The organism is Longimonas halophila (assembly GCF_002554705.1).
Lineage (GTDB): Bacteria > Bacteroidota > Rhodothermia > Rhodothermales > Salinibacteraceae > Longimonas > Longimonas halophila.
Genome location: NZ_PDEP01000011.1, coordinates 57672 through 115342, shown reverse-complemented (window position 1 = coordinate 115342; position 57671 = coordinate 57672). Strand labels below are relative to the sequence as shown.

General features: G+C 61.1%; 48 protein-coding genes (2 of these 48 cut by a window edge). 20 read left to right on the top strand and 28 right to left on the bottom strand.

Translation table 11 applies throughout. The annotated features are described in order from the left end of the window. Both CRI93_RS11850 and CRI93_RS11845 read right to left on the bottom strand, forming a co-directional pair. Positions 1 to 1815, bottom strand: the 5' portion of a protein-coding gene (locus CRI93_RS11850) for a sensor histidine kinase (protein WP_098062852.1). The gene continues 39 nt to the left of window position 1, outside the view; the window shows 1815 of its 1854 coding nt (coding positions 1-1815); it begins with the start codon at positions 1813 to 1815; its stop codon lies off the left edge, out of view. A gap of 198 nt (positions 1816 to 2013) precedes the next feature. Next, positions 2014 to 2322 (bottom strand): DUF493 domain-containing protein, encoded by a 309-nt coding sequence (locus CRI93_RS11845; protein ID WP_245850497.1) that lies wholly within the window; start codon positions 2320 to 2322, stop codon positions 2014 to 2016. 503 nt (positions 2323 to 2825) lie between these two features. On the opposite strand from CRI93_RS11845, the gene CRI93_RS11840 reads away from it, so the two are divergent. From CRI93_RS11840 to CRI93_RS11830, 3 genes are all read left to right on the top strand, one after another. Then, positions 2826 to 4418 (top strand): insulinase family protein, encoded by a 1593-nt coding sequence (locus tag CRI93_RS11840; protein WP_098062850.1) that lies wholly within the window; start codon positions 2826 to 2828, stop codon positions 4416 to 4418. Between the two features lie 64 nt (positions 4419 to 4482). Further along, positions 4483 to 6678: an insulinase family protein gene (locus CRI93_RS11835; RefSeq protein WP_098062849.1), complete on the top strand. Its 2196-nt coding sequence runs from the start codon at positions 4483 to 4485 to the stop codon at positions 6676 to 6678. A gap of 224 nt (positions 6679 to 6902) precedes the next feature. Further along, a complete protein-coding gene (locus CRI93_RS11830; protein ID WP_098062848.1) occupies positions 6903 to 7835 on the top strand; it encodes a hydroxymethylglutaryl-CoA lyase in 933 nt (310 codons plus the stop codon). 29 nt (positions 7836 to 7864) lie between these two features. Here CRI93_RS11830 and CRI93_RS11825 read toward each other — a convergent pair whose 3' ends face one another. Both CRI93_RS11825 and CRI93_RS11820 read right to left on the bottom strand, forming a co-directional pair. After that, positions 7865 to 8767 carry an MBL fold metallo-hydrolase gene (locus CRI93_RS11825; protein ID WP_098062847.1) on the bottom strand — a complete coding sequence of 301 codons (903 nt, stop codon included), beginning with the start codon at positions 8765 to 8767 and terminating at the stop codon, positions 7865 to 7867. 86 nt (positions 8768 to 8853) lie between these two features. Further along, on the bottom strand, positions 8854 to 9693 hold the full coding sequence (locus CRI93_RS11820) for an NAD-dependent protein deacetylase (protein WP_098062846.1): 840 nt from the start codon (positions 9691 to 9693) through the stop codon (positions 8854 to 8856). Between the two features lie 102 nt (positions 9694 to 9795). On the opposite strand from CRI93_RS11820, the gene CRI93_RS11815 reads away from it, so the two are divergent. The 8 genes from CRI93_RS11815 to CRI93_RS11780 all read left to right on the top strand — a co-directional run bounded on the left by CRI93_RS11815 (position 9796) and on the right by CRI93_RS11780 (position 19700). After that, positions 9796 to 10110, top strand: coding sequence for a hypothetical protein (locus CRI93_RS11815; protein ID WP_098062845.1), 315 nt, complete (start codon positions 9796 to 9798; stop codon positions 10108 to 10110). Positions 10111 to 10277: 167 nt separating this feature from the next. Then, positions 10278 to 10553 (top strand): metal-sensitive transcriptional regulator, encoded by a 276-nt coding sequence (locus CRI93_RS11810; RefSeq protein ID WP_245850496.1) that lies wholly within the window; start codon positions 10278 to 10280, stop codon positions 10551 to 10553. Between the two features lie 2 nt (positions 10554 to 10555). Continuing rightward, positions 10556 to 10777 (top strand): heavy-metal-associated domain-containing protein, encoded by a 222-nt coding sequence (locus CRI93_RS11805; RefSeq protein WP_098062843.1) that lies wholly within the window; start codon positions 10556 to 10558, stop codon positions 10775 to 10777. Between the two features lie 50 nt (positions 10778 to 10827). Next, on the top strand, positions 10828 to 13347 hold the full coding sequence (locus CRI93_RS11800; protein WP_098062842.1) for a heavy metal translocating P-type ATPase: 2520 nt from the start codon (positions 10828 to 10830) through the stop codon (positions 13345 to 13347). A gap of 320 nt (positions 13348 to 13667) precedes the next feature. Further along, positions 13668 to 14366: a TIGR04282 family arsenosugar biosynthesis glycosyltransferase gene (locus tag CRI93_RS11795; RefSeq protein ID WP_176521843.1), complete on the top strand. Its 699-nt coding sequence runs from the start codon at positions 13668 to 13670 to the stop codon at positions 14364 to 14366. Positions 14367 to 14586: 220 nt separating this feature from the next. After that, the gene (locus CRI93_RS11790) at positions 14587 to 17622 is read left to right on the top strand and encodes a TonB-dependent receptor (protein WP_245850495.1); all 3036 of its coding nucleotides are present in this window, start codon (positions 14587 to 14589) and stop codon (positions 17620 to 17622) included. A gap of 56 nt (positions 17623 to 17678) precedes the next feature. Next, a complete protein-coding gene (locus CRI93_RS11785) occupies positions 17679 to 18485 on the top strand; it encodes a phosphorylase family protein (protein WP_098062839.1) in 807 nt (268 codons plus the stop codon). A gap of 105 nt (positions 18486 to 18590) precedes the next feature. Continuing rightward, positions 18591 to 19700 (top strand): phosphotransferase, encoded by a 1110-nt coding sequence (locus tag CRI93_RS11780; RefSeq protein WP_141491689.1) that lies wholly within the window; start codon positions 18591 to 18593, stop codon positions 19698 to 19700. A gap of 3 nt (positions 19701 to 19703) precedes the next feature. Here the strand turns inward: CRI93_RS11780 and CRI93_RS11775 are convergent, their stop codons facing one another. From CRI93_RS11775 to CRI93_RS11760, 4 genes are all read right to left on the bottom strand, one after another. Beyond that, positions 19704 to 20675 carry a YheT family hydrolase gene (locus tag CRI93_RS11775; RefSeq protein WP_098062837.1) on the bottom strand — a complete coding sequence of 324 codons (972 nt, stop codon included), beginning with the start codon at positions 20673 to 20675 and terminating at the stop codon, positions 19704 to 19706. Positions 20676 to 20705: 30 nt separating this feature from the next. After that, on the bottom strand, positions 20706 to 21467 hold the full coding sequence (pgeF, locus tag CRI93_RS11770; protein ID WP_098062836.1) for a peptidoglycan editing factor PgeF: 762 nt from the start codon (positions 21465 to 21467) through the stop codon (positions 20706 to 20708). A 38-nt stretch (positions 21468 to 21505) separates the two neighbouring features. Further along, the gene (locus CRI93_RS11765) at positions 21506 to 22399 is read right to left on the bottom strand and encodes a shikimate dehydrogenase (protein WP_098062835.1); all 894 of its coding nucleotides are present in this window, start codon (positions 22397 to 22399) and stop codon (positions 21506 to 21508) included. Between the two features lie 107 nt (positions 22400 to 22506). Further along, positions 22507 to 22938 carry an OsmC family protein gene (locus tag CRI93_RS11760; RefSeq protein WP_098062834.1) on the bottom strand — a complete coding sequence of 144 codons (432 nt, stop codon included), beginning with the start codon at positions 22936 to 22938 and terminating at the stop codon, positions 22507 to 22509. A gap of 364 nt (positions 22939 to 23302) precedes the next feature. Here CRI93_RS11760 and CRI93_RS11750 point away from each other — a divergent pair, with 364 nt between their 5' ends. From CRI93_RS11750 to CRI93_RS11740, 3 genes are all read left to right on the top strand, one after another. Then, entirely contained in the window at positions 23303 to 23764 is a 462-nt protein-coding gene (locus CRI93_RS11750) for a hypothetical protein (RefSeq protein ID WP_176521842.1), read from the top strand. Positions 23765 to 23913: 149 nt separating this feature from the next. Then, positions 23914 to 25731, top strand: a complete 1818-nt coding sequence (locus tag CRI93_RS11745) for a dihydrolipoyl dehydrogenase family protein (RefSeq protein ID WP_245850494.1) — start codon at positions 23914 to 23916, stop codon at positions 25729 to 25731. 121 nt (positions 25732 to 25852) lie between these two features. Continuing rightward, a complete protein-coding gene (locus tag CRI93_RS11740) occupies positions 25853 to 27559 on the top strand; it encodes an acyl-CoA dehydrogenase family protein (RefSeq protein ID WP_098062832.1) in 1707 nt (568 codons plus the stop codon). 190 nt (positions 27560 to 27749) lie between these two features. On the opposite strand, the gene CRI93_RS11735 is transcribed toward CRI93_RS11740, so the two are convergent. From CRI93_RS11735 to CRI93_RS11715, 5 genes are all read right to left on the bottom strand, one after another. Next, the gene (locus tag CRI93_RS11735) at positions 27750 to 30017 is read right to left on the bottom strand and encodes a hypothetical protein (protein ID WP_098062831.1); all 2268 of its coding nucleotides are present in this window, start codon (positions 30015 to 30017) and stop codon (positions 27750 to 27752) included. 178 nt (positions 30018 to 30195) lie between these two features. Next, positions 30196 to 30792 (bottom strand): hypothetical protein, encoded by a 597-nt coding sequence (locus tag CRI93_RS11730; RefSeq protein ID WP_098062830.1) that lies wholly within the window; start codon positions 30790 to 30792, stop codon positions 30196 to 30198. Between the two features lie 683 nt (positions 30793 to 31475). After that, positions 31476 to 32129, bottom strand: a complete 654-nt coding sequence (gene udk / locus CRI93_RS11725; RefSeq protein ID WP_098062829.1) for a uridine kinase — start codon at positions 32127 to 32129, stop codon at positions 31476 to 31478. A gap of 106 nt (positions 32130 to 32235) precedes the next feature. Further along, positions 32236 to 33054 (bottom strand): peroxide stress protein YaaA, encoded by an 819-nt coding sequence (gene yaaA, locus CRI93_RS11720; RefSeq protein ID WP_098062828.1) that lies wholly within the window; start codon positions 33052 to 33054, stop codon positions 32236 to 32238. A gap of 401 nt (positions 33055 to 33455) precedes the next feature. After that, positions 33456 to 33812, bottom strand: a complete 357-nt coding sequence (locus CRI93_RS11715) for a YtxH domain-containing protein (protein WP_245850493.1) — start codon at positions 33810 to 33812, stop codon at positions 33456 to 33458. A gap of 451 nt (positions 33813 to 34263) precedes the next feature. Here CRI93_RS11715 and CRI93_RS11710 point away from each other — a divergent pair, with 451 nt between their 5' ends. The 3 genes from CRI93_RS11710 to CRI93_RS11700 all read left to right on the top strand — a co-directional run bounded on the left by CRI93_RS11710 (position 34264) and on the right by CRI93_RS11700 (position 36312). Continuing rightward, positions 34264 to 35073: an alpha/beta fold hydrolase gene (locus tag CRI93_RS11710; RefSeq protein WP_098062827.1), complete on the top strand. Its 810-nt coding sequence runs from the start codon at positions 34264 to 34266 to the stop codon at positions 35071 to 35073. A gap of 469 nt (positions 35074 to 35542) precedes the next feature. After that, positions 35543 to 36034, top strand: coding sequence for a peptidylprolyl isomerase (locus CRI93_RS11705; RefSeq protein ID WP_098062826.1), 492 nt, complete (start codon positions 35543 to 35545; stop codon positions 36032 to 36034). After that, a complete protein-coding gene (locus tag CRI93_RS11700) occupies positions 36031 to 36312 on the top strand; it encodes a hypothetical protein (RefSeq protein WP_141491688.1) in 282 nt (93 codons plus the stop codon). The genes CRI93_RS11705 and CRI93_RS11700 overlap by 4 nt, the downstream gene beginning before the upstream one ends. A 394-nt stretch (positions 36313 to 36706) precedes the next feature. Here CRI93_RS11700 and ftsZ read toward each other — a convergent pair whose 3' ends face one another. From ftsZ to CRI93_RS11625, 15 genes are all read right to left on the bottom strand, one after another. Continuing rightward, entirely contained in the window at positions 36707 to 38098 is a 1392-nt protein-coding gene (gene ftsZ / locus CRI93_RS11695) for a cell division protein FtsZ (RefSeq protein WP_098062824.1), read from the bottom strand. A 474-nt stretch (positions 38099 to 38572) separates the two neighbouring features. Then, positions 38573 to 39835 carry a cell division protein FtsA gene (gene ftsA / locus CRI93_RS11690; RefSeq protein WP_098062823.1) on the bottom strand — a complete coding sequence of 421 codons (1263 nt, stop codon included), beginning with the start codon at positions 39833 to 39835 and terminating at the stop codon, positions 38573 to 38575. A 62-nt stretch (positions 39836 to 39897) separates the two neighbouring features. After that, the gene (locus CRI93_RS11685; protein ID WP_098062822.1) at positions 39898 to 40659 is read right to left on the bottom strand and encodes a cell division protein FtsQ/DivIB; all 762 of its coding nucleotides are present in this window, start codon (positions 40657 to 40659) and stop codon (positions 39898 to 39900) included. Next, on the bottom strand, positions 40656 to 42089 hold the full coding sequence (gene murC, locus CRI93_RS11680) for a UDP-N-acetylmuramate--L-alanine ligase (RefSeq protein WP_098062821.1): 1434 nt from the start codon (positions 42087 to 42089) through the stop codon (positions 40656 to 40658). Before murC ends, CRI93_RS11685 begins: the two co-directional genes overlap by 4 nt. A 34-nt stretch (positions 42090 to 42123) precedes the next feature. After that, entirely contained in the window at positions 42124 to 43230 is a 1107-nt protein-coding gene (gene murG / locus CRI93_RS11675; RefSeq protein WP_098062820.1) for an undecaprenyldiphospho-muramoylpentapeptide beta-N-acetylglucosaminyltransferase, read from the bottom strand. Then, the gene (locus tag CRI93_RS11670; RefSeq protein WP_098062819.1) at positions 43227 to 44390 is read right to left on the bottom strand and encodes an FtsW/RodA/SpoVE family cell cycle protein; all 1164 of its coding nucleotides are present in this window, start codon (positions 44388 to 44390) and stop codon (positions 43227 to 43229) included. Before CRI93_RS11670 ends, murG begins: the two co-directional genes overlap by 4 nt. A gap of 65 nt (positions 44391 to 44455) precedes the next feature. Then, entirely contained in the window at positions 44456 to 45841 is a 1386-nt protein-coding gene (murD, locus tag CRI93_RS11665; RefSeq protein ID WP_098062818.1) for a UDP-N-acetylmuramoyl-L-alanine--D-glutamate ligase, read from the bottom strand. Positions 45842 to 45900: 59 nt separating this feature from the next. Next, complete coding sequence (gene mraY, locus CRI93_RS11660) at positions 45901 to 47058, bottom strand: phospho-N-acetylmuramoyl-pentapeptide-transferase (protein ID WP_098062817.1); 1158 nt, start codon at positions 47056 to 47058, stop codon at positions 45901 to 45903. 60 nt (positions 47059 to 47118) lie between these two features. Then, a complete protein-coding gene (locus CRI93_RS11655) occupies positions 47119 to 48690 on the bottom strand; it encodes a UDP-N-acetylmuramoyl-L-alanyl-D-glutamate--2,6-diaminopimelate ligase (protein ID WP_098062816.1) in 1572 nt (523 codons plus the stop codon). 5 nt (positions 48691 to 48695) lie between these two features. After that, positions 48696 to 50684, bottom strand: a complete 1989-nt coding sequence (locus CRI93_RS11650; protein ID WP_245850492.1) for a penicillin-binding transpeptidase domain-containing protein — start codon at positions 50682 to 50684, stop codon at positions 48696 to 48698. Between the two features lie 60 nt (positions 50685 to 50744). Then, positions 50745 to 51176: a hypothetical protein gene (locus CRI93_RS11645; protein WP_098062815.1), complete on the bottom strand. Its 432-nt coding sequence runs from the start codon at positions 51174 to 51176 to the stop codon at positions 50745 to 50747. Between the two features lie 33 nt (positions 51177 to 51209). Then, positions 51210 to 52199: a 16S rRNA (cytosine(1402)-N(4))-methyltransferase RsmH gene (rsmH, locus tag CRI93_RS11640; RefSeq protein ID WP_098062814.1), complete on the bottom strand. Its 990-nt coding sequence runs from the start codon at positions 52197 to 52199 to the stop codon at positions 51210 to 51212. A 244-nt stretch (positions 52200 to 52443) separates the two neighbouring features. Next, positions 52444 to 54135, bottom strand: a complete 1692-nt coding sequence (locus tag CRI93_RS11635) for a CTP synthase (RefSeq protein WP_098062813.1) — start codon at positions 54133 to 54135, stop codon at positions 52444 to 52446. 151 nt (positions 54136 to 54286) lie between these two features. Continuing rightward, positions 54287 to 54781, bottom strand: coding sequence for a CCDC90 family protein (locus CRI93_RS11630; protein ID WP_098062812.1), 495 nt, complete (start codon positions 54779 to 54781; stop codon positions 54287 to 54289). A gap of 44 nt (positions 54782 to 54825) precedes the next feature. Then, entirely contained in the window at positions 54826 to 55242 is a 417-nt protein-coding gene (locus tag CRI93_RS11625; RefSeq protein ID WP_098062811.1) for a CCDC90 family protein, read from the bottom strand. Positions 55243 to 55408: 166 nt separating this feature from the next. Here CRI93_RS11625 and CRI93_RS11620 point away from each other — a divergent pair, with 166 nt between their 5' ends. The 3 genes from CRI93_RS11620 to CRI93_RS11610 all read left to right on the top strand — a co-directional run. Beyond that, complete coding sequence (locus tag CRI93_RS11620; RefSeq protein WP_098062810.1) at positions 55409 to 56290, top strand: class II glutamine amidotransferase; 882 nt, start codon at positions 55409 to 55411, stop codon at positions 56288 to 56290. Between the two features lie 99 nt (positions 56291 to 56389). After that, complete coding sequence (locus CRI93_RS11615; RefSeq protein ID WP_098062809.1) at positions 56390 to 57148, top strand: flavodoxin family protein; 759 nt, start codon at positions 56390 to 56392, stop codon at positions 57146 to 57148. A 164-nt stretch (positions 57149 to 57312) separates the two neighbouring features. Further along, positions 57313 to 57671: the 5' end (the start) of a cation:proton antiporter gene (locus CRI93_RS11610; RefSeq protein WP_098062808.1), read on the top strand. It continues 2146 nt past the right edge of the window; the window shows 359 of its 2505 coding nt (coding positions 1-359); its start codon is at positions 57313 to 57315; its stop codon lies beyond the right edge, outside the window.

The window sequence follows — 57671 nt, the reverse complement described above, 5'->3', positions numbered from 1 at the left end:
CTGAAGGGTCGTTGCATCTGGCGAACTCGACACACCCGGTTCGCGAGGAATGGTAAAATAGAATATTGTCCCCTTCTCAAGGGTACTTTCTACCCATACCGTACCCTGATGACGGTGAATCATCTCCTCGCACAACTGGAGCCCAAGCCCGGTCCCCAATTCGCCATCGGTACCAGGTACCGAGCGCATTCCTGACGAGGAGGAGAACAACTTCTGCTGTGCTTCTTTGCTGAGGCCAACACCGGTGTCGGATACCGCCACAAGCACCCAGCTTTTGTTTACCGGCGCAGCCGAAACGGCAGCCCGTCCCCCAGAACCAGTAAACTTAATTGCATTCGACAGAAAATTGCGCAGCGCAATGGTTACCATACGCGGGTCAACGTACACCTGCAGGGTTGTAGGCACCTCGTTTGCCAGTTCAATGCGCTTGTGCTGCGCCGCCCCGCCCAGCAACGTAAAGCATTCCTCGACCATCATATGCAGCCCAACGCGGTGCGGGTCAACATCCATTTTGTTGGTATCGAGGCGGCTCCACATCAGCAGATTTTCGACCATGTCGAGCGCTTGCTGGGAAGATTGCTGGATGAGACGTAACATGCGCATTTCCCGCTCAGACCGGCCGTCGCGCTCGGTAAGCACCTCAGCCAGCCCGCGGATCCCGACCAGCGGGTTCTTAAGATCGTGCGAAAGGATCGACATCATACGGTTGGTGGCAGCCAACGTGTTTTGCAGCCGCTCCTGCGAAGCCTGCAGTTCATGGTTGAGCGCCGCAATCTGGTCGGCCGTCGTTGCCAGCAGGTCGGTGTTCTGCTCCAGCACATGCGCCGACGAGGCCGACGGACGATGCGTAGGAGGAACAGGGGGTACGGCTTCTGGAGGCAGATAGCCCCGCAAGCGTTTTCCAGCTTCGGCAAGCACCGACTGGGCGCGGTTGCGCTCGGAGATGAGCATGCCAACCAGCAGCCCGGCAGCAGCCAACACGATCAGAAATAGCTGCTCGCCCACCGCACTGGTTGGGTATCCGCCTGTGGCTTGTAACAGCGAGATGCCCAGCGTAATCGCAAACACCGCGACCGAGGTAGCCGGAAGCCCATGCCGCAGCGCAATCCACAGCACCGGAAGAAAGCAGATATAGTACTGTGGCGGATGCAGTGACGGGACAAAGAACGCTCCATACAGCGCAAGGAGTACAATTCCCCACTCCAGCACATATATCAGGCGATCTACAGGAGCCGATGGCACCCATTCGATCCAGTTGATACCGCGGTCTTCGTACGCCGGGTGCACCGACCACCCCAGCAGCGCCCCCAGCGGGGCCACCGTCAAGATGCCTGCGCTGTCTGCCAGTGCCCATCGGGTTGCGAGTGTGCCCCACGTTTCCCACCCAAAGCCCGGTACTCCCATTGCAATAAAGACGCTGGTGCTGAAAGCGGCCAGCACCACTGGAAATACCAGCGCTCCTATCAAGAACGCGCGAGCCGTGTGCAACGACGCCAGTGGGGGGACAAAGTAGCGCTGCATGGTTCGTGCTGCCGCCACGTACGCCCCACCGTACACAACGGCCATGCCCCCAATGCCCCACGCGGGCAACATTGCCGGCATGAACACAAGTTCAACCCCAGTAGCTACAGCAATAGCAAGCCCTGCAACCCATGCAGGTACAAGCAATGCCAACGCCAGGTGGAGCCCAGAAGCAGCATGCCACGTCGGGACCACCGATACCGTACTTGGCACATATCCGGCCCATTCAACAAGCACAAACAGTGCTACGTAGGCAGTTACATAACCAAGCGTGTAAAGAGCATTGCGCGACATTAGCAAAAATATTGGCAACGTGGTGGGCAGAATGTAAACCTCTCCCACGTTTGGCGATTAGGGCGCAGCGGCGTACTACAGTGGACCTGCGTCCCTTCTTACGATAGTAGGTGGTCTAACTGTTTACGGTAGGCGCAAAAAGCAAACCACGTTTTGCATTTGCACACGCCACACGCGGATACGGACACATACAACAGCCTACAGCGGAATAATCCCCTCGATGGAGGACGCCTCTTTGTATATGTCTACAACAGCCTCGCTGGACGCCATTTGTACGCGGGCTGTCACGCTTTTGTACGTGCCTTTACTCGATTCGCGAACCCGCACCGGATGGCCCCCAAACACGGCTTTCACCTCGTCAAGCTGCTCGGCTGGCACAATAAACTTGAAGGTGTAGCGCGTAGGCCACTCGTTCTGCTCATCAAGCAGCGTTTTGAATCGCCCCCACGCCCCATCGCCATCGGGTCGGTCTGAGAGGGCTCCGTTTCCCATCGATAGTAGACTCATAGGCAGATCGTTACGCTTATTTTGGCTGTATGTATACTTATTGGGTTTTGATATCTCGTGTATGGAGCACGATACGCGGCGGGGGGCAAAAGGATACGGATATCTGCCCCATCGAATGCACGCTCTTCCATCAGTTGCTGTGTTGCCCCTGATGCAGTTGGCACTCATGCACAAACCAGACACCGATACACAACAAGATCTACGCCATCTGGTCGCTTCAGCAGATTCGCAACGGTTGATGTCAACCGTGCGATAACGGCTGTTGTGCGTATCTGTTTGTGGACTCCCGATGTCTTAAACAGATGCAGTAACGCATCAGGGGACACGCCAGCCCCCGATCATGCTTTTTCACGGCTCAAATACAGCGTGCCCTACAGCTTAATGTTGCTCGCTGTTACAGGCTGTAACAATCTCCAACAGCGTTTCGTAATGACGACGGTGCATGCCTTAAATGCGCCCCCCTAATCGCCGCTGCTGATTCTCCCACGAGGCCCCCTTTCTTCATGACTTCCTCAACACCCTCCTCGCGTCCCTTGCGCATGCTGTGGGCAGCGTTGCTCATTGCCATTGGCACATGGGCCAGCATAGGCCCGCAGGTGGGCACGTCGCAAGACCTGCTCCAGCAATTCGAAGACCGTGTTACGACCTTCACACTCGACAACGGCCTCACGTTCGTCGTCATTGAGCGTCCCGAGGCGCCGGTTGTGTCCTTTCATACCTACGCTGATGTAGGCTCCGTTGATGAGCCATCGGGCCAAACAGGCATTGCTCATATGTTTGAGCACATGGCGTTTAAGGGCACCACGCGCATCGGCACACAGAACATTGAGCAGGAGGTAGCTGCCATCGACGCGATGGAAGCCACCTACCAGGAGCTGCTGCGAGCGCAGGCCCCCCCGCAGGCCGATTCGGCTCGCATTGCATCGCTGCAAGCCGAGTTCGAGACCGCCCAGGAAGAAGCAGAGTCGTATATCGACGCCGGAGCCTTCGATGGACTGTTGGAACGCGAGGGCGCGAACGGGCTCAACGCGTTTACCAGTGCCGATGCGACAGGCTATCTGTATAGCCTGCCTGCCAACAAGATTGAACTCTTCTTTGCAACGGAGTCGGAGCGTTTCCTCTATCCCGTCTTTCGCGAGTTTTACACCGAACGCGATGTAGTCATGGAGGAGCGCCGCCAGCGCACCGAGTCGAACCCCACCGGACGGCTGCTCGAAGAGTTTGTGGCTGCTGCCTTCAAAGCGCATCCGTATGGCAACCCGGTCATTGGGCACATGTCGGACCTGGAGACGCTCTCTATTACAGAAGCCGAGGCGTTCTTCGAAAAATACTATCAGGCCAACAACCTGACCATTGCGATGGCGGGCGATGTAGACCCCGACGAAGCGCGCGACCTCGCTGAGCAGTACTTTTCTCGCCTGCCTGCCGGGGAGCCCCCGCTTCCTGTAATGACCGAAGAACCCGAGCAGCCTGGCGAACGCCGCGTTACACTCGTTGAAGATTCACAGCCGTTTGTGCTCGTGGGCTACCACCGCGACAGCATGCGCAGCCCAGATGCTCCGGTGTACCGCGTCCTGCAAGACGTGCTTACGCAGGGCCGCACCAGCCGCCTCTATCAGTCGATGGTGGATACTGGAGAAGCGCTGCAGGTGCAGTCCATTCCCAGCTTTCCGGGAAGCAAATACCCCACGCTCTTCGCACTTATAGGCGTACCCAACCGCGACGTGTCTCCCGAGGCTATCGAGCAGTCCATCTATGACGAGCTCGACCGCCTGATCGACGAAGGCATCACCCCCGAAGAGCTGGAGCGTGCTAAGACGCGCGTACGAGCCAACCTGGTCCGGCAGCTCAACTCGAATATGGGCCTGGCCCGGCAGTTTGCAGCTATGGAATCACTTACCGGCGACTGGCGCACCGTCTTTGAAGACGTGGACGCCGTAGAGGCGGTCACCGCCGAAGATGTGCAGCGCGTCGCCGAAGAGACCTTCACCCGTAGCAACCGCACCGTGGGGGTAATCAAGTCGGCTGATGACTCCGATGCCGACCCTGACTCTGATACCGACGACGATGCCTCTGGCGACGACGCATCAAACTGACGCACGTACGCACTCGCACGCTGCCCTGCTACCCTCCTTCTTGTCTTACGACTCCCCTCGACTCATGACCCAACTTCGAATCCCTCTTTGGATGCTCGCCCTGACGCTTGCGTGCACGGGCCTGCTGGCAGCTCCGGCAGCTGCCCAGGCACCCGATGACGTGCCGGTGTCTGAGTACGATGCCACCGAGCTTACCTACCCCGAGCTGCGCGACTTTCAGGTGCCCGAACCCGAGCGCGTTGAGCTCGACAACGGAATGACTATTCTGCTGCTCCAAGACAACGAGCTGCCGCTCGTTAACGCTACCGCCCGTATTGCTGGCGGCAGCGTATACGATCCTGCCGATAAAGTGGGGCTGGCCAGCGTGGCCGGCCAAGTGATGCGCAGCGGCGGCACCGAATCGCTTACGCCCGATGAGCTCAACCAGCAACTGGAAAGCCTCGGGGCCAGTGTTGAAACCGGCATGGGCTCCACCTCCGGATCCGCCTTCATGTCCACGCTGAGCGACAATGTAGATGAGGTCCTGCCGCTCTTTGCGGAGGTGCTGCGCGCGCCCCGCTTCGACCAAGAACAGGTCGACCTCGCCAAGAATCAGCAGCGATCGGCCATTTCGCGGCGCAACGACAATCCGCAGCAGATTGCCCAGCGCGAGTTCGACCAGGTGCTCTACGGCGAGGAGAGCCCATACGCCCGCACCAGCGAATACTACACCATCGACGCCATCGAACGCGCCGACCTCGTAGACTTCCACGAGCAGTACGTGCATCCCGAAAACATCATTCTCAGCGTGTGGGGCGACTTCGATGCCGAAGCCATGCAGGCCCAGCTTGAAGATGCGTTTGCCGACTGGACGCCCAGCGACGACGCCGTTACGCCCGAGCCTCCCGAGCGCACCGCCGACGCCGGTCCCTCGGTTAACCTCATCCCGAAAGACGATGTCAACCAGAGTACTATCTTCATTGGGCATGGCGGCGACATCACCCGCGAGCACCCCGACTACCCCGCTGTTCTTGCCATGAACGAAGTGCTGAGCGGCGGCTTTTCGGGACGCCTCTTCCAAAACGTACGGCGCGACCAGGGGCTCGCCTACTCTGTATTCGGCACCTACAGCGCAGGCTACGACCGCCCCGGACGCTTCTACTCGGGTGTCTTTACGCGCAGTGGGCGCACTGTTGATGCTGCCGAATCGGTCCTCGAAGAAATTCGGGGGATGCGTGAGGCCCCGCCTTCTCAAGAAGAGCTCGACCAGGCCCGCGATGCGTACCTGAACTCGTTCGTCTTCAACTTCGACTCGAAGCGCCAGATACTCTCGCGCCTCATGACGTACGAGTATTACGGCTATCCCACCGACTTTTTGCAGGGCCTGGTGGATGACATGGCCGACATCACTCCCGAAGATGTACACCGCGTAGCGCAGGAGTACCTCCGTCCGAGCGATGCACACATCGTGGTGCTGGGCCGTGAATCCGACTTTGAGCGCGACCTCACCACGCTGGCCGATAACGGCACGGTACATACGATCGACATTAGCATCCCCACGAGCCCACCTTCCGATGAGGAACCTGCCGCAGCAACTGAGGAGGAACAAGCCGAAGGCCGGGCGCTGCTGGATGATGTGCAGCAGGCCCTGGGCGGCGAAACGTTGGCCAATGCCAGCGCGCTACGCATCGTAGAGGAGACGACCCTGCAGCAGCAAGGGCAAGAAGTAGTCACCGAAAGCCGCAGCACCCTGGCTGCCGATGGCCGGTTCTACCTGGAGCAAGACTTGCCCAACGGCATCACGCTTACCATCATCGACGATGGCGAAACACTCTGGCTGCAGGTGCCGGGACAAGGGACCCAGGAAGCTCCGCCGCAAGTCCGCCAGCAGTTCGACCCGCAGCGCTGGCGCGAACTGCCCTACCTGCTGGCTCGCCTCGACCATGAGGACCTGACCGTGCAGGCTACCGGCTCCGAAACGGTAGACGGCACCGAACTGCACACGGTGCGCGTTACGCCGCCGGTGGGGGATCCGTTTACGCTCTACATTGATCCCGAGTCGAACCTGCCTCAGCGCATGGACTACACCGCCATGACGCAGCAAGGCCCCGCCCAACTCACCGACTTATTTACGGACTACCAGGAGGTCGACGGCGTCACGATGGCGTTTACCACCCGCACGCTCCGTGACGGCGAAGAGGCGCAGAGCGCCACAGTTCAAGAGGCCACGGTGAACCCCGACATCGCCGATGATCTCTTTTCGGTCGATACGGAGGAGTAACACCTTCCGACTTACCCACACATAACGTACACCATCCACGCACCGTCTACTGGCTACGGTCTGGTAGGCGGTGTTGTGGTTGTGTAGATGCATACATGTAGTGCACGCTGTTCGGCATCCGCGCTCATCCAGTGCCCCACGGCATGCTGTATCGGATCCCAGCAGCCGCTTCTTCGTGTATAGCATTGCCTTCGTTATCCGTTCGTTACACCCCGTAGGGCACCATGGCACGCCACGACCTCTCGCCGTCGGCTCTGCCTTCGCACGTTACGCTGTGTGAGGTGGGCCCCCGCGACGGATTTCAGTTCGAGGATACGTTCATTCCCACTGAGGAGAAGGTGGCCAGCATCATTGCGTTGGCTGATGCGGGGCTGCCTCGCATCCAGGTTACCTCGTTCGTGCACCCCGACTGGGTGCCGCAGATGCGTGATGCAGAAGCTGTCTGTGCCGCCCTGCCGGACCGTGACGACGTGACGTACACCGGGCTTGTACTGAACATGGCCGGACTGGAGCGCGCCCTCGATACCAATCTGCAGCATGTCGACCTATCCATTGCCACGCACGACCGCCACAGCCGCGACAACGCTAACATGACCGTCGACGAAGCGATCGAACAGGCTGAGCAGATGATTGGCACCGCACTGCATGCCGGCGTAAACGTGCAGCTCGGCTTCCAGACCGTATTCGGCTACCAGGAACCCGGCGACACGCCGCTGGAGCAGGTCGTGGAGATGGCCCGCCACTTTGCCGATTACAACCTCGAATCGCTCTCGCTGGCCGACTCGACCGGCATGGCCAACCCGCGCATGATTCAGGAGCGCGTCACGGCCGTTCAGGAGGTCGTGGGCGATACGCCGCTCGTGCTACATTTGCATGACACCCGCGGACTCGGCTTAGCAAACGTTATGGAAGCGCTTTCATGTGGTATTCACTGGTTTGACGCCTCCCTCGCTGGCATGGGCGGCTGCCCATTCATTCCCGGTGCTACCGGTAACATCGCCACCGAAGACACCGTGTACCTCCTCGATCAACTCGGTATCGACACCGGCGTAAACGGGCGTGCCGTGGCCGAGGTATCGCACCGACTCGAAAATCTGCTCGACAAGGAATTCGCTGGTACCATGCATCGCCTGTGGGGACGCGAGGTTATGGCGTAAGGCCGGCCGAGTCCCTACGTCAGCATCCGCTACGCATCGGCACGGTGCTTCTGCCAGAAGCGCTTCAGCCCCATCGCCGCCATCCAGCTCGGGTTTGCGGTTTCGTAGCGCGTCCATAGCGGGCCTTCCACGCCGTCCGCTTCGGCTTCGGATCGGAGCCAGTCGGTCACCGCCGTTTCAATTTCGTTGTCGGTGGGATCCGATGTCATCAACTCTTTGGTGAACGCTTCCACCGCATCCAGCCGGTCGGCGAGTCGGTCGAGATGGTCTTCCGCATCCGTGAAGAGGCCGAAGTGCGTCGGCGCAATGTGCGTCAGTTCACGCGCTCGCAGCCGGTCAATGCTCGCGCGCCACGCATCCAGGTCAATTTCGGGCGGTGCCAGCGGGGGCGACATGTGCATAGAGCCGGGCAGCCGCACGCCCGCTACATCGCCTGTAAAGGCAATGCCGTCAAGTAGATAGGCGTGGTGGTGGTATGCATGCCCCGGCGTGTCGAGCGCCTCCAGCGTCACATCGCCCACGGTAACCGTATCGCCATCGGCAAGCGCGTTGAGTTGTGCCGTGGGCACCGGACGCATCTCGCCCCACAGGCGGTCCATGTCGTCGCCGTAGATGCGAGACGCACTCTTCATCAGTTTGCTCGGATCGGCCAGATGCGGCGCACCCACTTCGTGTACATGCACCGTAGCGCCCTGCTCGGCCCACCAGCCCGCCGCGCCGGCGTGGTCCAGGTGAATGTGCGTTACGAGCACATCCGTCACGTCAGAGGGCACAAGCCCCATAGCGTCCAGGCGCTTGGTCACCGTGTCCGTGACAGTACTGGGCCCGGTTTCGATGAGCAGTGCTCCCTGGTCGTGTGGGATGCAGAACACGGCGATCGCTTCGGGCACCGCCTGAAAATGCGTGTCGATGAGGTGGATGCGGTCGAGCATGATGCGCGCAGAAGCTGTTCATAAGCAAGCGGATAACGCGTTACGAACGCCGCCCCAATTCGGTTGCGGCAGACGTGCATCCTCCGCTACACGTCCAGCATCGCGGCCAACCTCGGCAAGATCGTGCCCGTGCGACCCTGTAAACGCAGGTGCGCATGGGCATCACCACGGGTTGGTCCCAGGTTGATAATGCTCACCGGCCGTGCTTCATTGGCAGCACGATGCACAAAGCGAAGACCGGAGTACACGGCCAACGAGGAGCCCACTACGAGCAGCATCTCGGCCTCGTCGAAGCGATCCCACGCTGCATCCACCCGAACGCGGGGTACGGACTCGCCGAAAAAGACCACGTCGGGTTTGAGGGTGCCCCCACAGCGCGGGCACCCCGGCACGCGGAACGACGTGGTGACCTCATCGGGGAGCACCGCGTCGCCATCGGGCGCAAGAGTGGCCGCTTCGGGAGGCCAGCCGGGATTGGCCTGCAGCAGTCGGCGCTGATACGCCCTCCGGTCGGTGCGGCGTCCGCAGCGCAGGCAGCGCACATCGTCCAGCGCACCGTGCAGTTCGACGACATCTGTGCTCCCCGCGGCCTGATGCAGCCCGTCCACATTCTGCGTAATGACACTGCTTACGTAGCCCGCTGCTTCCAGCTTCGACAGCGCCTGGTGCCCTGCATTTGGACGTGCGGCCGTAAAGCGCGGCCATCCCACACTGCTGCGCGCCCAGTACCGGCGACGCGCTTCTGCATCCCCTACAAACTCCTGATACGATATGGGGGCTCGCTCGCGGCGCGGCGAATCGGGGCCCCGATAGTCGGGAATGCCCGATTCCGTGCTCACGCCCGCTCCACTCAACACCACCGTGCGACGCGTGCGCATGAGATTAGCCAGGGTCCGTATGGTGCGCGAGCGGGTCGATACAGACATACAAAAATCGGAACAAGTGTAGATGACATGTATGAAGATCAACCCATGCATTTGATTGCACGTTCCTGTTTATGCTGTCCTGTTTCTCGATCGTATCCAGTTATGGAGCCAACTGTCGCCATGTTTTTTGCAACCGTACTCGCCATATTCACCATTAGCATCGGCTATTCAGGGTTTAAGCAGTGGCTTAAGCATCGCGCCTCTACGGGTGCCAGCCAAGATCTGACTGAGGTACAAGCGGCTCTTGAGGAGGCGGAGGCCGAACGCAACGCGCTCAAGAAACGGATCCAGCACCTTGAGGCGATCGCCGCTGCCGAAGACGAGTCGCCTGAGGCGGAGTTTTCGGCGCTGGATGCATCGGAGCCACGCCAGCAGCAGTCGAGTGGGGCGTCGCGGGGACAGCGCCAGCGGTCGTAGGGCGGCGCTACGATCCATCCCCCGTAGAGACGCGCCACTGGCACGTCTCTACGGGGGGTGTTGCGCTCGGTCTCCCAACAACAGATCATGAGCGGAAACATACCCTACAGGGGTAGGGTACTTTACGCACTCATGACGCTTACCACTCTCGGGACCTGCCTATGCAGATGGACGACGACAAGCGTGAGGCCATTCTTCAGCGCCTGCGCCGCATTGAGGGTCAGGTGCGCGGCCTGCAGCGCATGGTTGAGGACGACCGCTACTGCGGCGACATCCTGAACCAGATTAGCTCGGTGCAGAAGTCGCTGCGTGCTACCGGCAAAGTCATCACGCGCAATCATCTGGAGACGTGCGTCACCGATGCGCTGCGCTCGGGCGATACCGACGCCGCCGAGCGCACCTACGACGAAATCATGGACTTGCTCTACAAACAGATTCAGTAGCTATGGCCACCCAGCCCCTTACCCTGCTTATCGACGGCATGAACTGCAACCACTGCGTGCAGGCCGTCACCGACGCTCTCGCTGACCTTGATGGCGTGGACGTGGGCACCGTCTCTATTGGAGAGGCCCAGATCCATTTTGATGCCGATGATGCGGCCTATGATGCGCTCTTCAGCGCCATCGACGATGCCGGGTTCGACCTCGTATCCGTCGAGGCGCGGTAAGCACGTTGCTGCCCTGCACGCGCTCCCCTCGAATCCACCTGTACCCGCTTATGTCTACGCAAACTGACCTGCACACGATTGAACTACCCGTGCAAGGTATGACCTGTGCCTCGTGCGTGCAGCGGGTAGAAGATGCTCTTGTGGAACTCGACGGCGTACGTGCTGCCGAGGTGAACCTGGCCACGAATCGTGCATCCATTCAGGTGGATGCAGAGGTCCACGCCTCGGAGCTGGTCGAGGCGATCGAATCCGCCGGGTACGAGGTACCCACCACCACCTCCACGCTCACCGTGCAGGGCATGACGTGCGCCACCTGCGTGAGTCGCGTGGCCGACGCGCTCGAAGACGTGGAGGGCGTCGTTGCGGCCGAGGTGAACCTGGCCACCAGCCGCGCCACCGTTACGCATCCCCCCGGAAGCGTAGATGCTGCTGCCCTACGCACGGCGGTCGAAGATGCCGGATACGAGGTGGTGGAGTCGACTGATGGCGAGAGCCGCGCCGAAGCCGAACGCACCATGCGCGAGCAAGAACGCACCTCGCTCAAGCGCCAGTTGATCATAGCGGCATCGGCCACCATCCCGCTGTTCCTGCTCGACATGGGCACCATGTGGATTCCGCCGTTTGAGGCGTGGGTCATGGATCTGGTGTCGGAGCAGGCGCTGCACATTGTGTTCTTTGCACTGGCCTCCATCGTGCAGTTTGGTCCGGGCCTCCGTTTCTACAAGAAAGGTTGGCCCGCACTCAAAGCCGGTGCGCCCGACATGAACACGCTCGTGATGCTCGGTGCCTCAGCCGCGTACGGCTACTCGGTCGTGGCTACGTTTCTGCCGAATGTGCTGCCCGAGGGTACGGCGCATATCTATTTTGAGGCGGCGGCGGTGATCATCACGCTCATCTTAGTTGGTAAATATCTGGAGGCCATTGCCAAGGGCCGCACGAGCGCGGCCATGCAGCAGCTTTTGGAGCTACAGGCCCGCACCGCTCGTGTGGTGCGCAATGGCGTGGAAGAAGAGATTCCGGTGGAAGATGTGATGCCCGGCGACACGGTCGTTGTGCGTCCCGGCGAGAAAATCCCCGTCGACGGCACCATCCTGCGCGGCGCCTCCTACATCGACGAATCCATGATTACTGGCGAGCCCGTGCCCGCCGAGAAGTCCGCAGGCGACGAGGTCGTCGGCGGCACGATCAACAAGACGGGTAGCTTCCGCTTCGAGGCGACTCGCGTGGGCGCGGACACCGTGCTGTCGCAGATCATCGATATGGTCGAGGCCGCACAGGCATCGAAGGTACCCATTCAGGACCTGGCCGACCGCGTGGTGCGCTACTTTGTGCCTGCGGTGATGGCTGTTGCCGCCGTCACGTTTGGCGTGTGGATGCTCGTCGGCCCCGCGCCCGCCCTGTCCATGGCGCTTGTGGCTGCGGTGTCGGTGCTTATCATCGCCTGCCCCTGCGCGATGGGACTGGCCACACCCACCTCCATCATGGTCGGCTCCGGCAAAGGCGCGCAGATGGGCGTGCTCTTCCGCGAAGGCAAAGCCCTGCAGCAGCTCCGCGAGGTACAGACCGTGGCGCTCGACAAAACCGGCACGCTGACTAAAGGCATGCCCGAGCTAACCGACCTCACTACCGACGGCGACGAATCCGATGTGCTGCGTCTGGTTGCCGCGCTGGAGCAGTCCTCCGAGCATCCCATTGCCGAAGCCATTGTGCGCGCTGCGAAAGAGCGCACCCTGTCGCTGCCCGATCCCGAGGATTTCGAGGCCGAGCCGGGGATGGGCGTATCGGGCACGGTTGAAGGCCGCTCTGTGCAGGTCGGCGCCGATCGCTACATGGAGCAGCTGGGGTATTCGCTGGATGCGTGGGCCGACACCGCGTCAACATGGGCCGATGCCGGGAAAACCCCACTCTTCGCCGCGGTGGATGGCCGCGTCGTGGCCGTACTGGCCGTCGCCGACACCATCAAGGATTCCAGCCCCGAAGCCATCCGCGCCCTGCACGACCGCGGGCTGCGCGTTGCCATGATTACCGGCGACAACGAGCACACCGCGCAGGCCATTGCCCGCGAACTCGGCATCGACACCGTCATCGCTGAGGTTATGCCTGACGAAAAAGTCGACGCCATCAAACGGCTGCAGGAAGACGGACCGGTCGCGTTCGTGGGCGACGGCATCAACGACGCGCCCGCGCTGGCGCAGGCAGATGTCGGCATTGCCATTGGCACCGGCACCGACATCGCCATCGAGAGCGCCGACATCATTCTTGTGAGCGGCGATGTGCGGGGCGTAGCTAACGCCTATGCCCTCAGCACCGCCACGCTGCGCAACATCAAGCAGAATCTGTTCTGGGCGTTCATCTACAACACGCTGCTGCTCCCGGTGGCTGCGGGCGCGCTGTATCCGGTGTTTGGCGTGCTTCTGAACCCGATGTTCGCTGCGGGTGCCATGGGCCTGTCGAGCCTCTTCGTGCTGGGCAATGCCCTGCGCCTGCGCGGCTTCACCCCGCCGCTCGACGTGGGCTCCGACGTCGATCTCCCCGATGCCGAGCCGCAGCGGGAGCCTGTGACTGCGTAATGCGGATCCGTTTTCCTGCATGCTGCGGTGGTGGGATCTCATCTACGCAAAGACGCAGGAGCGTCCCTGTCCACACGTCCGACGGGGGACCGTCGGACGCAGGGCATCATCTTTCCAACGAAGTCTGTCATGGTGAGCGGACGGCGACGAAGGAGCCGAGAGTCGAACCATCTCCTCGGGGTTTGGTAACTCCAGATGGAGGTAGGTTATCATCCCCCATGCCCGGCCACCTGTAACGATATCGCTGCGCGGTGTACAGAAGGCATGGCCCTTTGTATTCTGTTGGCTGCCACTGTCTTCTGCCCCCCGCCGCCCCACCTGTGCCTGCGTCCTCAACCGCCATTCTGCTGTTTAGCCACCGCCCCGCACGGGAGTGGTCGAACAAGCAATTTGTGCCGGGCGACTATGCCACAAGCGCGCAGGTAGCGCATACGCTGCACACGCACACCGTGCAGACGGTACACCGAAGCGGCTACCCGGTCATTGAAGTCGATGGCGCGGCGCAGCGTGGCGAGACGTTTGGCGAGCGCCTCACCAACGCCTTTGCCGATGCCTTCGACGCCGGATACGACCGCGTCATTGCTGTGGGTGGCGACTGCCCCACCCTGCACGAGGTCAACTGGAACGCCGTACACACGCGTCTTGGCAGCGGGCAGCCGGTCATTGGGCCCACCCCTGGCGGCGGCACCTACCTCATTGGACTGCACCGCTCCCACTTCAACGCGCAAGCGCTTGCCCACCTGCCGTGGCAATCGCCCCAGCTTGGAGCCGCGCTACAGCACCACCTGCGCAATGCCCATGGCACCGTCGCCGTCCTCACGTCTCGGCGCGACGTAAACACCGTGCGCGATCTGGTAGCACTACTGCGCCAGACGCCGCTCCCCGTCCGCCCACTTGCCAATCGGCTGCGCCGGGTGCTTGGATGGGGCACGCCTTCACTTTGCACCTCTCTTCGCTGGATACACGCCCCGCAGTCTGCGGTGGCGTCGGTACGCGGTCCACCTGCCGCACACGCGTAGCGCAACCCGGCGGATGCCTCGGCCTCCGCCCACGCACAGCCCGTTGCGCTGCCCATCTCTACCGTATTTCCGCCTCCCCGCTATGGAGGTGCACTGCCGTTTTGTATCCTGCACGCCACGTCGTATCCCCATGTTTTCATTGACGCTATCGTCTTTTCGTTGCCCGCGTACCCTGTCTCGAATTGGCTGCCTGGTGGCCTTGCTCTTTTGTGGTTGGGGGATGCACAGCGTTCCCGCCCACGCGCAAACCGGACTCGAAATCCGCGCGCTGCATGCCGACACCGGGGCTCCCGTCTCGGGCGTTACGGTCCGCATCTCGAACGATGATATCGGATTCACCTCCGAGCGTACAACCAACGACGACGGACGCACACGGCTTGCGGGCCTTTCCACCTCGGGTCGCTACGACGTGCGAGCGCCCGAAACCGACACCTACTACGAAGCGGGTGTCACTGGCATCCGGCTTCGGGCCGACCACACGCGCAGCATCACCCTGCTAATGGTGCCGGTCGCCGAATACGAACTCGACGAGGTCGTCGTGTCGGGCGCGAACAACGTGGCCTCCGTGAACCGCGTAAACGCCGAGGTGTCGTCGTCGCTTGCGCCCGAAACCATCGAGAACACGCCCGTGGAGGGGCGCAACTTCACGCAGGTGCTCAAGCGCCTGCCCAACGTAACGCCTGCCACCGGCTTTTTTACGGAGGCGCCCGTCGTGAGCATCAACGGGGCCAACGGACTCTATGCCAATTACCTGATCGACGGCATGGATAACAACGAGAATTTCCTGGGCGGGCCTAAGTTTGAGCTGCCCACAGGCATGATCAAGGACATCACGGTGCTGTCGAGCACCTACTCCGCCGAGTTCGGGCGCACCGGCAACGGCATCTTCAACGTGACGACGAAGTCCGGCGGCAACGACTACACGGGCGAAGCCTTCTACCTGACGCGTCCGGGCCCGCCCCTGGATGCCAGTTCGCCCTTTGCGCAGCGCGACCTGTCGGGCAATGCCGTTAAGAACGGCTTCTCGCGGCAGCAGGGCGGGTTTTCGCTCGGCGGACCGATCGTGCGCGACCAGACCTTCTTCTTCGTCAACGCCGAGCATACCACCGATTTTAAGGACAACCTGCTGAACGTGCCGTCGCTCAACATCAACGAGGCGGTCGATGGGCAGAACCACCTGTCGTATCTCTCGGCGCGGGTCGACCATCGGTGGTCGGAGCGGTGGCGCTCTACGCTGCGAGCCAACGGGCAGCGCGTGCGCATCGACCGGCAGGGCGGCGGGCTAACGGGCGGGGTGCGCTTTGCCTCCGCCGCCGACACGCAGGTCCGCGACGGCTGGCACGTGGCGCTCGCCAACACCTACACGGGCAATCGGTGGCTCTACGAATCTAACCTGCAGTATAGCGGATTCAACTGGGACTTCGCGCAGCCCGAAAATCCGGATGCACCGCAGGTCACCATGCTCGCACCCGACGGCAGCACCACGCTGGGCATCTTGGGGCATCCTGGCTTCCGCTTCGACGAGACCGAGCGCACCGTGCAGCTTCAGCAGAAGGTGCGCTACAGCGGATCGGGGCATGAGCTGCTTGCAGGCGTCGATGTGCTGCGGGCGGACTTCTCGCTCGCGGGCGGCGGCAATCCGAATGGCAACTACACCGTGCGTCTGTCGGATGCACAGGTCCAGGCCCTCCGCAACCGGCAGCCGGGTCAAACCCTGCAGCCCGAGGCGCTAAGCGAGCTTCCCGGTGCAGTCGAGGTGCTTAACTACGGCGTAGAGACGCGGCCCGCCACGTTCGGTACCGATCAGGTGCTCATTGGCGCCTACCTCGAAGACCAGTTTTCGCCGCTGTCGGATCTGAACGTAACCGCCGGGCTGCGCTGGGATTACGACAGCCTCTCGAAAGGCGGCGCGGATGCGGGCGACTTCACGAACATCGCGCCGCGCCTGAGTCTGAACTATTCGCTGGGCGCGCGCACCGCGCTCCGAGGCGGATACGGCATGTTCTACGACAAGATCGTGTACTCCGTCTACAGCGATGCACTTCAGTTTAGCTCCACCGCCCCCGGCTTTCGCAGCCAACTGCAATCGCTGATCGACCAGGGCCGCTTACCCGAAGATACCAACATCAACCGCGTTACGAATCGCGGTAATCTGACGGCCAACGCGCCGAACCCCGGTGCTGTGCCGTTTCTGGACGGACCCACGCCCGACGAGTTGGCCGACGAACGCGCATCCATTTTTAGCAACGAGCTGCGCATCCTGAATCCAAACGGATACGACAACCCGCTCACGCATCAGTTTTCGGTGGGCGTGCAGCGCGAGGTGGACGCGAACACGCTGCTCTACGTAGACCTGATTCACACGCGCTCGCTGAACCAGTTTCGGCTGCGCGACCTAAATGCGCCGGATCCGTTCTCGATTGATCCGGAGGAGGTTGAAGCTGCGCAATCCGACCCAAACCGCGACCCGTCGGACCTGGTGCGCACGCAATTCGAGGCCGACCAGACGCGCCCGACCGACATTTTCGAGCGGGATGCGGCGGGGAATATTCGCACCGACGCCGACGGCAATCCGCAGTTTAAGGAGGGCGTGGCCCGCCAGATTGTGATGACCGAAACCGCTGGCGAGGCGCGTTACTGGGCGGCGAACGTGAACCTGGTGAAGGAGCGCGGCCAAGACGATTTTGCATACCGGCTCTCGTACACCCTCTCGCGGCTACGCAACAACACCGACGACATCAACTTTCGGGCTGAGGATGCGAACGACTTCGAGGATGAGTGGGGCCCTTCCGTGAACGACCGCACGCACGTCATTAGCAGCGTGCTGTCGTACTTTCCGGCGGATCGACTGCGCCTTACGCTGGCGAGTCTCTTGCAGAGCGGGCAGCCCATCAACCGCGTGCCGAGCGCCGAGGTCTTTGGCACCACTGACCTAAACGGCGATGGACGGGCGTTTTCGAATGCGTACCTGGGCAACAGCGACCGCTATCCGGGCGAGTCGCGCAACAGCGACCGCCTGCCGTGGTCGACCACCTTCGACGTCAGCGTGCAGTACGCCCTGCCCCTTGCCGACGGACGTCTCATTGCGCGCGCCGACATCTTCAATGTGCTGAATGCCGAGAACCTGAGCGGCTTTGCCAACAATGCCACGCAGAGCAACCAGATCCAGACCGGCCCGTCAAGCTCGCGCCGGTTTGTACAGCGCAACGCTGGACCGCCGCGCCAATTCCAGTTCGGTCTGCGGTACGCGTTTTAGTGGATGCGATACGCTCTGCCCATCCGCCCATTCCTCTGCATCCCCCCAACGCCCTTATGTCCGCCGTAGCCGCCATTTTAGGAAGCGCCTTCCACACCCTCACCGGATCGCTCGACCTGACCCGCGTTGAGGTGGATACGCCGTGGGGCATGCAGCCCCTGCATCGGGTGACAGATGCCGAGCGGCCTGCCTACGTGCTGTTTCGGCACGACGTACCGCACCGGCTTCTGCCCAACCAGATCAACTACCGGGCGCAAGCTGCGGCGCTGCGCGAGGTGGACTGCGGCGCGCTTCTCGTGACGAGCTCCGTGGGCGTCTTGGATGCCAACGTGCCGCTGTACACGCCGCTGCTCGTGCGCGATCTGATTATGCCCGACAACCGCCTCCCCGACGGCTCCACCTGCACCATGTTCGAGGAACCCACTGCCGACCACGGCCACCTGGTGCTCGATGACGGGCTCTTCGCATCCGCCCTTAACACGCAGCTTCGTTCGCTCGCGCACACCGTAGATGCCCCGATTGCTGATGCGGAGGTCGTCTTTGCCTATGTGGGCGGACCGCGCGGCAAAACCGCTGCCGAAAACCGGATGTGGCCGCGGCTGGGCGCGCAGGTCAACTCCATGACCCTGGCGCCCGAGGTGGTGCTGGCCAACGAACTGGAGATTCCGTGCGCCGCGCTCGTAGTCGGGCACAAGTACTCGCTCCCCGATCGCGATCCGCCCGAAGACCGGGCTGCCCTCGCCGACACGCTTGACCGCTCGCGCACCGAGCAGGAGCAGATCGTTCGGCGCTTTTTGCACGAGGGCCAGCCGGTGCCATTTGGGAATCGCATCTTTCGATTCAACGACGACACGGACACATGACCGCAGCCTCCCTGCGTCCAACGGTCCCCCGTTGGACGTGCACACAGGCGCTCCTGCGCCCACAAAACGCACAACGGTTCTCCTCTAACTTCATCATCAAGCGCTGTGGCTTCTGTCCCCGAATCCCCGGTATCCGAAAACACTGTTGCTCAGCACGTCGAGGCCGCGTATCCCGCATTCACCGCAACCGGAGCGCCGGTACGCATGCAAGGCGGCACGCTGAACAAGGTGTGGCGCGTGCCCGGCACGCCTGCGTCGGTCATTGCCAAGTACGCGCCGCCTCACATTGCCAGCGCGCCCGAGGTACCGCTCGATCCGGAGCGGCTGCATGTGTCCGCTCGCTGCCTTGCGCTGTTTGCCCCCGGCGCATCGCTTGCCGAGTTGGCCACGTCCGCGTGTCGCCCGCCGAAGCGACTCGGGTGGGATGCGGAAACCCCGCTTCTGGTCATGGAGGATCTGGGTGACCTCCCCGATCTGGGCACCTGGCTGCACGGTGTGCCTCCCACCAGCAAAGCAGCTGACGCCGGGGCGTGGCTCGGCACGTTCATCGGGCAACTCCACGCCCGCACCTACGGCGATGACGCACTCGCCGAGACGGTGGCGAATCCCGCGATGCAGGAAACGCGCCACGCCGTGCAGTACAGTCAGGTCGGTGCCTTTCTGGAGGCTGCCGGCGTTGCCGATGCCGAGGCGCTGGGGCAACGCGCGACGGCATTGGGGGAGCGCTTCCTGCAGCCCGGACGCTGCATGATCATGGGCGACCTGTGGCCGCGGTCGGTGCTTGTGGATACAGGGTCTGAGGATACGATGGAGGTGCGTCTCATCGACTGGGAGCTGGCGCACTACGGGCATCCGGCGCAGGATCTCGGGCATATTGCCGCCCACTGCTGGATGCTCGCGCACCGCGCGCCCTCGCACATCGCCGAGCACGTGGCCCATGCCTGCTTCCGCCAGTTCCTGGCTCGATACCGGGGAGCAGTGCGGGGGGAACGCCCCGAAGCGGTCGATTCGTTCTGCGGTTCCGAGGTGCGCCGCACCGCTGCGCTGCACATGGGATGCGAAATCCTGGCGCGCACCACCGGCGCGTTTCAAGACGGCTACCTGTACGACGGACTCGCCCCCACGCATCCCGCCATGCAGCGCGCCGTCTCCGAAGCCGCTCGCCACCTGCGCACGCCCGAAGAGGTGGATACGTTTGCGCCGTGGGCGGGGTGAAGGCTATGCCAGACTGCGCAAGAAGGCGGCAGCGCGCATTTCGGACCAGTACAGACCGGAGTCAGAACAGGCCATAAAGCCAACGTGCCCCCCGCTGTCGGGCACTTCAAGGTGAAAGTGCGGGTGGTCTTGCGCCTCTACAAACGGATAGCTCGATGCAGGCAAAAAGGGATCGTTGGCGGCATTAACAAGCAGCGTAGGCCGCTCGATGCGTGGCAAGAACGGCTTGCTACTGGCTTTGCGGTAGTACGTGGCTGCGTCGCCGAATCCGTTGAGCGGGGCGGTGTAGGCATCGTCGAAGGCCACCAACGAGCGGATCTCGCCAAGCGGGGCCGTTGAAATCGCGTTGGGGTGCTGCACCGCTTTCCGGCGGATGGTCTGGCGCAGCTTGCGCAGAAAGTAGAACGCATAGTGCGCGTTCGTCCACGTGTCAATGCGATGCGCGGAAGGCCCCAGGTCAACCGGTGTTGAAAACGCCACGCCTCCTTGAACGGCTGCCGGCACCGTTACGCCGCGTTCGCCCAAATACTTGAGCGTGAGGTTGCCGCCCAGGCTAAACCCTACGAGTGCAATGGTGTCGTAGCCTTTCGACTGCACATGTGCAACCACTGTGGCCAGATCCTCCGTCTTTCCGCTGTGATAGGTGGGCACGGTCCGGTTGGGCTCGGAGCCGCAGCCCCGCAGATTCCATGCCAGCACATCCCACCCGTCGTGGCGCAGCGCACGGGCCATGCCACACATGTAGGCACGATGGATGTCGCCCTCCAGGCCGTGCGTCAGGATTGCGGCGCCCCGCGCAGGTGTCTTCACAGCTGGTGCCCACGCCGCCTCCAGGACGTCGCCATCGGGGGTGTCGATGTGCTCAGAGCGGGTGTACGGGGCGTCTACCGACCGCAGCAGACTCGGCATCACCGTTTGCAGATGTCCGCCGGCAAGTCCAGCAGGGGGGCGGTAGGTCGACGTGAGAATCGCCATGGGGGGGACGTTGGCAATTGGGGTTAGCAATTAGGAAGACGTGGAGGGCGCATTGCGGAGACCGACAACGCCCATCATGCGTCCGGTGGGCGAGCCATCGGCCCGATAGGAGTAGAAGTCGCGCGAGGTGGCCGTGCACTGCGGCGCAATATCGACCTGATCGCCGGGCACGCCTTGCTCCTGCAACTGGCGATACAGGGCCTGCTTGAGATCAACATGTGGGCGCTCGCCAAGCGACGTATCCACCACCGCATCGTCGAACTGCGCGGCCACTTCGGAGCCCACCTCGAACGCCTCCACGCCAATGCATGGGCTGATGTACGCGCGGATACAAGCGGGCTCGGCTCCATGCTTTTGCATCACACGAATTGTGTGGGGCACTACTTGCGCCACGGTGCCGCGCCAGCCTGCATGACACGCCCCCACCACCCCGGCGTCAATATCAGCCAGCAGCACCGCCGCGCAGTCGGCTGTCACGACCGCCAGGTAGAGATCGGGCGTTGTGGTAACGAGGGCATCGCAGTGGGGCGTGTGATCGGGCGTATCTACAGCGACGACGGTGTTGCCGTGCACCTGTCCGGCCGTAGCCAGACGGTTGGAGGCAATGCCGAGGGCCTCGCACATGCGATACCGGTTTTCGGCCACGCGCTCAGGGGCATCTCCCACCTGCGTACCCACGTTTAGCGAGGCGTAGGGCGGGGTACTCACCCCACCATGGCGGGTCGAAAACCCAGCCACAAGTCCCTCATGCTGGTTCATACGGAGACGCAGTACCGGAGCGCGATACGACATGGAAGAATACGGGCAGATGAGAGGACGGCGATCAACCGCTACGACGCAATTGCCAGTCGAGAGGCGACTTCTTCCCGTACAACGGAGGTGGGCATGGGGCGATCCGTCCACATTTCGTAGGAGGAAGCGGCCTGTCCAATAAGCATGGCGAGGCCATCTTGCGTGTCGGCCCCACGGGATGCAGCCTCACGCAACAGCCGGGTGGGACGCGGCGTGTAGACCAGATCGTAGATGAGCTGGCCGGGCGCAAAGCACTCCGTATTGGGCCAGGGCGTAGCGTCGGTGTTGGGGGCCATGCCCACAGGCGTTGCGTTTACGACAAGGCGGCTACTCCGCACAGCAGCGGTGGCATCGTCGAGGACACAGGCGGTGAGGGTGGCCTCGGGATCTACGTGCGGAGTTAGCGCATCCACAAGCGCCTGTGCCTGCTTCGGACGCCGTGCCGCTACCGTCAGGGGCGCCGGGGCGTAGGAGGTGCCCAGCGCATATGCTGCTGCACGGGCCGCGCCCCCCGCGCCCAGTATGGTCATGGGCTGACCATGCAGGTCCGACCGGCTGCGCAGCGGAGCCAGAAAGCCTTCAACATCGGTGTTGTCGCCATGCAAGGTACGGGTGCCGTTGTTCGAGCGCGCAACCACCGTGTTGACCGCTCCAAGCGCTTCCGCCTGTGAACTCACGCTGTCAAGCAACGGCACGATGCGCTCTTTGTGCGGAATGGTCACGTTTGCCCCCAGAAGACGCAACGCACGCATTCCCCGAACGGCATCAGCCAAGTCGTCCCGTTTGACCTGTGTGGCTGCATACACGGCGTTGATGTTGTGCGTGGCGAAGGCGGTGTTGTGAATGCACGGCGACAGCGAGTGCTCAACCGGATCACCCAGAAGGAGCACGATGCGTGTGGAGGCATCCAGCGACGTAGAGCGCGTAGACATGGGGTGGTGACAGATGTAGCAAGCGAGCGGAATCAGATTGGGCAGCGCCAAGGCAGGCCCCGTGCCAACAGCCTGCTAACCCGCAGGCTGCTCGTACACAATGCCGGCTATGACATCTCCAGTGCGCCTTCGTACGTGTCTTCGTTCAAGGTGAACGCATATGTGATGGTAGCCGTTTGGTCTACCATGTTCGAGACCGAGCAGTAAGTATCCAGGCTCAGGTCAATAGCGCGGCGCACCTTGGCAGGGTCGGCGTCGCCCGTGAGGGTGTAGTGCACGTGGATATCGGTAAATACGCGCGGGTGATCCTCAGCGCGTTCGGCATCCACCTGTACCGCAAACGAGTCGACCGGCTGGCGCTGCTTCTCCAGAATCATGAGGATGTCAATGCTGCTACATCCGCCCACAGCCATCGCAGTCATCTCCATCGGGCTAACGCCGTCTTGGTCGGCTTTCGAGGCAATGGTGAGGCGGTCGCCAGAGTCGTTGGTCCCTTCAAATTGAATGGCATTGTTGATGCGTTCAAGCTGCACAGTCATGGTAAAAACGACATTGGTGAAAAAAGCAGTGGAGCCGTATCGTGTTGATCGCAACATTGGGAATGTATGCGTCCATTGCCATGTGTAACGCGGAGGCCACACACACAGTTTTGATGGCTTGCAAGCATTCATTTTGCAGCAGCTTGCATGAAGAGTCCACAAATCTATGACGAGAAGATGGATTTGATTGCAAAAGACAGGCGACTCATGCACACATATCCCCACATACTGGAACACGATATGACCCTTCTGATGTTATTTCCACGAACATGTTCTGCTCCCAACCGGGTCATGCTTGCCACCGTCCTTCCCCACGCCGCAGCCGCCACGTTGCGGACCGGGCGCACAAGCAGCCCCCTCCTGCATGGTTGACTTCTGGATGCTGGTATCCGACTGGTTCATGGGTCTGGGCCATACGTACGGCGTTGATCCCATAATCTTCGGCAGCATTTACGTAGCTACGATCCCTTTCTTTTGGGGATCAGTCGCATGGATCGTGCGCAACGCCCGCTGCGGTCGATCAATTACGCTACCCGCCTCCTCTACATGCTTTTTCATGGTGGCGGCCTACATCTATCCCTTCTGGGTCGGCGAAAACCTGCCGATGTGGACCTACCTGGTCGTAGGAGGATGCATTGCGTATTGCGGCATCACCACGCTGCGCAAGGTGCGGCTGGCCGCGCGCGCTTCGAAGTGCGCCAGTGCACTCACCACGTCGTCAACAACCGACGATTCTACGCCGCATCGTTCCTCGCTGCAGGTGGCTCCGTCCAAGGCTTCCTCGCGTAGACCCGTCTCTGCAAGGCGAGCCGCTCACACCGCGTAACCGCATATCTACCATGTCGCGCCAGGCTCGTTATTACGCGCTGCAGGTCCGCGCTGTAACAACAGCATGACGGATGGCACCCATCAAGCAGTCCGTCGTCATGCACAGGAGGCACGCTGTGCACCTGTTCATCCAACAGCAACAATGCAATGGCAGAGCTTTGGGCGTCCGTCGTCAACTGGTTTATGGGACTCGGCGCTGAATATGGCGTCGATCCGATTATTTTCGGCAGTATTTACGTAGGAGCTATCCCGTTCTTTTCGGCATCGGTGGCGTGGCTGGTGCGTAACCTGCGGAGCGGTCGCTCGGCGGGGCCTCCAATGCTCTCGGCATCGTTTTTTGCCCTATCTGCCTACCTGTATCTGTTCTGGGTGGGCGAAAACCTTCCGCTCTGGGTCTACGCCGCAGTCGCCCTGCTGCTTGCGTATGGCATATTTGCATCCGTGCAAAGCATGCGCAAGCAAGTCTCAATTTCAGCGCCCCCGGTTGATGAAGACAACCAGTTCGACGTAATCGTCATTGGTGGAGGCGCAGGCGGGCTCACGGCAGCGGGCGTGGCTACGAACATCGGTGCCGATACGTTAATGATTGAGAAGTCCAAGCTCGGGGGCGACTGCACCTGGTACGGGTGCATCCCCAGCAAGGCGCTGCTCAAGAGTGCCAAGGTCGCTCACACCGTACAGCACGCCGACGCATACGGCGTGGACGCGCCCAACGCCTCCGTCGATTTTGCCGCGGTGATGGAGCGTGTTCGCACGCTGCGCCAAGACGTGTACGAAGAAGCCGACGCCCCAGAGATCTTCGAGGAGATGGGGATCGAGGTGGCCCACGGCACGGCCCATTTTGTGGATGACCACACGGTAGCTATCGATACGGAGGACGGCACGCGCCATGTGCGCGGCGACCGCATTGTCATTGCCACCGGCGCCCGCGCCGTCACGCCGCCTATTGAAGGGCTGGACGACGTGCCATATCTGACTAACCACTCGCTGTTCGAACTCGACGAGCAGCCCGCTCGCCTCGCCATCATTGGAGCGGGCCCCATCGGCATCGAGATGGCGCAGGCGTTTACGCGGCTCGGCTCTGCAGTGACGGTCGTCGAGATGGGCGACCGCATCCTGCAAAACGACCACCCCGACCTCACCCGCATGCTACGCTCCCGGCTGGAAGACGAGGGCGTGCGCTTCGTATTGGAGGCCCGCGTGGAGCGCGTAGCGTCTTCGGACAACGGAAGCATTCGCATCCATGCCGTGCAGGACGATGCGGAGCACACCATCGCTGCCGATGACGTCCTCCTCGCCACCGGGCGTGTGCCCAATGTGGAGGGATTGAACCTGGAGGCGGCAGGCGTTGAGTATGCCCGCAACGGCATTCCCGTCGACGATTCGGGGCGCACCAACCAATGCCACATCATGGCCGTGGGCGACGTGACGGGGCGCTACCAGTTTACGCATATGAGCGAGCACATGGCCAAAACCGCCATGACCAAAGCGCTGCTCAAAGTGCCCATGAGCTTCGACACCGCGCATGTCCCCTGGGTCACCTACACCGATCCCGAACTGGCGCATGTAGGCGCTACCGAGGCCGAGCTGGAGGCCAACGGCACCTCGTTCGCCACCTATCGCTTCCCCTATTCCAAGGTAGACCGGGCCATCACCGATGGCGACACGCTGGGCGAAATCCGCGTATACGCCACCGCCTGGAACGGTAAAATCTTAGGAGCCAGCATTCTGGGAGCTCGTGCAGGCGAGCTCATCAGCGAGCTTGCGCTGGCTATGCGCAACGGCGTAACGCTTCGGGCCCTTTCCGATACCATTCATCCCTATCCGTCGTACGGGCTGGCAGTACGTCGCGTGGCCGACCAGTGGTACGCCCAGAAGCAGTCGGCCCGCGTCACACGGTGGGTGCAGCGGCTGTTTGGATACAGTGGGCCCGTCATTGAGCCCGACGCCGATCGCATCGTGTAGCGAAACAACCTGGGCGCTCACGTACAGATCACGTCAACGCGGCGTCCAAAGCAAGAAGTCGACACAGGTTCTACGACCGGACTTCGCATCGCCTCCTCTCTAATTTGCTTTATATTGTGTTATGGATCGCACCACGCTCACTGCGCCAGCACTCGACAATCAACTGGCGGCCGACCGCATGCTCCGCAATGCGTTGGCGCATCACCTCCCCGAATCGATTTTTGAGCCGGTACATGAGCAGCTCCACGAGGAGGGCGCTCGCCAACAGCGCCGTTACGAGGCAGAAATCCCCGATGAAAGCGGAAGCGTGCACGTTGAAGATGTCTGGGGAGCCCCTGCACCGCACACCACCGTGCCCAATTCGTGGCATCGCGCCCGGCGTTCGCTCGTGCAGCACGGACTGCTAAAGATGGCGCAGGCCCAGCCCCACGGTGTTCACAGCCGCCTGGTGCAGATGGCCCTGATGCATATAGCAGCACCAGAGGCCCCCGGACTGGCCCCGCTTATAGCAACGACCGATGTGGCTGTGCATGCCCTCATGCGCACTGGGACCGCCGACCATCTGGAGCGCCTCATCCCACGCCTGACCAGTACCGACCCTGACTCTGCATGGCTCTGCGACCTCTGGGGCACCAGCCACATGCTCTCATCTCCTGATGCCGAACTACGAGCCGAGCCCGCTGATGATACGACGTGGCAGTTGCACGGGCGCGTGTGCACCCACAGCGCCACCTATCCTGATGCCGCTCTCGTCGTAGCCCGCGATGCCGACGACACACGCCACCTCTTTCTGCTGGAGGCCCCCGCCGATACCGCCGGCCTCCACATCGACGCACCAGTGCCCTCAGCCGCCTTCCCCAATGCTCCCACGGCTACGCTCCGTCTCAATGGCGTGCACGTTGAACACCTCACTGCCGATGTAGGGCGCCGTGGACCGGCTCCGTTCCTGCAGTACATATGGGATGCGGTGCTCACAGTGAGCCAGATGCGGCGCACGCTGGCCCTGGCGCGGGGAGCCGCCGAAACATGGCATCTGCAGGAACAGGAAATGGCGTACAATGCGCTGATCCAGGAAACGCTTGCGGATATGCAGGCCCGCTACGAATCGGCCTTCAACCTAACGTATCGATGCGTGCGCGCTCTCGGAAAGATGGAAGCCGAAGACGATGCCGACACCGAGGCCCTGGTGCGCTTGCTGGCTCCACTCGCCAAACATCATACGCTACAGCAAGCCAGCGAGACGGCCACGCGCGCCTTGCACGTATGGGGCCGCCCGGCGCTGCGCTCACGCACGCGCCTGCCCGAGGTGCTGGATCGGCTTCGCGCGTCGGCTGCGTCGAATGGCACGCCACACGACCTGGCTCTGCACCTGCTGCATGTCATCGAGCACCACCAGCAGTTTGGACGGTTACGAGACGACTTCAAGGCCACGCTACATGGTACCTCCGTCGAAACGCTGCTCCCTGCAATGAAGGCTGCCGTGCTTGCCTTCCGCGATGCCAATGAATGGATCAAGTCCGCACGCGACGAAGGCGGCGAAATCCTGGAAGCCGGGGCCGGGCGGTTTACGCGTACTGTAGGCAATGCGCTTTCGGTCGCACTCATGATCGAGCATGCCGGATGGGCCCTGCGCACACAGCAAGACGGACGCCCCGCAGCAGCTGTGGAACGGTTTGCAACCACTGCCCTCAGCCACATCAGCAATCTCGATCCGCACGACGCGTACGTGCTTACATGGGACTTCAACTGCCCCACGCTTTTCGATTGCCATTCCGGCACCGCGGGCGATGCCTCCGTCGATGCCGTCGAATCTATCCTGAATAGATAATAACGGGGCACCATCTCCCTTTGGGTGAATCGCTTTTAGCCCAAACGCGACCTTAGTACAGCACAAACAAACCACGCCCCATGCATCCGGCCAGGCTCTGTTGAGGAGCCAAGACAGGTGCACGGGGCGTGCGAGGTACGTCCCCATCCCCTCGGCTATAAAAGCGCAAGGGGGATATGAGGCATTCGCTCTACAACGGAATCCGATAGCCGAACAGCAGGCGGTTGGTTCCGAACAGGTTGAATGTGCTGTATTCGGTAAAGAGCGCGCCACGTCCCAGCGGATACTCAGTACCGATGAACACATTCACAACCGGACTGAGGCGCAGCGCACGTGCACTGGCCAGGCCAAGTCCCAGACCGCCGTACGGTTCGAGCGGCTGCCCGGTCCGCTCTTGCACAAAGCCGCTGCCAAACGAGTAGGCCGCGTTGGCTGTAAGCGAGAGCGAGGTCGTGCTGGGGCTGGACGCCAGTGCAATTTCCGGCATCAGGCGAAAGTTCGACGACGGCAGCGTACGGTAGTCAGCGCGTATGCCCACCTGGTACTGGGTAGGACCGTTGCCAGCGCGAAAGCCTGTAATAGGCATGATGCTGGTAAGCGGGCGGCCCACAAACGACCGGTAGAAGGCCTGCGTTTGTACCGGGTCACTGGACGTAGTAGAGGTAGCAGGGGCATCAGCACGCTCGCGAGCGCGTTCAAGCTCCTCGCGTTGGCGACGCATTTCGCGACGCATTTCCTCAAGTTGAGCACGCAGTTCGGCAACGCGGGCATCCGTTTGGGGCGTATCCGGTTGTTGGGCAACCGGGCGCTCGCGCTCCTCGCGGGCGTCGGCCTCCCGTTCCTGATCACGCAGTTCACGCAGCGCTTGCTGCACCGTGCGTTCCACATCAGCATCCGTGAGGGGAACGTCGGCGTTGGCATCAGTCTGTTCGCGCAGCGCGTCACGGATCGCCTCGCTGATGGTGTCGGCGCTTACGTCGGACGTTGCCGGCTGCTCGCCAGGTTCGAGGCGTCGCACCTCAGGGGCCCCCTCGCCAAATCGGATGTACACGGACCCGACTTCGGGTACTGGCACAGTCATGGACTCGCCCGAGAGGTTCGACCGGGCCGGAGCCGAGGCGTTTGGCATTTGCTGCAGGGTGTCGCGCTGTACCGAATCGCGCGCGGCCATCATAGACTGCTCCAGCCGCTCCAGCCGCTCAATGCGGTCCTGTAGCTGGCGCTCTTGCACGCGCTGCTCCAGCGAGTCGAGGCGGGCGGCCAGGCGTTCAGATTCGGTGCGTGCGTCCGCTTGCGGAACGGGCTGTTCCTCTGCGACAGGGGCTGAGGGCGCGCGACGATCACTACCGCCCCCAAGTCCGAATGAGACCCCGACGGTATACATCAGGTTAGCCTGGATATCGGTGTTGTCGCTTCGGGTTGGATCTTGGGAGCTGGCAAATACTGATCGCACGGTGCCCGTAATTCCGAACGTATCCCCAATGGGTACGTCGAGGCCCACACCGCTTGTAGCAAAGAAGCGGTCCTCGGGGAGAGCAGTGTTCGGGGGGAGGGCGTCGTCATAGTCAGCGAGCACGTCAAGGTAGCCGCCCCCCAGAATGATGTACGGCGAGATGCGTGCGTCGCGGTTGGGGGGCTGCGGGATGAGGCGCGCCCGCGCCTCGCCGCCGTACATCTGGATCCCCTCAAACGGCCCTGTCACGTCCTCGAAAAGGTCGGTGCCGGACGCTCCGCGTGCGTAAAAGCCGTGGACGCTAAGCACCGACCCCAGGCGCACACCCGCATTCACACCACGCAGGGTCTGGTCTTTGGGCATACCGAGCTCGTCAGCCCACTCTACGCGCCCCACAAACGGATCCAACGAAAGGCGTACGCCTCGTAGTCCGCCGCTAAACTGCTCACGCACCGAGGCGTCGATGTTGGTACGCTGATCGAGAGGACGCCCTCCTAAGAAGAGCGTAACGCCAGCGCGTAGCGAGGGCGTAAACACGGTTTCTTCATCGGTTGTCACGCCACTATCGCTGCTCAAGAAGGCAATAGCGGGGTTGTAGCGATAGCCCATGAGCGATCCGCCGACGGACAAGCGGTAGCGGTTCTGAACGTATGTAACGCCTGCGCCGCCCGAGGTGTAGAGCGTGCGATACGTCTCGACGCCGTCCGTATCGAACTGCATAACCCCCGTGCCCATGCTCAGGTACGGAATGAGCCCTTCGGTACGCAGGTTGGCCTGCAAGCGAGCCCCATAGCGCAGCAATTCGACATCGCGGTCGAGCGGGGCCAGCTGGTCGAGCTGGCTGAAGTCGGTTTGAAAGTTGGGTCCGTAGACCGCCTCAGCCCCAATTTCAAGATATTGGCCAAGATTGATACCCACTTCGCCGCCGTAGAGCAGCTCCGAGCGCAGTCCGGATTCGTTTTCGCCCTGGAACCACTCAACAGTAGGAGAAAAGGTATAGCCCACGCTGCGCTCTTGTGCATGGACCGGGGTATTAGATAAGGACAGCGACAGACCTGCTGCTAAAGTCAAGAAGGCAAGCAGCGGCCGGGCTCCAGCCAGACGAAGGAAACGTATCATATCGTGCATAGAGGGAAGATGTACAAGGAGAAGAGGGGACGCAACAGCATGCAAGGCGTGGGAGCTATTCGTGCGCGTCGTACCAGACAGCGGCAGGCGTTTCTGCAATGCGGTTCAGGCGGAGCACGAGCGTTCCGTTAACAGGCTGCGTGAGCCCCGCATACCGCCCAGGAGCATAGCCACGCAGATCAACCTCATTGCGCTCTTGGTCGGCGTTGAGCCGCAGGCCACCATCAATGATGTCAAAGCGGATGATTTCAGGTAAGAGCAATTCGCGACGGCTCTCCTCATCCTCCCGGCTGAAGTCTACAAGCACCTCGTTATTGCGGCGCGTGCTAAACTGACCGCTCACCGTTGAGCTACCGTCGCTGCCCTCTATGCGATACACCAGGTTGACCGTGGCATCGCCCCCAAAAAACTCCATGCGGGGCGACCGGTCCGACGTAACCAGCGTATCGCTCAGGATGTCAAAATTGTTAACGCCCTGTACGGCGAATTCGAAGCGGTCGAAGGTGTACGTGCCTTCCAAGTCAGAAGGCGGGGGACCGTCGCCATCACTTCCACATCCGGCCAACAGGGCAAAACTCAAAATGAAGAGAATGCCAAGGGCCAGCGACGAGTGAGCAGAGGAGAAACGTAGGCTGCGTATAGGGTGCATCATAACAAGCTGTTCATTGAAGGAGAAACGGTGCGGTAGACCGCATGGAGAGATCGAGGTTTCTCTTGATCTATGTGGTTGTAGCTGTATTTATATCGGTTGGTCGTATGTATCCACGCTCAAAAGAATACAGAACACCTGAAGCAGCCGCTTCCCAATCGAGGGAGGTAACAGGCGGCCCCTTACAAGCGCGTGTGCTACGTACATTCGGATAAAAAGCGCATGCACGAAGACCTGGCCCCTGTTTCTATCCGCAGGACAGCGCCCCCGCAAGACCGCTCGTACGTAGAACCTGTTTTGATTTCTTATTTTGGGCTGCGAGCGGTTCCGCTGGGCTGGGGCCGAAGGTCATGCCCCTGGTGCAAATTGCCCCTAATCTCGGCCCGTAGCCCCGGCTACGAACCTCGATTGGGGTCCAATTTTCGCCTCATCGTCCCTCGCTCTCGCCGTCAAACCAAAACCCAAACAGGTTCTTACAGCAGGCGCTAAAACGCAATCACAACGACGTATCATGCATAGAGCACACTTTAGCAGGGCATACTATGCAAGGCCCGGACTTGGCATAGCAGACCAAACAGGGAAACCCAACATAGACGACAACCAATCCCCTTTCTGATACGAATCTGTGACGTTGCCGAATAGAGTTGAAGAAGTGGTATAGGAAAGATCCATTAGTGCGCAGCAAGTTACGCCGAATCCGCTGGCGAGGCAGACGTGGACGCGTTGCGCAGCAGGTCGCGAATGCGTGCCAGCACCATATGGATGGCCACATGGTTTTTGCCCCCCCGTGGAATGATGACATCTGCGTTTCGCTTCGATGGCTCCACGAACTCCAGGTGCATTGGGCGGACGGTCTGCTCATACTGCGTGAGCACTTCCTCGATGGTGCGCCCCCGCTCTTCCAGATCGCGCCGGATGCGTCTCATCAGCCGGACATCGTCTGCGGTATCCACGTAGATCTTAATGTCCATTTGAGATTCGAGAGCCTGTTCGGCCAGCACCAGAATCCCCTCTACGATAATGACCGGGCGCGGCTCGACCGTGCGCGTTTCTTCGAGGCGACAGTGCGCGGTGAAATCATACACGGGTTTCTCCACCACCTCGTGCTGCAAGAGCGCGTCCAGGTGCGCACGCATCAGGTCGGTTTCGAGAGCGTCGGGGTGGTCGAAGTTGAAGGAGCCTCGCTCTTCAACAGGAAGGTGGCTCAGATCGCGATAGTAGGCATCGTGGTCGAGGATGGCAATGCGGTCGGGACCGATGGCGTGCACAATCCGCTTCAGCACGGTAGTTTTTCCGGATCCGGAACCGCCTGCAATTCCGATACAGACAGGGCGCTGCATGCCAGTCAATGCAAAGTAATGAGGGAAACAGAGCGAACGCTCATGCGGGGCGACCGTGTCTCGAATACCGCAGCCGCGTTGCGGGATACGCAGGGACAGCGGCCTGTTAGCGACGCATGTAGACGTGCCAGGTGTTTGTGACTTCGTCGTGTGTGAGCGCGCGCTTAGCGTAGGAAAAGCCGTCCGGGTGATCCTCCCACTCCTCCAGTTCCTCGAAATCTTCGGCGGTTTCCTGCATCACGTAATTCACGAATTGACCGCGCTGGATGTCAAGTTCTTCCTTGGGAACCGGCTCATAGCCGTCGCCCATGTCCTCCTCGAAATGAACGACGGCCCGTGCTTCGTACGTGTGGGTGTCGTTCCAGGCGTCGCGGTGTGCATCGGGCAGGAGATCCCACACGAAGCGTCCGGCAATGTAGTCATTGAGGATGGGACTAATGGTATCACGCCAGTAGTCAGCCGGAGCCCCCACGTCAGGCACATCGTCGTTGATGCCGAGCTGATAGTTAGGAATAAGATCGTCGGGACGGAGCAGCCCAAACAGCCCTGAAATGATGATTCCATTCTCCAGCAGCCGCCGCTGCGCACCGGTGGGCAGATTCGCAAAGTCCATAGCGGCATACATAATGCCCGGGCTGTATCGGTCGAGCGCCGACATGAGCGGGGCGTCGTAGATTTCGGTGTTTACGCGCACCGCCTCATCAAGCGCAGGGCCTTCCAGCCCAAACAGATCAGCGAGTTGCTCTTCATCGTGCTCATGGATCACGGTTTGTAGCGTGTCGATGAGTGCACGCCGTTCCGGATTCAGGGCATCGAAGTAGTTGAACGTACCCGATGTCCGGTAGTCGAACATATCGGGCGCAAATGGATTGCCGCCGGGTTGCTTCTGATCGGAAGGGGCGAGCAGAACGGTAAGGTTGGGCATGTAAAGTCAACGGGCACAGAGTGAAGGAGGATAGGCGTGCACAGCGTCTGTGCAGGAGCGGGCTGCTCAACGCCAGGATAGCCAGCAAGAGCGTATGTAAGGGAAAAAGCGGGGTGAGCGAGCATGTGCGCTACGAGGCGACAATGCACTGCACAGGGCCCCGTGGCCTCCCGAGGCCGGGGGGATGCATCAGCGGGGCACTTAGCCCGCATCGCGATCTTGACTCAGATCTGGGGCACGTGTGGGACGTATCTGAGACGCTTACTGCTTTTCGATGTTGGAAGGCCGCCCTCCCTTGTGCCTCTAAGCAGGTTCAGCGGATGTCAGCTTACAACGAATCAGCTTACCACGAACGCTGGGATACAGCACGTGGCACTCCCGCATTGAGTAAACAGATCGTGTCAAGACCCCGACTGATTTTCTTGCTGCTTCTTAAGCTCATCTAAGAGCGAGTCGATATCGTTGCGGATGTTGTTCGCCCGGGCCTGGGCATCCGCCACAAGCGCATCTCGCGTTCGGCGCGCATCGCTGCTGGAGCCGCCAGGCCCCGCGAGCCCACGCACGTACGAGCCGGTTTGCGAGGCCACTTGCTCAATCTGATACGCCAGGCGGCGCCGTGCGTTGGGGCCGCGCTGCGGAGCAAACAACATCCCAAGGCCAAAGCCAATGGCCCCGCTAATGAGCGCGCTCCAAACGGCTATGCGACGAGTCGGTGTGTCTTCAGACATGGCATCCTCGGGTCCGGTCAGGATGAACATAAGCAAAGGGCCAGCGAGCCCGGCGGGCCTGTGTGGCAATGAACCTGCACGCTCGCGGGGTATTGAAAACCGCAGAAATCGAGCCAGACAGCAAATATCGTCTACAGGTCCACCGTCATGGTAGTTACTGCAGTCGTTTCTTGCAAGCGGTGTAGCGCAGGTGTACGTGAGCACTTGGTTGAGAATAGCAATAGCCCAACCTCTTGCTTTCGTATGCAGGCGGTCACGGCTTTATCGGGAACGATTTGTGACGCTCGAAGTGACTATATCGTCGCATTCCCGCGTGCTGCACGCTGCCTATAAGCAGCAGCCAGCGTCAGGCCCCTGCGCCCCCACCTGAGGCGTACCGCCCACGGCACAAATCTTGTCTTTGATTCGGACAAGTGGCGCTGCTTCTGTGCTTCGCCGGCATTGGCGGGGCGTTTCTCTTACCAATGTGTTGCTCCCCTTCATGCACGATACCCCTTTTGTCGTTCACCATGCTGATGACTTCACCTACCTCGATGAGGGGCCCTGCGATGCATCGCATCCGCCTATTGTGCTTCTTCACGGACTGCTGGGCGATCTGAGCAACTGGACAGACACAATCCGCTGCCTGGCTAATGCTAAGTATCGCGTCATTGCACCGGTCATTCCAGTATACGGACTTTCGCTTAGCCAGACAAGCGTGCCGGGCCTGGCCGACTACTTAGATGGGTTTTTGCAGCGTCTCTCAATCGACGAAAGTATCCTGGTTGGAAACTCGCTTGGCGGGCATGTGGCCCTGCTTTATGCACTTGATCACCCAGATCGGGTAGCAGCTATGGTTCTTTCGGGGTCGTCTGGCATCTACGAGGCCCACATTGGCACGTCAACCATGCGCCGCCACGACCGCGAGTTTATCCGAGAGCGCACCGAGCTTACGTTTCACGACCCCGTGCATGCCACCGACGAACTCGTCGACGAGATGCTCGATGTGGTCAGCGATCGTCCGCGGGCGCTCCGCCTCATCAAGATTGCCCGCTCCGCCGACAAAGAAATTGTGCATGATGAACTCAGCCAACTCGACATGCCTACGCTCCTGGTCTGGGGCAACAACGACGTGATTACACCGCCGGATGTGGGGGAAGAGTTTCGGGATGAGATGCCGAACGCGGAGCTTCACTTTATTGATAAGTGCGGCCATGCGCCTATGATTGAACATCCTCAGGAGTTCAACGAAATCATGCTTGGGTGGCTGAAGCGTCTGGCCGAGGCGCCCTCCATGGCTTCTATGTCATAGCAACTCCGTCATAGCGTTTTCTCTCCCGCACCAGGATTTCGCACTAAGAACCTGTTTTGGTTTCTTACTTTGGGCTAACCTGGGTTGGAAAAAGACCGTATGCTATCCTGTACACCTGCGGTGTCGGTGTCCCGTAGAGCCTACGGTTTGAACCAGAGCCATCGTAGGGGAAGCGGCGATCGTTCTCCGTCCTTCGGGCTCTTCTCGTCGTGGCACGTTGCTTGTCACTGCATCATAGCGAACGTGGGTGCAACATTCCACCGTTCACCTCCCGTGGTCTCTGCACTACGGAGGCCTCCGTTGCCAGGCAAGCATGTACGGGTGAGCATGCTCGCCTGGCTTTTTTTGTCGCCCCCCGCGTCAATCAATACCCCATCAACGCACCTTCATATTGAAACACCGACGGGAACGCAAGGGTGCTAAGTCTTTGCTTTGCGATCTTACTTGAATGACATGATACCTCACTCTTATGGCTGATCATCCTACGTGGGATGCCCCACCCAACCTGACGATCGACCCTGATGCAACCTACCGCGCTGAAATTGAAACAGCGAAGGGACGTATCGTGCTTAGGCTGCATCCTGAACACGCCCCAAACACTGTGAACAACTTTGTCTTTCTGGCGGAGGAGTCGTTCTACGACGGGCTCGCGTTTCACCGTGTCATTGATGGATTCATGATTCAGGGAGGTGATCCCACAGGCACCGGACGCGGCGGACCCGGCTATACGTTCGACGACGAAGTGGATAACAATCCGCTCACACATGACCTGGGCGTCATTTCAATGGCCAATGCAGGACCGAACACGAACGGAAGTCAGTTCTTCATCACGCGGGCACCACAGCCTCACCTCGACGGCAATCACACGGTATTTGGCACGGTCGAAGAGGGCCAAGATGTCGTTGACGCCATCAACGAGGGCGATGTGATGAACCAGGTAACGGTGACTAAAAAAGCATGAGTCTGACGCGTTATATGGGGCCCGGGCTGGCATTTGTGCTGCTCATTGGGGTAGCCATGGTCGTGGTGACCCTGCAGTTGTTTGCGGTAGACCCCATGCTTGGATTGGCTGCAATTATGGTGTTTGCAGGCTCGGCTTTTGTGTATGGAGCCATTGAGCTGGCCGATCGGACCGTTTCGCATGAAGCATTGTCGGTGGCGCTGCGAGTTCGTGCCATCGGACTCGTACTGATCGGCTTGGGTACGCTCTTCGGCGCGCTGATGTACCTGGTGTTCTAAGTCCAGACCGGGTACCTTCTTTATCCTGGCAGTGGTTCAATGGCAAGTGATGGAGGAAAGGTGACCAGTAGCTGGAGACTGAGGGTACCCCCGGAAAGGGTTGCATCAGGAGACCCTATCACTTCCACCAAACAAAGAACGCCACACCTCTGGGACTGTCCAGAGGTGTGGCGTTTCTCATAGGTGCGAGAACGAAGACCACGTCTCCGTCCACGCAGAGCCACGACCAACCAACGGTGCTCAATCGTTGGTCCTACTGCTCGAATGCGAACTGCAGGGGCCGTGGTGGGGCTGGAGGGCCCCGAAAGGGGAAAATCTGATGCCCGGCACCTTGTGCGCTTTCATCTTGTGCGGGCATCTGTAGCAGGTGACTAAGCACCAGCTACCGCGTGCCTTAGTCCATCATTTTACGCAAGAAAGCTGGCGTGTCAGAGTCATCGTTACGGCTGCGCGACGTGTTGTTGCGTCCCTCACGATCATCCACATCATCGGCTCGAAGGCGGCGCACGCGAGGACCGTCTTGGTTGGTCTGCGAGCCCTCATCAGCCTGATTGGGCGTGTTGCTGTCAGCAGGCGGTGCATTATCGCGCGGCGGTACGCTACGGCGTTCGTAGGCTGGTTTATCCAGGACGCGCAGGTTATCCTCCCCTTTATAGTGGTATGAAGCATTTCCATCAAGGGGGACGGTACGACGCACACCGCCTTGCTGCTGACCTGAAGACGAATTGGGGGGCGGATTGCGTGGCGCCTGGGAGGATGAGGGCGTTCCTGTCTGCTGATGAGACGCTGCGCCGCTGTCATCGGTATCGCGCTTAAACCCCGTAGCGATGACCGTAACACGGAGCTCCTCGCCCATATCTTCGTCGATGACCGTACCGAAGATCACTTCTACGTCCTCGCCAGCTTCGCTCTGGATAATTCCTGTTGCCTTCGTGGCTTCGCGCAGCCCCAGCGACGGGCCCGATGTAATGTTGACCAGTACATTGGTGGCCCCAGCAATGGTGAGTCCGTCAAGCAAGGGACTACTGATTGCCTGCACGGCTGCTTTCTCCGCGCGGTCGCTACCGGAAGCCGTCGACGCGCCCATGAGGGCCGTACCTCCATTTTTCATTGTGGTCTTGACATCAGCAAAGTCAAGGTTGATAATACCACTTACTGTAATCAGGTCGCTGATGCCACGGGTGGCATTGTAGAGCACCTCATCAGCTTCAGCGAAGGCTTCGACCAGGCTGGTGCTGTCATCAACAATGTCGAGCAGCCGCTCATTCGGGATAACGATGAGCGTATCCACGTTTTCGCGGAGCAGTTCGATGCCTTGCTCGGCCGTCCGCATACGGCGTCCGCCTTCGCACATGAAGGGCTTGGTGACCACAGCCACCGTCAGGATGTCCATGTTGCGGGCAATGGAGGCGACCACAGGGGCTCCTCCTGTGCCCGTGCCTCCGCCCATGCCAGCCGTAATAAAGACCATGTCGTAGCCTTCGAGCGCCTGCTCGATTTCGTGGCTACTTTCTTCGACAGCCTCAGCCCCGCGGTCAGGGCGCGCACCGGCACCCAACCCTTTGGTGAGCGTACGGCCCGCCTGAATTTTATGAGAGGCCTCGTTGTTAGCCAGGGCCTGCGAGTCGGTGTTTACGGCAATGAAGTCGACATCCCCACGGATGCCTTTCGCCACCATGTTATTGATGGCATTACCACCACCGCCGCCAACACCAACTACGCAGATCTTGGCTTCCTCGTTGGCCGCGTCATCGAACGAAAATCGAGAACTAAAGTCGTTATCCATGGGTCCCTCCAGGTTGGATACAAATGCAGATGCCCGCAGCGTTCACGAAATGAGCGGTTCCGTGATGGGTGTGCATGTAGCGTTAACATATGATAGCGCTGTAAAAATGTTCAACGCAGGTGTAAAATAGAAGCCTACCCGCGCTTTGTCAACGCCCCACAAAGGTCATGCGCAAGACGAATGTCTCAAGAAGCAGGTAAAACTAACAGCTACCGTAAAGCGGACTGGTGCTAAAATACACAGATGGTTTTTGGGTATGTAATGTTATGGTGCCTCTTTGTGTCCTAAACGTAGCAGTCAAAGGCCCTAAAGTGTACCAAGTAACCGCCCCTCTTGCAAGATCGTTAGATCTCTCCGCGTAAAATGCGTAGCAGGATCATGGATTATGTGCGTGGCGGGGTATTGGAACGGAGAAGTCGTGGAGATGCAAAGACGGAAGCGCTTGCCCCCGCGTCCATCACAGTTCAGTGAACATTACAGTTCATCAAACCACGACTTCATGCGAGCGGCAAGGCGATCCATGAGCGTCTGGCCCTCGTTGTGGTCGTTGCTCTCGGCGCGAACGTCTTCACTGAGTGTAGACCCGCCGATGATTTCGGGACGCATGCCGTACAAGACCAGACCAACGCCCGTTGAAAACTTTGGATCGCTCACCTCCTCGACGAGTCCGCCACTCAGGCCCATGGGGCGACCAATGCGTGCTTCCATGCCCAGCACCTCAGCAGCCAGTTCGGCAGTACCCGGGATGAGCGAGCCTCCGCCGGTCAGCACACACCCCACTCCGAGGTGGCGCCCATACTCGCTCCGCTGCTTAATCTCAATCGAAGCAATCTCTAAAATCTCTTCCATGCGCGGCTGAATGACCTGCGCCAAGGCGTCGCGGCCAATGGTTTTTTCGGGCCGCCCGCCAATGCCCGGGATCTCGATCTGCTCATTCGGGTCGGCCACGTCAACGAGCGCCGTGCCAAACTGCCGTTTCAACTGCTCAGCCTGGTCGCGCATCACGCTCATGCCCTTGCCGATGTCATCCGTCACTTTGTTACCGGCAACGGCGATCACCGCGGTGTGGCGAATGGTGTGGTCCTCGAAGACGGCAATGTCTGTTGTGCCCCCGCCAATGTCGATGAGAGCAACACCAACCTCTTTCTCATCGTCGTGCAATACGGCAAAGGAGGAAGCCAGGGGCTCCAGCACAATGTCAGCCACTTGAAAGCCGGCCTTTTCGATGCAGCGGTAGATGTTCTTAGCTGCAGAAATTAAGCCGGTGATGATGTGAACGTTGGCCTCCATTCGAACGCCGCTCATGCCCACCGGGTCGGCGACGCCATCTTGGCCATCTACAATAAACTCCTGAGGAATGACGTGCAGAATCTCACGGTCGGCGGGCAGCGACACCTGCATGGTGTCTTCGAGCAGGCGCTGCACGTCTTGCTGCGTGATCTCGCCCGAGCGGATGGTTACGACGCCACGGCTCTGAAAGCTTTGCACATGATCGCCCGCGATACCGACGATGACATTGTGGACCTCGACGCCAGCAGCACGCTCGGCTTCCTCAATGGCTTTGCGCACCGCGTTAACCGTGCGGTCGATGTTGACAACGACACCACGGTTAAGGCCGTCAGAGGCGGCCATGCCCATCCCCAGAATGTTGATCTGTCCCAGCTCATTCTTGGCGGCCACAACGGCACAGACCTTTGTCGTTCCAATGTCGACTCCTACTACGATATGTTCATCCATAGGTGCGTGTGCTGTTGCATCGTACAAAAGAAACGGGTCCGACACGCGGTGGCAGGCGCAAGCTACGGCTGCGTAATAACCTGCTCCTCAAACCGCAGATCGATGGTGCGAATGGGGCCATCGGTGTACGGGAGCACATGCGTATGAAACGCTTTGAGGCGTTGAAGTTTGTTGGAATAGCGGGTGTGCCCCATATGCACCGTCATGGTGTATCCTTCAGGGTGCGTTACGTACAAGTCTACGGCGTGGTCGGGATCCGTACGGAAGCCAGAAATTAGGGCGCGTGCCGTGTCGGCGGTGGCCAGAGCGCGCAGCATCTGCTGCGTAGCCGGGCGCACTACAGGCTCAGTGGTATGATACGAAACGGAATCGTCGTACACCAATGGCACGTCAAAGGTGGTATCGGAGCGTGCGGGCAGCGCATGGCCGTTGGCATCCAAAAAGAAGCGAGGGGAGCCCCTGGGAGTAACCCAGCGTCCGTAGGGCGTGCGCTCCTGAATCTTAATGTCAACGCGATTGCGAAAGGGACGGGGACGCACGGTGCTCTCGGCAATCCAGGGGTGCTTGTTGAGACGGCCCGCTGTGCGTTCTGGTTCAACCGTACGAAGCGGCTGGCCGGTTTGCAAGTCGGCCAGCGTACGCACCGAGTCGGCTGAGAGCACCGTATGCCCAGACACGTGCACGGCGCTAACGGTGCCACCGGCGGCCCAGCGCCACGCCAGGGCCCCCACCAGCACCAGCACAGCCAGCGCTACAACGCCCGTGGCAGCGGTAGCAGGCCGCGACGCATTGTCTCGAAGCAGATGACGAACGGACAGCTTCATGAGGCCTCAGAGGAGTGGGCAGCATGACGTTCGTTTAGGCGCTCCACAAACGTGCGGCTGGCGCGCCAAATATCGCCCGCGCCCAGCATGAGCACCACGTCGCCTGAACGCGTCAAATCGAGGAGGCGGGTGGGCAGATCCGACAGGCTGGATACCCACTGTACATTCTGGTGCCCAAAGGCCCGAGCCTGCTCAGCAAGGCGCTGCCCGCTTACGCCATCGATGGGCGATTCGCGGGCTCCGTAGATTTCGGTGAGCACGAGCATATCGGCATTAAAGAACGAACGTGCAAAGTCGTCGAGCAGGTCGCGGGTGCGCGAGTACAGGTGGGGCTGGAAGACAGCGACCAGGCGCCGATCTGGAAAGCCGTCGCTGGCGGCATTGAGCGTGCCACGCAGCGCGGTGGGGTGGTGCGCGTAGTCGTCGATAACCGTGATGCCACCGGCCTCGCCCACCTTTTCAAACCGTCGCTGCACGCCCGAAAACCGCGCCAGGCCGTCGCGGATGTGCTCGAACGGAATGTCAAGCTCGTGGCCTACGGCGACCGCGGCCAGAGCATTCTGGATGTTGTAGGCTCCGGGCACGGCAAGCTGAATGCGCCCCAGTGCTTCCCCTTCTCGCATCACCGTAAACGACGCTCGCAGTCCGTCGTAGACAATATCTTCCGACCGAATCTGCGCTTGCCGGGTGGTGCCGTAGGTAATCACGCGCCGCTCAATCTGGCCCACAATCGACTGCACGTTGGGGTCGTCGAGGCAGACGATCGCGGCGCCAAAGAAGGGCACGCTGTTGGCGTACTGCACGAATGCCTGCTTGATGTCGTCGAGGTCGTCATAGATGTCGAGGTGGTCGACATCGATGCTGGTAATGACCGCGAGCGAGGGCGTAAGCCGCAAGAACGTGCGGTCGTACTCGTCGGCTTCGATCACGATGATATCGCCCTCACCCGCTACGGCGTTGGAGCCGAACACAGCCACTTTGCCTCCTACGATGATCGTGGGGTCGAAGGCGCCCTCGGTCGTCACCAGCCCCGCCATGGAAGTGGTGGTCGTTTTTCCGTGCGTACCAGCGATGCCCACGCCAAACTTCATGCGCATCAGCTCGCCCAACATTTCGGCACGGGGGATGAGCGAGATGCGGCGCTCGGTGGCGGCGCGCGTTTCTGGATTTTGCGTTGGGTCGATGGCTGAGGAGTAAACCACCACATCCGCCTCGCCGATCTGTTCGGCATCGTGGCCGGTGTAGATCGTGGCCCCCAGCGATTCAAGATGCGCAGTGACGTCGTTCTGCACCAGGTCAGACCCGGTCACGCGGTAGCCCCGGTTGATCAGCACCTCGGCAATGGAGCTCATGCCAATGCCGCCAATGCCCACCATGTGTACCTGGCGGATGCGGCCGAGCGCAGGTTGTCGTCGTCGGGGTGTACTCATGAAGCAGAAGGCAACAGGCGACTATAAGCAGATGTTACGAGTGAGCGGCGCGGCGTAGCACATCGCGGGCAATCGTGCGGGCGGCATCGGGTTTGGCGTGGGTACGGGCCGCATTGGCCAGCGCGGCGCGGGGCTCCGCATTCGAAAGAAGCGGATGCAGCGTATCCAAAAGATGCTCGTGTAAGTCGGATTCGGGCAGCAGTTCTGCAGCACCGGCATTGCGCAGGCTGCGCGCGTTTTTGGTCTGATGGTCGGCCACCACGTTGGGGGAGGGCACCAGTACGGCAGGCGTGGCGGTAGCCAGCAGTTCGCTACACGTGAGCGCGCCCGCCCGGCACAGGGCCAGGTCGGCCACGGCATATGCCTCGTCCATCCGGTCGATGTACTCCATGAGCCGCAGTCGCGGATGGGCCGCAGTGCGGCGGTCGAGGTCATCGTAGTAGCGAGTGCCGGTTTGCCACCACAGATGCAGGTGCGGAAACGCCTCCAGCAGCGCTTCGTGGTGGGTATACAGGGCGTCGTTGAGCGCGGCACTGCCCAGCGACCCGCCTGTTACGAGAAGCACCATGTCGCGTGGGGCAACCCCGTGGCGGGTGCGTGCAGCGTCGGGGTTGGCCTCTAACAGAGCGGGGCGGATGGGGTTGCCGCTTAGGTGCGTGCGTCCATTGGGGAGCGCGGACTGAGCTTCCGGAAAGGCGACGTGCACCGCATCTGCGAGCGGACTCAACAGCCGGTTCGTAACGCCCACATACGCGTTTTGCTCTTGCACCACGAGCGGGATGCCGCGTAGCCATGCCGCCAGCCCAACGGGCCCGGCCACGTACCCGCCGGTGCCCACCACCACATCGGGACGAATAGCACCGGTAAGGCGCCAGCTCTGCATCAGCCCGCGCATCAGTGCAATCGGGAATGTTAGGTTCTTCCACGTCCATGCGCGCTGGAAGCCGCGTATGGTAATCGGATGCAGGGCATACCCGGCCTGTGGCACCGCCCGGGCTTCGAGGCGATCGCGCGTACCGGCAAACACGACGACCGCGTCGGGGCGGATATTGCGAATGGCGTCGGCAATAGCGATCGCCGGATACACATGGCCGCCGGTGCCACCGCCCGCCAGTAAGATGTGGGGAGGACGAGTGCTCATTTGGCGTCGGTAGAGGTCTGTCGCGAAATGTTGAGAAGGATCCCGGCCATCACACCATTGGCCAGCATGGATGTACCGCCGTACGATACAAACGGAAGCGGCAGTCCGGTAACCGGGAGCAGCCCGCACGACACGCCCGCATGGATGAATCCATACAGCACAATGAGGGTCGTGAAGCCGGTGGCCAGAAACGCTCCCAGTGGGTCGGGCGCGTTTCTGGCGATTCGGAGAAAGCCCTGAAAGAGCAGCAAGCCAAATGCAAAGAGAAGTCCGAGCGCTCCGAGCAGACCGTACTCTTCGGCGACAATCGCAAAGATGAAGTCATTGTACGGGGTCGGCAGAAAGTCGCGCTGCGTGCTCTTGCCGGGTCCTACGCCCGTAAGTCCCCCCATCGCAAACGCAATGCGAGCCTGGCGCGCCTGGTAGCCCTCGCCCTGTTCGTCGAGCACGTACTCGGCATCGGTGGTATCGAACAGATCGACGCCCACAAACGACTCCACCCGTGCCGCGCGGTGCGGCTCGGCGAGAATGAGACCGGCGGCCATCACCAGGCCCAGTAGCGCCAGCGTGCTAATCTGCGTAGCACTTACGCGTGCTACAAAGCACATGGCAATTACGCCCATTACCATGACCGCAGAGGTAGAAAGGTCTTCCAGCCCCACCAGTAGCACAGTGGCTCCCACCCATACCAGCACGGGCAGAAAAGATCGGCTGAAGCTCTTGATATATTCTTGCTTTTTGGTAAGTAGCACCCCCACGTAGAGCAGCAGCGCCACCCGCGCCAGATCCGACGGCTGAAAGCCCACCCCGCCAACGCGAATCCAGCGCGCTGGCCCCTCGGTAACCAGCCCCATCAGCTTTACAACAAGAAGCAGTCCCAGCGCGCCCACCAGTAGCACGCGGCTGTACCGGGCCAGCAGGCGGTAGTCAACAAGGCTCATTGCAAACATAGCAAGAAGGGCGATGCCCACCCGCAGCACATGGCGCAGCAGAAACAGCTCCGTGTTGCCGCCTGAGTTCACATCGGCGAAGAACGTGATCGCGCTGTACACAGCCACCACGCCCACAGCCGAAAGCACCAGCACCGTCCACGTCACGTACTTGTTGGCGGGCGGAAGCGCGTAAAACCGGTCACGAAGGGCAGCGATGAGCTTAAGCACGAAGAAGAAGGAGTCGAGCGTAGAAAAAAGGGATGCGCAGGCGTTGCCCGTACTGTGGCAACGTATTACAGCGCCTGCACGGCAGCACGAAAAACGTCGCCGCGCTCTTCGTAGTTGCGATACATGTCGAACGACGAGCAGGCCGGGCTCAGCAGCACCGCGTCGCCCGGATGGGCCAGGTGCTGTGCCGTGTGCACAGCCGCCTCCATCGTATCAGCCCAGGTGCATGTGTCGGCGTGCGGCCCCAGCTCGCGGGCTACTGTATCGGCACTTTCGCCCAGGGCAATGATGGCACGTACGCCCTGCTGCACCAAGGGTTTGAGGGGCGCGTAGTCGTTGCCCTTGTCGCGCCCACCAGCAATCAGCACAACCGGGCGCGCGAAGCTTTCGAGGGCATATCCTACCGCTTCCACGTTCGTCGCCTTCGAATCGTTCACATAGAGCACGTCCTGGTGCGTACGAACGGACTCGAGGCGGTGCGGCACCCCCGCAAACGTGCGCAGGCCTTTGCGGATGGATGCAACCGGCACGTCCATCGCGTCCGCAATGAGCGCTACCGCCATGGCATTGTAGCGGTTGTGGCGTCCACGCAGCGCAACGTCGTCGGTGGCAAGGAGTGGGATTTCAGTTCCGTCTTGGCGCAGGATGAGTTGCCCGTCTGACTCGTAGATTCCGCGTTCAGGCGGATGCGTCTGGCTGAATGCCGCCAGTGCAGGCCCATCGGCAGCCTTAGGGGGATGCGTGCGCGTTACGTGATGCACGGTGCGCTCGTTGTCAGCGTTGTATACAACCGTATCGCCTGCCGTCTGCTGCGCCATGATGCGCGCCTTGCTGGCCGCATAGGCCTCCACACTGCCGCCGTAGCGGTCGAGGTGGTCGGGGGTAATGTTGAGGAGCGCGCTCACTCTTGGACGAAACGCATCTACGTGATCGAGCTGAAAGCTGGACACTTCGAGCACCACCACATCGTTGGGTCCTGCCGAACGGGCGTGGTCGCTAAACGGCACGCCTACGTTACCTGCTACAATTACCGCACGCTCAGGGGCATCCTGCCAGGCGGTGCGTAGCACATGGCCGGTCCATTCGGTGGTCGTGGTTTTGCCATTGGTGCCAGTAATGGCCACAATGGGCGCCTCGCAGAACCAGGCGGCCATCTCGATTTCGGAGACGACCCGCACCCCGCGCTCGTGGGCTTGCTGCACAACCGGCGCATCTGAGGGCACACCCGGACTGAGCACCATCAGGTCGGCATCAAGGGCGCGCTCGGTGTGGCCGCCCAGCTCGTGGGCTGTGTTCTGCTCGTCGAGCAACGCACGCAGTTTGTCATCCCCCGAACCATGTTCGCTTAGGAAAAGATGTGCCCCGGTATCTGCTAAAAGGCGCAGCGCGGCCTGCCCGCTCCGGGCTCCACCTACAATCGTAATAGCTTTGTCGGACAGCGAAGGAGGCATAGCAACGAGAATCGTGCACAGAAAGCGCGTGTGGGAAAGCCTGAGCTGGATGCAGCGGTTTAGCGGATGCGCAGGGTGAGCAGCGCAGCAATGACCGTGAGCGCAGTGATGATCCAGAAGCGCGTCACGATCTTGGCTTCGTGCGTGCCTTTGGTTTCGTAATGATGGTGCAGCGGGGCCATTCGAAAAATGCGCTTTCCGGTGCCGGTTTTGCGGCGTGTGTACTTAAAGTAGCTGGTCTGAATGATGACCGAGAGCGCCTCCGCAAAATATACGATGCCCAGCAGCGGTAGCAGCAGCTCTTTGCGCACCATGAGCGTGATGGCACCAACGGCAGCGCCCAGGGCCAGCGCGCCGGTATCGCCCATGAAGACGGACGCGGGGTATCCGTTGTACCACAGAAAGCCGAAGCAGGCTGCGGTCATGGCGGCGCAGAACACGGTCAGCTCGCCCGTGCCGGGCAGGTACATCACGTTCAGAAACGAGGCCAGATTCACGTTGCCCGACACGTACACCAGCGCCATGAGTCCGAGCGACACAAACGCCGTAACCCCCGCGGCCAGACCGTCGAGCCCGTCGGTTAGGTTGACGGCGTTAGAGACGGCTGTCATGATAAACGTAACCACCGGAATGTAGACGATCCAGCCGATGTCGGGGCCAGCAATCCAGTCGCGGAAGAAGTAGTAGTCGACCGCGCGATTTTTCAGGAAGGGGAGATACGTAAGGCTGTTGTATTCGGCAAAGGCCGGGGTGAAGTAGAGCACGCTGCCCACCAAGACGCCAATGCCTACCTGCGCCGCAATCTTCGTCCACGCCGAGAGGCCCTCTTTCTGCTTCCGCACGGTCTTGATGTAGTCATCAGCGAAGCCCACGGCTCCCATCCATGCCGTCGCGGCAATAGCCAGCCACACGTAGGGCTCCTTCAGGTCGCCCCAGAGCAGCACACTGCCCAAAAGCGAAAGCAGGATGATGAGTCCGCCCATGGTGGGCGTGCCGGCCTTGTGTGCGTGGTCGATTGTGCCCGATTCGGTGCCGGTGCGCACGCGCTCGCCCAACTGCTGCCGCTCCAGCCACCGGATGATGCGACGCCCGGCAAAAAGGGCAATAACCAGCGCGGTGAGTGCCGCCAGCGAAGCGCGCACGGTAATAAACTGGAAGACCTGGAAGCCCGGTGGGTCAAGCGTGCGTTGCAAAAAGGCAAAGAGTTCGTAGAGCATGCAGAGGGAAGCATCAGACAGGCGAAGTGCTCGCGGGCGCAGGGCACAACCCCGGTGGGGTCAGGTGGAGGCAGAGGAAGGAGCATGATGAGCCGAGAAGTGCCGCTGGGCTACGGCGCGATCATCGAACGCGCGCCGCTCGGTGCCGATAATCTGGTACGTTTCGTGGCCTTTCCCCGCAATGAGCACCACATCGGCGGGTTGGGCGTGGCGGGCCGCCGCCTCGATAGCAGCATCGCGATCGGGGATCCATTGTGCGTCGGTGGGTCGACTCATGCCGCGCCGGATGTCGTTGAGGATGGCGTGCGGGTCTTCGGTGCGTGGGTTGTCGTTGGTCACGATCAGGCGATCGGCGAGCGACTCGGCAATGGCCCCCATGGTGCGACGTTTTCCGGTATCGCGGTCGCCTCCGCATCCAAAAATGCACCACAGCTGCCCATTTGCGGGACACAGCGGACGCAACGCGTGCAGGACGGATTCGAGGGCATGCGGCGTGTGCGCATAGTCGACAATGACCGTTGGACCCGAGGCCATGTCGAGACGCTCGAAACGTCCGGGTACGGGCGGTGCTGTAGCCAGGGCCTGCCGCGCTTCGGGGCCCGAGGCGCCCACGGCTTGCAGCGCGCCATAGGCCGCAGCCAGGTTGTATGCGTTGAAGCGGCCTGTGAGCTGAAACGTGACGGGCGCTCCGTTCAGACGCATCGAAAGGCCCGAGAGCGCGTCCTCAATGGCCTCCATCCGGATGTTGGCCTGGGCATCGGTGCCGTAGGAGCGCGTCGTGGCGGCGGTATCGGCGACCATCGCGGGGCCGGCGTCATCATCGAGGTTGTAGATTGCTGTGGACGAATCGGGCAGGTCGTCGAAGAGCGTTTTTTTGGCGGCTTGATACGCCGCCGGGGTGCCGTGATAGTCGATGTGATCGGTTGTCAAATTGGTGAAAAGCGCCACATCGTACTCGATGGGCGTGGTGCGCGCCTGTGCAAGTGCGTGCGAGGAGACCTCCATGGCACAGGCGGTGCATCCGTCATCGACCATGCGGCGGAGCGTGCGGTGCAGGTCGAGCGGGCCCGGTGTGGTGAGTTCGGCGTTCACCGAGAGCGTGCCGGTGCGCACCTCCACCGTGCTGATGAGCCCGGCAGTTGCTCCAATGGCGTTCAGGCCATGATGCAACAAGTAGGCAGTGGTGGTTTTGCCGTTGGTGCCCGTCACGCCAATCATGGTAAGCGCGTCGGCCGGGTCGCCGTAGTAGGCGGCAGCCAGGTGCCCCAGCGCCGCCCGGGCATCGGACACGCGCACAAACCGTACGGCGGAATGCGCAGTGCGAGCGTCTTCGGGCAGGCGTTCGGCAACAACCGCCGTGGCTCCGGCCTCAATGGCAGCACCGATGTAGGCGTGGCCATCGGTCGTGTGGCCGGGCACGGCAACAAAGCAGGCCCCCTCGCGAACGTGGCGGCTGTCGTCGGCTACGTGCACAAGCGTATGGGGGGCATCCAGGTTAACGGTGGACCCCGCTACCACAGCATCCAACAGCCCAGCGCTTCGAAGGCGCTGCACAAGTGTTGCAAACCGCAGCGTTTGCGCAGGCGGCGGCGTATTGGATGAGGTCGGAGAAGGCGGTGCAGGGGAATCCATAGCCGTTACTCGCTCGTCAGGGTCAGGGCATTGGGGAGGGCTGCGCCGGGGGCCACCGACTGCTGGACTACGGTGCCGCGGCCTTCGAGCGTAACCTGAATGCCCTTGGCGTCCAACCAGTGCACCGCCCGGCGGGTCGACACACCGCGGAAGTCGGGCAGCACGGTAGGGTCGTCGACCTGCAGCGTGGCGGCGGCTACAGGTGGGGCAGACTCGGACGAGGACGCGTCGGAGGCGGTTGCTGCAGAGCCGGGGTCATCGGCTTCATTGGTATCGGGACGGCGAGCGGCTTGCATCATCCGATTGGATACCTCGGGCAGCGTAGTCAGCCAGCGTTCGGCAATGCGGTTAAAAATCGGGGCGGCCACATCACCGCCATACATGCCGTTGCGAGGGGCACCGACAAGCACAAGCAGGGCGACAGCGGGGTCATCGGCCGGAAACCAGCCCACGAACGAGGCGCGGGTCTGGCTGCGCACGTAGCTTCCGTTCTCGGTGGCGAGTGCGGTGCCTGTTTTTCCGGCTACGGGCAGGCTGGCAATGCCCGCAGCGGTAGCCGTTCCGTCTTCCACGACGTCTTGCAGAGCATCGGTAAGCTGGCGGGACGTTTCGCGCGTGATGACACGGCGCACGGTGTCGGGCCGGGCCGTCCATAGCGTTTTCCCTCTGTAATTGCGGCGCTCGTCAACCAGATACGGCTGTAGCAACGTACCGCCGTTGGCCACCGCACTGTAGGCTGTAAGCAGCTGGATGGGTGTAACGGCCACTTCGTACCCGATGCTCATGGAGGTACGCGTGGTGCGGCTCCACTCCGAGGGGCGGCGCACCACGCCGGTGGCCTCGCCGGGCAGGTCGATCCAGGTGGGCTGCGTGAAGCCAAAGTTGCGCGCGTACTGGTACAAGATGCCCGGCTCAATGCGCTGCGCTACCTCGGCAGTGCCTACGTTGCTCGACTTTGAGAGGACCTCGCGGAACGGAATCGCGCCGTATGCGCTGATGTCGCGCATGGTGTATCCCGAGTACACGGCCCAGCCATCGCCGGTGTCAATGGTATCGCTAAGCGACACGTAGTCGCGTTCGAGAGCGGCGGCGGCGGTTACGAACTTGAACGTAGAGCCCGGCTCAAAGCGGTCGGTAATAGCGCGGTTGCGGCGCTGGCGCTCGGAGTACGCCGCGGCGCGATTTGGGTTATAGGTGGGCGTGTTGGCCATAGCTAAAACAGCCCCGGTATTCGGATCCATGGCAATGGCCGTGCCCCACGATGCCCCTTGCGCCTCTACGCCGCGCTGCAACTCATCTTCGAGTGCCACCTGCCGCATTCGGTCGATGGTAAGCACAAGACTTTGGCCTTGCTCGGGCGGCACCTCGCGCCCACCTACCATTGCCTTGATGCGCCCGCGTCGGTCGCGCTTCACCGCACGCGAACCCGGCGTGCCCGTAAGATACTCGTCATACCTCAGCTCCAGCCCGGCCAGCCCCTGGCCATCGCTTCCCACATGCCCCAGCACATGCGCAGCGGTCGTGCCATGGCTGTAGGTGCGTGCAAAGCGCGGGGTTACAATGAGCCCCGGTACATCCCACCGCTCCACGGTAGAGCGCTGCTCTTCATTCAGGCCGCGCACCAACATCACGTACTGCGAACTGGCACGGGTACGTACACGCTGCCGATAGCGATCAGCGCTGCGCCCCGTCAGCTCGCCCAGGGCGGCGTAGAAGCGTTCGGCCTGTTCAGCAAAGCCGTCGATCGTGGGATCGAGCCCGAGATCATACTCAGCAGTGTTGATGGCCAAGGCGTGGCCGTTGCGATCCAGAATCGCACCCCGCATGGCAGGAATCGTCTGCTCCGAACGTGCCTGCTGCTGCCCCTGCGCGCGCAATTCGTCCCCCTCGGCCAGATGGATAAATGCTATGCGTGCCACAATCACCAGCGGCACCAGGCCCAGCAGCGTAAGGACCACATAGATGCGGATGTGTATGGCGTCGCGTGCGTTCACAGGGGAGCAGGAGGCAGTGAGTTAGAACAGTACGAAACGGCGGAACCCCGATAGACGGCGTTAGGGCATGGGCACGGGCCGCCCGAACGAGACGGTTTCTTGCATACCCATTGCTCGCGCGCGGTCATGCACCTGCGCCGGGCCGGTCTTGCGAGCGTATGCCCCTTGCAGGTAGTTATGTTGGATATGGAGCGATCGGTTTTCCGCCTGAGCTTGCTGCACATCCGCCAGAAGCTCCTGCGTAGCATGTACATGACCGACGTATGCCGTAAAGGAGGCTGCCAGAATCACAACAAAAAAGGCAAACCGAACGGTAGAAATCTGCTCCAGGAAGGGGCGATCGGATGTTGGTTTGGGGCGTCGTGCATTGGTATGCTCCAGGTCGGTCCAACTGGGCAGAGCTGTGCCGTGTCGCCTCCAGTTGTTGTCTGAAGACGCCTCTGAACCATTCAGGTCGGGCGATGCGGATGGCGAGGGCACAGGAGATCGCATGGAGATCGAGCAAGCAAAACAATGTGATAGGTGCTACGGCATAATCGGACCCGCATCGGCGTTAGACTGGCGCTCGGCGATGCGCAGGCGGGCGCTTCGAGCCCGTGGGTTGGCCTCAATCTCGGCCTCGGTTGCTGTTTGGGGCGAGGCGTCAATCGGAGCAAAAGGAGCAATGAGCGTGCCGTACAGGTCGCGCTGCGGAGTGCCGTCGAAGTTGCCATAGCGCAGAAACCGCTTGGCGCGGCGGTCCTCCAACGAGTGGTAGCTCAGCACGGCTATGCGCCGCCCTGTGGGTAACACTTCTACGCTGTCTTCCAGCACCGATTCAAGGGCCTCCAGCTCGCCATTCACAGCAATACGCAGCCCCTGAAAGACGCGTGCCAGCGTTTTGGTGACGACATGATCGGGCACCTCCTCGCGGATCGCATTAGTTAGCTCGGCGGTGGTGTCGAGCGGACGCGCTTCGAGGATGGCGGTGGCCAGCACCCCGGCGTAGCGCTCTTCGCCGTAGCGGCGCATCACATCGGCCAGATCGCCGTGGCTCCACTCGTTCACGATAGTTCGCGCCGTAAGACGCCCCTCTGGATCCATACGCATGTCGAGCGGCCCTTCGGCTTGAAAGCTGAACCCGCGCTCGGGTACGTCAATCTGATGCGAGGACACGCCCAGGTCGAGCAGCAGCCCGTCGACCTCGCTGAAGCCTGCATCGCGAAGCAGGCGCGGCAGTGCGCGAAAGTTGCCGCGCACCAGGTGCAGGCGGTCGGCCTTCACTGCGCCGGATAGCCGGTCGCCCACCGCACGGAGCGCCTCGGGGTCCTGGTCAATCGCCACGACGCGTCCCTCCGGTGCCAGCGCGTCGAGCAGGGCCTCTGTGTGACCGCCTCCGCCCGCCGTAGCATCCACGTAGCACCCGGTAGGCGTAGTAATAAGCCCGCTGCACACCTCGGAAGCCATTACAGGCGCGTGGTAGTCCGTCGCGTAGGCACCGGACGCAGAACCGGAGGATGCAGAGCCATTCGGCATACAGACAGAGGGTAAGCGAGATTGAGGCAGGAGAAGACGGCTTCAAGGAGCCCCCACCGTGGCGCACGGCCTTGGCGGAATGCACATTCGATTTTCGGCATACTGTAGCCTTGCAAGGTAAGGCACCTAAGGCAAATGTCAAGCCATAGCGAACGTTTCACGGTGGATTTCACGGCTCTGGCGCATGCATCCAGGATCCACCTGCCTAAAGAGGAGCCTGTATTATTATGTGGTTTCCGGACAACTACATATCTGCAGAGGCCAGTGGATTCACCTCGTGGGGTTGGGGCGGCGTTGGATCGGTGAGCAGGTCACGCTCGGTTGCATAGGCGGCACACGCCTGCACGAATGAGCGAAAGAGCGGGTGCGGGTTGCCCACGGTGGTGCGGTACTCGGGATGAAACTGTACGCCCACAAACCAGCGTTTTTCGGGCAGCTCCACAATCTCGACCAGATCCAGGTCCGGGTTGATGCCGGTGAAGTGCATCCCCGCCTCGCGCAGCTTGTAGCGCAGCACGTTATTCACCTCATAGCGATGACGATGGCGCTCCTGCACGGTGTCGGCTCCATACGCATCGTTTGCGGTCGATTCAGGGTAGATGTCGCAGGCATACTGACCGAGCCGCATCGTGCCGCCGAGCTCCGACACGTTCTTCTGCTCTTCCATCAGGTCGATGACCGGATGCGGCGTATCCTTGTCGAACTCGGTCGAGTGCGCCTCTGGCCAACCGCACACGTTGCGCGCGTACTCGATCACGGCGCACTGCAGCCCCAGGCAAATGCCAAAGAACGGAATGTCGCGTTCGCGCACGTACTGAATGGCCTCCAACTTCCCATCTACACCACGATCGCCGAACCCAGGAGCTACGAGCACCCCCGCCACATCACCGAGATGCTCCTCCACATTGTCGGATGTCAGCGTATCCGACAGCACAAACCGGATATCGACCTGCAAGCCCTCAGGCACGCCTGAGAGCATCAGGCTCTCCGTGATCGACTTATACGCGTCTTGGTGCTCCACATACTTGCCGACCAGCGCAATGGTTAAGGTGGATTCGGGGTTTTTGAGGCGGCGCAGAAACTCGATCCAGGCACTCAAGTCCGGCACTGAAGTCATGTTCGACTGCTCGGCCTCGCTGAAGAGGCGATCGACGACCAGCGTGCCCAGTCCCTCTTCCTGAAGCAACAACGGCACTTCGTAGATGGTCTCTGCATCCAGCATGGGCGTTACCGCATTGGGCGGCACGTTGCAGAAAAGCGCAATCTTCTCGCGGATGGAGCGGTCAAGCGGCTGCTCGGAGCGACACACCAGCAGGTCGGGCTGCAGGCCGTAGCCGAGCATCGTTTTCACGGAGTGCTGCGTGGGCTTGGTTTTCAGCTCGCCTGCGGCGCGCAGGTAGGGCACGAGCGTAAGATGGGCGATGAGCGTATGCGGCTTGAGCTCGTTCCGAAGCTGGCGGATGGCCTCCAGATACGGCTGGCTCTCAATGTCGCCCACGGTGCCGCCAATCTCGGTGATGACGACATCGTAGTCGCCGCTGGTGCCGAGCTTGCGCATCCAGTGCTTAATCTCGTCGATAATGTGGGGCACCACCTGCACGGTTTTGCCCAGGTAGGCGCCCTCGCGCTCCTTGGTGATAACCTCCAGGTAGACGCGCCCGGTGGTCACGTTGTTGGCCTGACTCATTGGCCGCCCCAGGAAACGCTCGTAGTGGCCCAGATCCAGATCGGTTTCGGCCCCATCATCCGTTACGAACACCTCGCCGTGCTCGTACGGATTCATCGTGCCCGGATCCACGTTGATGTACGGGTCGAACTTCTGAATGGTGACGCGCAGCCCACGCGCTTCGAGGAGGCGTCCCAGCGATGCGCTAAAAATGCCTTTGCCCAGCGACGATGTTACGCCGCCAGTTACGAAAATATATTTGGTATCCACAGGTAGAGGCAGAACGATGCAGCAAAAATGCGAACGAAGAACCACACGCAAGATAGGCTCCTGCACCGGTCGTTATCAACGGCCGGGCCGGCTTTGATGCGGGAAAAGCGTGTGGAGAGCACACAAGAAAAGCGGTCGTGCGGTGCGTCTCTCACAGCACATACTCAAAGAGCGTGAGCAGCACGGTGATGAACGCGGCGATGCCAAGCATCCACTGCAGCATCTGGCGGCGCATCTTTTCGATCTCAAGACGCAAGCGTTCTTCCGTTGAAGTGATCTGCGTTCCCAGATCACTGTTCACAGATCTAATCTGTGCTTCCAGATCACTCTTCACAGACCCAACCTGCGCCTCCAGGTCACCCTTCACAGACCCAACCTGCGCCTCCAGGTCACCCTTCACAGACCCAATCTGCGCTTCCAGGTCACCCTTCACAGACCCAATCTGCGCTTCCAGGTCGCTTCGTGTGGCAGAAATCTGAGACTCCAGTTGCATCAAGATCTCGCGCTTGGCGGCCTCCACATCGCTGGCGGTAGCGCCGCGCTCTTCCGACTGCGCGATTAGCTCCACGATGCCTTCGGCCTGCCGATCGTCCAGGCCGTACTCCTCCACCAGGCGGCGTTTGGATTTTAGCGTGTCAATCGGCATAGCGATTCAGTTTCAGCAATGGTGAAGCAAGGAATGGGCAAAAGCTACAGCACATACTCGAAAAGCGTGAGTAGCACGGTGATGAATGCTGCAATGCCGAGCATCCACTGCAACATCTGGCGGCGCATCTGCTCCATTTCAAGGCGGAGCTGCTCGATATTTTTCCCAAGCCGCTTTTCAGTAGAGGTGATTTTTGAATCTAACTGCTGCTCGGACGCCACGATTTTCGACTCCAGCCGCTGCTCCGATGCCGCGATTTCCGACTCCAACTGCTGCTCCAGGCGTTCTTCGGTGGCTTGCAAGCGCAACAGGACTTCGCGCTTGGCGACGTCCACATCGCTGGCGGTGGCACCGCGTTCTTCGGACTGCGCGATTAGCTCCACGATGCCCTCGGCCTGCCGGTCATCCAGACCATATTCCTCGACCAGGCGGCGCTTGGATTTCAGCGTGTCGATCGGCATAGCGGGCGTAGACAGATGGCATGTTGGTTATAGCACTGATTTCTTAAAACGAGCCCCCATCCGCAAGGTTCACATTATTTGCACGCTCAAAATGTTGTAACGCCGCGCCGAAGCGCTTCACGCATCGAACCCTGCGTGCCCTTCCTATCCTGATCCCGAATCTGCCATGTGCCGTCTGTACGGACTCCAAGCTTCGCATCCCACTGCCGCGACGTGCGAGTTGCTCGATGCGCAGAACGCGCTCATTGACCAGAGTCGGCAGGATGCCCGCGGACTCGCCAATCCGCACGGATGGGGGCTGGCCCGCCGGCAGAACGGCACGGCGGAGTGCTTCCGGCAGGTCGGCCCCGCTTCAGAAAGTGCCGACTACCGCGCACAGGCACTCAAACTGCGCGGCACGACACTCATAGCGCACGTGCGCCGCGCTACCGTAGGCACGCCTGCACCAGAAAACACGCATCCGTTTCGGCATAGCAACGCGCTGCTCATCCACAACGGACACATCCCGGCGTTTGAGCAGGTGCGCCCCTTGTTGCTTAAGCGGCTGGACCGCGAACACCGAGCGGCTATCCAGGGCGATACCGACAGCGAGCACGTGCTGGCGCTGCTGCTTCAACTTCGCGACGAAGCGCCCGACGCCGCCCCTACCACCATCACACGCCGCGCGGTGCAGCAGGTACAGCAGTGGTGCCATCAGGTGGATGCGGAGGTCGACGCCGCGGTGTCGGATCGGTCGTTTGCGGATCTGGAGGCGGTGCCCGATGCTGTGCTGCATGGCACGCTCGCGCTGAATCTGCTCTGGATCGACGGCTCGGGGCTGGCCGGGTCGCGCCTCAACCGCACGCTCTGGCGCGTAGAGCGCGACGCCCCGCACCTGTGTCCCATCTGCAACACCACCCACACCGATGCGGCCCCCAGCGCATACCAGGCTACGGTCCTTGCCTCCGAACGCATCACCGACGAAGACTGGCAGGCGGTGCCCAATGGATCGGTGTTTCAGGTGGATGCCGAGAGCCTCTTTCATCACGAACCCCTGCACGCCTCCTGAGCCCACCGTCCGAACAGCATGGCCTGGTTGGATGACATCATGCCCCCGCTACACTGTGGACCTATCGCATCCCCCTGACTTCTTTAGTAACTTGTTTCTATGGCTCTTACCGATAAGCAACAAGCGCTCTGCGACGACAGCCCCCACGACTACAGCGGACTCCGTGCGCTCTTCCTCAACTGCACGCTCAAGCCGTCGCCGCAGTCTTCGCACACGCGGCGGCTGATCGACGTATCAGCGGAGATTATGCGCGAAAACGATGTGCACGTTGACATTGTGCGTCCGGTTGACCTGGATCTGGCGCCCGGGGTCTACAAAGATATGACCGAGCACGGTGCCGAGGCCGACGACTGGCCCGCGCTGTACGAAAAGGTGCAGGCCGCCCACATTCTGGTGCTGGGTTCGCCCATCTGGCTGGGCGAGAAGTCGTCGGTCTGCCAGCAGGTCATTGAGCGGCTCTACGCCACGTCAAGCGAGCTTAACGACCGCGGACAGTACGCCTACTACGACCGCGTGGGCGGATGCCTCATCACCGGCAACGAAGACGGCATCAAGCACTGTTCGATGGGCATTCTGTACGCACTTCAGCACCTGGGCTACGTCATCCCGCCGCAGGCCGATGCCGGGTGGATTGGCGAAGCCGGACCGGGGCTCAGCTACGGCGATGAGCGCAACGACGGGACCCACGCGGGTGAGGACAACGACTTTACGCAACGCAACACTACGTTCATGACGTGGAATCTGATGCACATGGCGCACATGATCAAGCAGGCGGGCGGCATCCCCGCCCATGGCAATCAGCGCTCCGAATGGGAGGCCGGCTGCCGCTTCGACCATCCCAACCCCGAGCATCGGTAAACCGTTGAGCGCATCTGCGCCCGATCTTCACAGCATGAGCCGCGCCTCGCATCTGCGAACGGCCCGCCAAATGCCTATTATGCAGCATCTGTCGTGCAGCATCTGCGTTGCGGCAGGTGCTGCTTTTTTGAGACCAATGGCGTTTTCGGGCGCCTCCGATACATATGATCGCACTTCCCATTACCAACCCGGTACTCATCTTTGCTACGGTGATGCTCATCGTGCTGCTGGCTCCCATGCTGTTTCGGCGTCTGGGAGTGCCGGGGCTGGTCGGCCTCATCGTGGCCGGAGCCGTTGTGGGACCCAATGCCATCGGATTGCTTGAACGCGGCGACACGTTCGAGCTACTGGGCACGGTGGGTCTGCTGTATCTCATGTTCACGGCGGGCCTGTCGATGGATCTGAACCAGTTTGCGCAGCAGAAGGGACGCAGTTTCGTGTTTGGGTTCATCTCGTTTCTGATGCCGCAACTCCTGGCGTTGGGTGCGGGCCATTACCTCATGGAATGGGACCTGATGACCTC

What these genes read in the sequence shown, in the direction of transcription:
- CRI93_RS11800 (WP_098062842.1), top strand. Translation starts at nt 10,828, where the DNA reads ATGTCTACGCAAACTGACCTGCACACGATTGAACTACCCGTGCAAGGT.
- mraY (WP_098062817.1), bottom strand. Translation starts at nt 47,058, where the DNA reads ATGCTCTACGAACTCTTTGCCTTTTTGCAACGCACGCTTGACCCACCG.
- CRI93_RS11790 (WP_245850495.1), top strand. Translation starts at nt 14,587, where the DNA reads ATGCACAGCGTTCCCGCCCACGCGCAAACCGGACTCGAAATCCGCGCG.
- rsmH (WP_098062814.1), bottom strand. Translation starts at nt 52,199, where the DNA reads ATGCCGAATGGCTCTGCATCCTCCGGTTCTGCGTCCGGTGCCTACGCG.
- murD (WP_098062818.1), bottom strand. Translation starts at nt 45,841, where the DNA reads ATGCCTCCTTCGCTGTCCGACAAAGCTATTACGATTGTAGGTGGAGCC.
- CRI93_RS11630 (WP_098062812.1), bottom strand. Translation starts at nt 54,781, where the DNA reads ATGCCGATTGACACGCTAAAATCCAAACGCCGCCTGGTGGAGGAGTAC.
- CRI93_RS11830 (WP_098062848.1), top strand. Translation starts at nt 6,903, where the DNA reads ATGGCACGCCACGACCTCTCGCCGTCGGCTCTGCCTTCGCACGTTACG.
- CRI93_RS11745 (WP_245850494.1), top strand. Translation starts at nt 23,914, where the DNA reads ATGGCAGAGCTTTGGGCGTCCGTCGTCAACTGGTTTATGGGACTCGGC.
- CRI93_RS11620 (WP_098062810.1), top strand. Translation starts at nt 55,409, where the DNA reads ATGTGCCGTCTGTACGGACTCCAAGCTTCGCATCCCACTGCCGCGACG.
- murC (WP_098062821.1), bottom strand. Translation starts at nt 42,089, where the DNA reads ATGAGTACACCCCGACGACGACAACCTGCGCTCGGCCGCATCCGCCAG.
- yaaA (WP_098062828.1), bottom strand. Translation starts at nt 33,054, where the DNA reads ATGCCCAACCTTACCGTTCTGCTCGCCCCTTCCGATCAGAAGCAACCC.
- ftsA (WP_098062823.1), bottom strand. Translation starts at nt 39,835, where the DNA reads ATGGATGAACATATCGTAGTAGGAGTCGACATTGGAACGACAAAGGTC.
- CRI93_RS11750 (WP_176521842.1), top strand. Translation starts at nt 23,303, where the DNA reads ATGGTTGACTTCTGGATGCTGGTATCCGACTGGTTCATGGGTCTGGGC.
- CRI93_RS11810 (WP_245850496.1), top strand. Translation starts at nt 10,278, where the DNA reads ATGGACGACGACAAGCGTGAGGCCATTCTTCAGCGCCTGCGCCGCATT.
- CRI93_RS11715 (WP_245850493.1), bottom strand. Translation starts at nt 33,812, where the DNA reads ATGTTCATCCTGACCGGACCCGAGGATGCCATGTCTGAAGACACACCG.
- CRI93_RS11615 (WP_098062809.1), top strand. Translation starts at nt 56,390, where the DNA reads ATGGCTCTTACCGATAAGCAACAAGCGCTCTGCGACGACAGCCCCCAC.
- CRI93_RS11840 (WP_098062850.1), top strand. Translation starts at nt 2,826, where the DNA reads ATGACTTCCTCAACACCCTCCTCGCGTCCCTTGCGCATGCTGTGGGCA.
- CRI93_RS11820 (WP_098062846.1), bottom strand. Translation starts at nt 9,693, where the DNA reads ATGTCTGTATCGACCCGCTCGCGCACCATACGGACCCTGGCTAATCTC.
- CRI93_RS11625 (WP_098062811.1), bottom strand. Translation starts at nt 55,242, where the DNA reads ATGCCGATCGACACGCTGAAATCCAAGCGCCGCCTGGTCGAGGAATAT.
- CRI93_RS11740 (WP_098062832.1), top strand. Translation starts at nt 25,853, where the DNA reads ATGGATCGCACCACGCTCACTGCGCCAGCACTCGACAATCAACTGGCG.
- CRI93_RS11645 (WP_098062815.1), bottom strand. Translation starts at nt 51,176, where the DNA reads ATGCGATCTCCTGTGCCCTCGCCATCCGCATCGCCCGACCTGAATGGT.
- CRI93_RS11730 (WP_098062830.1), bottom strand. Translation starts at nt 30,792, where the DNA reads ATGATGCACCCTATACGCAGCCTACGTTTCTCCTCTGCTCACTCGTCG.
- CRI93_RS11805 (WP_098062843.1), top strand. Translation starts at nt 10,556, where the DNA reads ATGGCCACCCAGCCCCTTACCCTGCTTATCGACGGCATGAACTGCAAC.
- pgeF (WP_098062836.1), bottom strand. Translation starts at nt 21,467, where the DNA reads ATGTCGTATCGCGCTCCGGTACTGCGTCTCCGTATGAACCAGCATGAG.
- CRI93_RS11785 (WP_098062839.1), top strand. Translation starts at nt 17,679, where the DNA reads ATGTCCGCCGTAGCCGCCATTTTAGGAAGCGCCTTCCACACCCTCACC.
- CRI93_RS11685 (WP_098062822.1), bottom strand. Translation starts at nt 40,659, where the DNA reads ATGAAGCTGTCCGTTCGTCATCTGCTTCGAGACAATGCGTCGCGGCCT.
- CRI93_RS11655 (WP_098062816.1), bottom strand. Translation starts at nt 48,690, where the DNA reads ATGGATTCCCCTGCACCGCCTTCTCCGACCTCATCCAATACGCCGCCG.
- CRI93_RS11775 (WP_098062837.1), bottom strand. Translation starts at nt 20,675, where the DNA reads ATGGCGATTCTCACGTCGACCTACCGCCCCCCTGCTGGACTTGCCGGC.
- ftsZ (WP_098062824.1), bottom strand. Translation starts at nt 38,098, where the DNA reads ATGGATAACGACTTTAGTTCTCGATTTTCGTTCGATGACGCGGCCAAC.
- udk (WP_098062829.1), bottom strand. Translation starts at nt 32,129, where the DNA reads ATGCAGCGCCCTGTCTGTATCGGAATTGCAGGCGGTTCCGGATCCGGA.
- murG (WP_098062820.1), bottom strand. Translation starts at nt 43,230, where the DNA reads ATGAGCACTCGTCCTCCCCACATCTTACTGGCGGGCGGTGGCACCGGC.
- CRI93_RS11765 (WP_098062835.1), bottom strand. Translation starts at nt 22,399, where the DNA reads ATGTCTACGCGCTCTACGTCGCTGGATGCCTCCACACGCATCGTGCTC.
- CRI93_RS11825 (WP_098062847.1), bottom strand. Translation starts at nt 8,767, where the DNA reads ATGCTCGACCGCATCCACCTCATCGACACGCATTTTCAGGCGGTGCCC.
- CRI93_RS11700 (WP_141491688.1), top strand. Translation starts at nt 36,031, where the DNA reads ATGAGTCTGACGCGTTATATGGGGCCCGGGCTGGCATTTGTGCTGCTC.
- CRI93_RS11845 (WP_245850497.1), bottom strand. Translation starts at nt 2,322, where the DNA reads ATGAGTCTACTATCGATGGGAAACGGAGCCCTCTCAGACCGACCCGAT.
- CRI93_RS11705 (WP_098062826.1), top strand. Translation starts at nt 35,543, where the DNA reads ATGGCTGATCATCCTACGTGGGATGCCCCACCCAACCTGACGATCGAC.
- CRI93_RS11760 (WP_098062834.1), bottom strand. Translation starts at nt 22,938, where the DNA reads ATGACTGTGCAGCTTGAACGCATCAACAATGCCATTCAATTTGAAGGG.
- CRI93_RS11835 (WP_098062849.1), top strand. Translation starts at nt 4,483, where the DNA reads ATGACCCAACTTCGAATCCCTCTTTGGATGCTCGCCCTGACGCTTGCG.
- CRI93_RS11815 (WP_098062845.1), top strand. Translation starts at nt 9,796, where the DNA reads ATGGAGCCAACTGTCGCCATGTTTTTTGCAACCGTACTCGCCATATTC.
- CRI93_RS11710 (WP_098062827.1), top strand. Translation starts at nt 34,264, where the DNA reads ATGCACGATACCCCTTTTGTCGTTCACCATGCTGATGACTTCACCTAC.